This window comes from Rhizobium sp. L51/94 (assembly GCF_019355555.1).
Taxonomy (GTDB): Bacteria; Pseudomonadota; Alphaproteobacteria; order Rhizobiales; family Rhizobiaceae; genus Rhizobium; species Rhizobium rhododendri.
The window spans coordinates 173,015-230,685 of record NZ_CP072143.1; the positions used below are offsets into that span (position 1 = coordinate 173,015).

The window sequence follows — 57,671 nt, forward strand, 5'->3', positions numbered from 1 at the left end:
TTGTGGACCTCGATATAAGCCTATGGAGCCAGTCCGGATGTTACCGAGTTCGTTGAAGACATATCGAGCCACCGCCGTGGTGCGATTTCCCGGGATCGACGCGTACGTGGATCCGATCCTTGAGGCGATCGCCACCCACGACATGGTCGTGGAGGCGGCGGAGGGGATACATCATTTCCGGTCGTCTTTCGGCCATGCCACGCTCGAAGTCCTCGAGGACGGCTTCCGGCTGACGGCCGAGGCTCCGGACGCCGGCGGTCTCAACCGGGTGAAACATGCGCTGGTCGGGCCGATCGGCTTCATCGCCGCCCGAGAGACGATGGACATTCTATGGGAGGGCGATCATGCGGAGCCTGCATTGCCCGACGATCTACGGATTCTGCAGGTGACGTTGATCGAGGACATTGCTCCACGCCTCCGCCGCATAACGTTTCGCGGCGAAAATCTGGAGCGCTACGACCGCGCCGATCAGTTGCACTGTCGACTTATTTTTCAGCCCCGCGGCATCAGCGAGCCCCTGTGGCCCATGCTCGATCACCGCGGCCATGTTGTCTGGCCGGACGCTGTCGCGGTGCCGACGCGCGTCTACACCATCCGGCATATCCATGCCGCCCGGCGGGAAATCGCCGTCGACTTCGCCCTTCACTCAAACCCCGGCCCCGCAACGCAATGGGCCATGGACGCCAGACAGGGCGACGTCGTCGGCATTCTGGGTCCGGCCGCGCACGGGCCGAAAGATGCCGGGTTCTATGTGCTGATCGCGGATGAAACAGGATTGCCGGGGGTTGCCCGGATCGTTGAAACCCTGCCTGCCACGGCAACCGGCCTTGCATTCATAGAGGTGGATTCCGATGCCGACGAATTGCCGATGCGCTGTCCCGAGGGGATGTCGATCGTCTGGCTGCACAGGAACGGCGCCGACCCCGGCACGACGACCTTGCTGCAGGATGCCCTACGAAGGGTAGAGTGGCCCGACAATGCGGACAGGACCTTCGTATGGGGTGGATGCGAACACAAGGCGTTCAGCGCCATTCATCGGCATCTGAAAACGGAAGTCGGGCTGCCGAGAGACCGCTTCCTCCTGTACTCCCACTGGCATCGGTCACTCAGCGAGGAAGAAATCATCGCAATAGGCGGCGAGGCATATCTCCCGGAGTAAGGCCAAGCGTATGATCGATCGAAAAGGGCAGCATTGACCGGCCTGCTTGCGTGTGGCCGATCGCCTTTTTGTGTGTGTCGGCTGTTATAATGAGCGGATTTAAGCGACGAGCGTCTCTACGCGAGGCGCATGAGCTGGCCCTTTATACGGCGGAGCCTGCTCGGCATGCCGTCGAATGGTATACGCGCCTTGGCTATCGCTTCATTGAAAATGCGCAGTGGTCGTATACGAACTATCGAAGCGTAATCCTCAGCAAGCCGCCTGCAAGCGCTCTAGAACGTTAGCATGCTGCATTTCGTTTACCTTTCCGACCTTCATCTTTTCCCGCCGGGAAGCGCGGGCGTAATATCTCTGTGAATCGGCATACATAAATGCCCTTAGTAACGTGGGGGATAACAAGCGTTTATCATGCGCATCGGCATCGGGACCCTTCGCCGATATACAGTGAATGATTTCGGCCGGTAATATGCTAAACCCGACGGCCGCGAGGCCGCCAGAAACACTGTTCCGAAGCCCGGCGATGCCCAAGAAAGCCTTGCCTCCTGTTGAACGCCGCGCCGAAGAACTCGACACCATCGCCGCGGTGTTGCCGCTCGAGCGCCGTGACGAACTGGCCGAGCTTGGCGCGCTGCAACCGGCATCCAGCGAGATTGATAGATGTGGGGAGGAACCGAGTTAAGGCTTTCGGCAGTGAGCGCTCAGTATTTTCGGTTTGCTGTCGACCTGAGATGTTCGTAGCGATGATTACCATTTAAATTGACGGCGAAGTTCTGAACCTGGCGAATGCCCGAGAAGCCCCTAACCTTCGGAAACTCACCGGCGGCTTTGACGCCGGGAAAGCGCTCGGCGAGCACCGTGAGGGCTTCCTCCAGCTCCGCCCTCGCCAGCGCTTCCCCGAGACAACGATGCGCCCCTCCGCCGAAAACCGGATGCCATTTCAACTGCTCGCGGGAGATGTCGAAGCGCTCCGGCTCCGGATATAGCTTTTCATCCCTGAGGGCGGACATGGTCACCAGGGAACACGCTTTGTGGGCTGGAAGAACGTATCCGTCGAGTTCGATATCCATCGTGGTGACGCGGGGCACCGAGCCGATTGCCGGTTCATAGCGAAGGCATTCCAGGACCGCGTTCGGCACCAGATCGCGATTTTCAACGACAGCGTTCCACTGATCCGGATGCTGGAGGAGCAGGGAGAGCTGAATGACCATCGCGGAGCGGGTCGTGTCGCTGCCACCGACAATCAGGGTCATGATCTGGGTGATGGCTTCCTCGGCCGTCAGCGATCCCTCCTCTTCGACGTTGGACATAAACTCGCTGACGAAATCATCCGCCTTTTCATGGCTGCGCCTGGTCACGATCTCCCCGACATAGCGCCGAAGATCGGCCGCCGCCTGCTGCAATTCGGGCACGTCCTGCGCAAGCCAGGAGCCGCCCAGCAGCGGGCTGAAACGGTAGACGATCTCTGAAAATTTGCCCACATCGTCTCGCGGCAGGCCGAGGATCGACGCAATCACCCTTGCCGGAATAACGGTCGCGAAATCGTCGAGCATGTCCATGTAGCCGTTGGGCGTTACGGCATCCGCAATCTCGGAAATCGTCTGCCTGATATGCGGGCGCAGCGCAGCAATCATCCTGAATGCGAATGTCTTTGCCATCGGCGACCGCCGCCGCGTGTGAGCATCGCCATTCGAGGTCAGCATGCCGTTTGTAATGAAATCCCAGATCGGCCCGTCCTTGACGCCCCGCAGAGTGATCAGCTCTGTTTCCACCTGCCGCGTCTTGGCATCGCTGTAGAGGTTGAGAACATCATCGGCGCGCAGGACCAGATAGACGCCGGCTTCGGACCGGATGAACGGCAGTTCGCCTCGAAAGTGGCGATAAACCTCGTGTGGATTGCTGGCGAGGGTCTCCATCGAAAGCGTCGGGACGTCGCTGGCATCGGATCCGCTGGATGATTTGAAACTGGTCATCGAATTCCTGCCATGTTGATATGAAATGCTACGCTTAAAGAATAGCGCCTATTAATTCGGTGCAGTGAGGCTTAGGCTGATTGCTCTCGCCCTTCAGCCATAGGGGCTTGAAAACGACAAACTTGCCGACTTCAGGGTGGAGCACCTCAGACGCGCCAGTCATATCGTCACTATCGTGCTTAGGTGTCCGCCCATCGGTAAGACCCAAATCTTGCATTCACTCTGCGGGATACACTTAGGGTCTCGCTTTAAGCACTTACATTTCTTTACAACCGGGATCCTAAAGCTTCCTCGAAGCCAACTTAAAATCCGGGCGGTGAAGCGCGCGCTTTGCCGCATCTTCTTCTGCGTCTCGTTGTTTCAACCTCAGCCGAGAACGTGATCACAAACCCGTGATGTGACAAATGATAGTTTCATGACGGATCATGTCATTGATATTTAGGCATACTTTTTTTGAATCGTGGCAGCACGCAAAAATTCTCGCCGTATTCTTGCCGTAATTGCTGCGACTGATAGCGAGATCCGCATTTTTGGTGAAGGGCGACGATCAGACGAATCCGTCCCATGAAAGCCGCACCGTTTGTGCTTCGGCATGCCTGACGTGACGCGCTCTTTCGTCTCCCGATCACGTTGCTCGTCGATCAGGAGTTGCGAACAATAACTTTAACTTCTTGTCCTTGAAGGGTCTAGACGCTGCAGCAATTGGCGAACTGGTGTGATCGAGAGGTGAGGACGGGCATAATTCAATCTTTTCGCCCGTGCTCTTTGGGCTATATCAAGTGGTTAACGCCTGACATAAGAGTCCGGTATGGGATTCCCTTTGCTGGGTTGGCATGCGAGTCTGGCGCATGCGCACAGGAATATCGTTCACCGTTTCGCCAACCGATCACCAACGCCTGATGGCCTTGACCAGGGATCGCAATGCCCCCCAAAAGCACCTGGCGGGCCGAGATCATCCTGCTGAGTGCCGATGGCGTCGGAACTGTCGAGATTATGCGCCAGACCGGCAAATCGAAGACCTGCGTATGGCGCTGGCAAGAGCGCTTCGCCACAGAAGGCGTCGAGGGTCTCCTGCGCGACAAGACGCGGCCGTCGCGTATTGTGCGGCTCGGACCCGATGTCGCCGAGCGTGTGGTGGCCCTGACGCTGGCTGATCCGCCGGGCGAGACGACGCACTGGACGGCCGACATGATGGCGACGGCCGCCGGCATCAGCGCCAGCGCAGTCAGGCGTATCTGGAAAGCGCATGGCCTCGCACCTCATCGGTGGCGGCAGTTCAAATTGTCCAACGACCCGAAATTCGTCGACAAGCTGCGAGACGTTGTCGGCCTCTGTGTTGATCCGCCAGCCCACGCCATCGTGTTGTCGGTCGATGAGAAAAGCCAAATCCAGGCGCTCGACCGCACCCAGCCGGGCCTGCCGATGAAGAGGGGCCGGCTCGGTACCATGACCCACGACTACAAGCGGCACGGCACAACCACGCTGTTTGCCGCCCCCAACGTGCTCGACGGCACCGTCATAGGCCGCAACATGCAGCGTCATCGTCATCAGGAGTTCATTCGCTTCCTCAACGCCATTAACGTCCAGGTGCCGGACGACAAGGCTGTCCACGTCATTCTCGACAACTATGCTGCCCACAAGCATCCCAAGGTGAGAGCCTGGCTCGACCGTTACGAGCGTTTCACCTTCCACTTCACTCCGACCTCAAGCTCATGGCTCAACGCGGTGGAGGGTTTCTTCGCCAGGCTGTCGAAGCGGCGTCTAAAACACGGCGTTTTCCATTCCGTCGTCGATCTTCAGGCCGCCATCAACCGTTTCCTCGTTGAGCACAACAAAAAGCCGAAGCCCTTCACTTGGACCGCCGATCCCGACAAAATCATCGCCGCTGTCAAACGCGGGCACCAGGCGTTAGATTCGATCCACTAGCACAGGGCAATATGTGATAATAACTTTCAAAGCCCGTCTCCTACGCATGAGGCTTTGCGCGAGGTTAACTTTACGCAACCCTCGATACCCTACACATTGTGAGACAGGTCCCCAGCCCCGGGCGAAAATTTCGTCTGGCGCGGCAGATTGCGAAAGATATGTGCTTGGTAAGGAGCATTGCTACGCAGAGCGGTACGCGGTGGGTTATTGGTCAAGTTGCCCGGTTGATAAGACCTACAGCTAATTACAACGCTCGGTGCGTAGTATTCTACGGCGTAGAGGATACGTTATATAGGGGACCTTAGGACGCTGACTGGTTCGTGTTTGCGTAACCCTACCCCACGCTGCACATAATGAATAGGAACCAGATGTAGGCTGTCCTAAGGGCCCTTCTGTCTTTGGTAGGTGGTGATGTAAGTTTCCGTTGTGAGGCTCCGCACAGACGCTCAACCGCAGCAAGCTGCTGTACCTCGTCCTTATGGGTCTATCGAATTTTCGTTCGGGGCACTTGCGGCGGCTAGACACTTAAACATCGGCATTGGGGGATGCAATTGCACTTGAAAACAGTACTGCGGCTTTGGCGACGTTTTCCCTGTCTCACAAGGTCGACTATCAGGTCTCGCTTGCAGGGTGGCTTGGATTTCAAACCGAAGGCAAGGGAGGCAGTCCGATCAATGATCTTAAGTCGATCAACCCGGAGATGGTCCAATGCATCTATGGCCAGGATGACAGCCACGATAATGCCTGTCCGGCGTTGCGGGGCACCGGAATAACGGTAATCAGCATGCCCAGAGGACACCATCTTGGCGGAGATTACGAAAGGCTTCCTCAACATATTATCGCAAGCATGAAAGCACGCATGAACAAGTGAACTTCCTGCAATCCGTCCAGCCTAGCCGGCCACATTAGCTGTGCGGGCATATAAATTGCACGCAATTTCTCCGCTGCCGTTGTTCAGGAAATATAAACTTTGAGGTAACGAACATGATTGCCGCCGGACACTTCGAACTCTGGAAAAATACCAGACTTGGCAAAGCCGCTGCGAACAGCCAAAGCTCTGGGGTTCATAGATAACTTCACTTTCGACCTCAATTGCAATTTGGCACGTTAAGTCCGCGCCGCCCGGCATCAAATGAAAACGCACCGTGATGGAGGCCGCATGTCCTGGCGCACATGTATTTTGTCGTTCATAGCACTTTCTGGCATTTGGTTTTCGATAACCCCTGTATTATTACCATCGGCGTCTACCAGCACGACTTATGGCGATAAGGACGCCGCGCCTCCAATCTCTAACGAATTTTCTGACGCGTCTTCTTTGGCTGGTGGTACAGGCCATCACAACGAAGCAGAGACGATTAAAGTCCCGGAGAGAATTGGTTTAAAACTTGTTTATGGTCGCCAAGGTGACCACGGAAATCAAGACAGCAAAACCAGAAAAGAAGAGACTACCGGCGAAGTTGACGATAGGCCGGGTGATGGTTCCAGCGCTGATGGAGATGGTGAGAAAGCCGGTGCGGGGGAAGCCGCTGGCAATGGGGAGCCGCCCGGTCAGGGCTGTGATTTTTCACAAGTTGAAGAACGCTGTGAAAACTCTATAACTCCAAATGACGAGTGCTGCGCCGGGGAATGACAATCAGCGTATGTTTTGTGAGCTAGAGTGGCGCGTTGCAACACTTGGCGCAGGTGTCGTGTTGGGCGATAGTCCCTGAAATTTCCAAGGTAGATTTCGCTGTCAGCAAGCTGGTTGCAACTGCATCCTGATGTTCGAGAGCAACGTTCCAACCTGAGCATCTGTCAATTTCGCGCCTTCTATGCACGTAGACGAGCCGATGCTTTCGACTATCGCGACTTTGCGCAAGGGATGGAGACGATCCGGGCGATAAAGCCTTCAGGGCATTCCAACGGCCTTTGAACTCATCGATTTCTCCGATAAGCTCGACCAGGTCCTAACCGAGAAAGAATGATCGCTCTTTCATATCGGGATATCCAATTCCATGCCCGATTTAGCTATTTCTAATTTCCATTCAACGTACACCAATTTGGAAATTCAGTGAAAGTGGAGGAAGCGGTCTGGAACACGGCTTCCAAGATGAGGTTCGACTTATCATCTACCCCGCGAAACGAGCCACTGTGAGACCGACCAACGGTGTAAGATCGGTCGCCCTGACGGAAGCACCTTCAATCTTGATTTCCTAAGGCACGCAATCATCCGAGCTTATCGATGAGGTCGAATAGCCGAAATTTCTGGCGAGCCGATATCCATTCCTTTGTTCAATCCCGCCGGAGGCGAGAGAACATTTCTCTCCGTCCCGAATCCCTATTCCACAATCGCGAAAGCGCGCGGAGGTCTAGCCCCAAGCCGTCAGGCCGCAGGCGAAGCAAGCGAGGGCTTGACGAACGCAAGTGTGCGATAAACTTGAAAAGTAACCGATGAGAATTCAGCCGATCTGTGCCTGCCTCATGCTCCTTCAAGATGCCGATGATCTGTTCGTCTGTAAAACGGTTGCGCAGAAGGAACGTGAATTTTGACATTCAGCATCGGGACATCACCACAAAGAGGGTCAAAACGCGGCCCCGGTTCGTTCACCCTTTGGTTGAGCCACATTAGAATGTTGCACCGCAGATGGAACACTTGGCGAACGCGTTGCCTGCTCGTGAGTAAGGGAAATGACTGAATTTCGGCCTCTCAAATTGAGCTATACTATTACTCGACTTTTTCATCCTCAAAGTGTTCCAGACGGCGACCGCAAAGCCACGAGCAGCGGTCTGAGCTTGTGCTTGCGCCGATGCTTTTCAATCAGGAAATCGATCCTCGCGATCCAGTCGTCAAAGCGACCGGCAGCGTCGTAGGCGAGCGCTGCCTTTTCAAGCCATTGGGCCGCTAACACGTATTGCCCCGAGTGCCCAGCCTCCATGATACTGCCAGCCATGCGTTCGGCGATACCAATCACCCAGTTTGGATGGCTGGCATGCGCCACGTCCGCAAGCCGCATCAAAACCGTGTCGGACGGATTTCCCGGCAAGGTCTCAAGGTCGACGGACCGCATAGCCTCCTCGATCATGCCCTCGCTGAGGTAGATTCTCGTTCTGTCCCAGGCATGGCGCGCAGCCGCAAGGCTGGTCAGCAGGCCGGCACGTAGTTCGATCCAATCAGGTCCAGCCAACGTCGCGGCGACCTCGAAATCCTCAAGCGATAGACTCTCCTCAAAGGCTCGCCGCGCCGCCAACACTGCCAGATCCTTTCGTCCCACCAAACCGGCATTGTCTCTCAGCCAACGGGCCAGGCTGGCCGCTCCCGAGAAACGATTGCCCTCAGGGTCCAGGCTTACCCCCCACTCGGCAAGGTCTAGCGCCGCATCACCATAACCGGCTTCCTTGAGCAGGCGCCCAAGCTGGAGCGTCTCCTCGCCAGAGCGGAACCATTTGCGCGCATGGTCCCCCGCTTCATCGATGCGTCCGAGCTTGACCAACATGGCCGTATAGTCGCCATGGAGGCCCGCCGCATTCGCAAGATTGAGGAATGCGTCGATCCGTCCACTGATGTCGAGGACACGCAGCCGCGCTTGCGTCAACCGCTCAGCCGTCCAGTCACTTTTTCCCGAAGGCGGCCAGGAGCGGCTTCTTCCCGCCAAGGCGTCGTCAAGGCCGATCTCATCCCAGCCTTGATCGAGGGCATCAACCGCGACCTGCAAATAGGCATCCAGCCCATAGTCGTCGAGCATGCCTTGCCAGATATCGAGCCGGACCATCAGGTCATCGCGTTCTTCCAGAGGGAGGTCACACATGAGGACTGCCTCGGCGATGAGCTGTCCAAGCGGGGAGAAAAACTCGTGCAGAGTCTCATCGAAATCAGCCTGGTCTATCCAGGCGGGCACCAGCGCTTCCATCAGCGGCACCAAAATCTTCAGAGCATCGCCTCCTTTGCCGATGTCGAGGAACGGCCTTGCGTTGTCGATCAGCGCTGCGAAGGCCTCTTCATCAACGGCACCTACGTCATCGTCCCAGCGACGCCGGCGCGAATAGCCTCCCGACAACAGCCGCTCGGCCTGCCGCCTGACGAGCTCCGAATCGACAGCAGTTGCGACCTTGCCCGTCGCCCCCGGTTTTCCGGTTTCCAGTTCTGCCTCGAGCCAGGGTTCCAGTCCAGGATCCTGTCCAGCCCTCTTGACCAACAGGGCCATCAGAGCCTGACGATCAAGGTCGGCAACCATGTCAGCAAGAGAGGGACGTTGGGCAACCGCTCCGGGCGCCTCTCTGTATTTCAGAAGCGCGGCGACGATATGTTTGCAGGCACCCCCCCAGTCATACGAGCAGGAGCAACGCGTCGCGGCCACACCACCATCATGAAGTTCTATTGTGACGGCATAGGGTGTGAACTCGCTCCCTTCGACCTCGGCAATGATCCGCTCACCGCGGCGCTCCAAGCCGGAAACCGCACCGCGACGAAAGTACTCCCGGCCACGCGTGAAGGATTCCACCGTCGCCAGCGCGCGCACGTCGCTCTCGTCGAATATTGCATCCTTCATGGATCGTCCTCCTCGTCAAACCGAACCCGCGGCCGCAGGCTTCCTCGGCTGCATCTTCCTCATGCGCGTGCTCGCCATTCACCGGTTTCTTTCAACCATCGGCCGCCCGCAGCTTTTTTCCTGCTTAGTAACCCCGTATCCTCAAGGCCTCGACATTTGGCAGGTCGCGCAGCGTCTCCATGCCAAACGCGGAAAGGAAGTCAGGGGTCGTCACATACATATACGGCGCACCGGCGTTGGACTGCGTGTCCCCGAAAAAAGGAAGCTGCCCCGCGAAGCGTGGCGACGACATCGCGTCCGCTATCTCGTGCCGGTCGAGTGCTGAGAACGAAGCGGCTGGTGCCAAATACTTGCAGCAGTAGAACCGGCTTCGACATTGATTTGAAATACCTCCCTCGGATGTGGTGGTTGACCACGGACGGCCACAAGATAATGCGAAATGCGGCAGCGTGCGCCACACATCTCTCCAGATTCGGTCAAGCAAAGGACTCTAATCATAAATAGCATCCCTTTCTGAACAGTCGGCCGATCCTTTGATTGGCCCGATAGCCTGAAGGATCTGAAATGACCCCTGCCCGCTTCCGAGAATGCCTACGCTCAATCCGCTGGACTTCGGTCGACATCGTCAACGCTCTGCAGTGCGACCTGGCCTGGATCGAGGGACTGGAGAGCGGGGAGATACGGATCCCCGAGGACGTTGCCAGCTGGTTAGACAAGCTTGCGTGCTTTCATGCTGAAAACCAGCCGCCCACAACCTGCCGAGCTAGATCCGTCTATCCTAGAATGTTGATCGACGCCGGGCGACCAAATGCTCGCCAAGGCTAGACGGTCTGGCTCTGCGGCATCGACATCATCCCATGAGGTGGACCGGTCTTTGACTCTCAAAATATCAAGCGGGGATCGGTCACTCCCACGTTCCACTATTGTAGATCGTGCTCGCTGACCGAGCTCGCCCCCTCTTGCCGGCACCCAGCCCCGCATATTTGTCGTCGGGTTTTCGGGACAGCGGCAACAAGATGACTTATATGTTGCCGTGGGTCTCTCAGATGCCGGGTTGGAGGCCGTCCATTCAATAAAGCCGTCGTTAGGGACGCGACAGCGGGTTGCAAAATGCAGCACTCGCAGACAATCCAAAATGGTTAGTTCCTGCTAACTTTATCGCAGCTGACGAGATGATATCTTTAGGCTTCTGGTTTGAGGACTCCAGAGTGCCGCGTGCGTTTGCACAATTTCGACCTGATTGTCTCCCAAGGCAGAATAGCCGACCGCAGCCGCAACGCCATGCGAGGCGCTCGCCTGACGGCGTCTGCTCTTGCCGAGCGATATGGATTTCTCCAAACCGTAGTCGGAACGCCGCGATCGCATGAGATCGACGGCTGGGCGCTCAGCCTTCGCCAAGCCAGCACAACGCTTGCCGCACTTAACGCGGCCGTCAGGTATACGCTGAGCGCCAATCGTGTGCCGCTCCTAATTGCCAACACCTGCTCTGCCAGCCTTGCGACACTTCCAGCTGTCGCCTCCCGGCTACCGGATATCAAAATCTTCTGGGTTGATGCGCATGGTGATTTCAACACGCCGTTCACAACGGACACAGGCTATCTCGGCGGCATGGTCCTCGCGGCAGCATGCGGTCTCTGGGACAGCGGGCACGGCGCAGGCGTTGCGCCGGAGAACGTCCTCATCGCCGGTATCCGGGATAGTGACGAGGAAGAAGCGGCTAACTTACGGAGCGCTGGTGTCCGCCTACTAGCGCCTTCCGAGGTCGAGCCTGAAGCAGTCGCCGACTTCATTGGCAGCTCGAAGCTCTGGATCCATATCAATTGGGACGCTCTGGAGCCGCGCCACGTACCTGCCGCCTATGAGGTTAGCGACGGCTTGATGCCGCAACAGCTTCGGGATGTGCTGATGCGGATCCCGCACACCCAGATTGTGGGTATAGAACTTGCCGAATTTGAAGCGCCAGACAACGAGGCTGAATGTTCAGCAGCAATTATGACCCTTATGGAGATCGTTTGCCCGGTCCTAGACCGGTTTGTTTGAGCCGGTTCAGAGATGTTCCGCTGTTATGCTCCTTAACAGATCAGGAAGTGAACAGCTGGCTCAAGCCAAGATCCCGCAAAGCACGCGCGTCATTACGATCAGTCTTGTTTGGCATCGTCGACCCTATTGCGGAAGCGCTGGACTATATGGCCCGCTTTCCGCAGTCCGACGAACTGCTAGCCTCCTTGCAGAGTATGGATGGCTGATAAGTTTCAATGTGCATTTGTGCGGTGGGCGAAGGCGGGTTCGATAAGGGTCAGGGTTGCCATGATCTGTCGTTCAATCGCCACCGGGTCTTCGCTCTCGGTCAGGCGCCAATAACTCCATGTCGCATTTACGAGAGTGTATATGCTGATCCCCAAGTCGAAAAGATGGTCCTCCGGCCACGATGAGCCCAGCCTTTGCAATAGTCTCACATAGTTCGAGGCAAATAGCATCGAGTGGGAGCGCGCGATGCGCAGCAGGTCCTCGTAATAGTAGGAAGCGTCAACGATCGTTCGGTCCAGTCCGATTGAAAGCTGGTAGGCCCAAGTCGCACGGATCAGTTCCGCGAGTTGGTCTTGCCAATCGTCGGGGTTAATCGCCTCCGAGCCTCGTTCCAGAAAAGCCCGCACTTGCCCGAGTTTCTCTTCGTAGATTTCAGCGATGATGGCTTCCTTGTTGGGAAAATAGTCGTAGATCGATCCGACCTTTACACCAGCACGCTCGGCCACCGCATTGGTGGTGATCGCACGTATGCCATGCGTGCGCATGACTTCGTGGGCCGCATCCATGATGGTTGCCTTGATTTTCCTCGATCGTGCCTGAACCGGCTTTCTCTTGACCGCCTGCAACTCGTCGTCAGCCATATGTGTCTCCCTTCGTGACGACACCCACCATTCTGGCCAGAAAATTGCAAGACTGAAAATATGCCTCTTGCATCGCCCTCTAATCCGAGTAATCATCCGGATTAGAGGGCGTGACACCCTCTCGCACCTTATTGGGTGTCACGGAGAGAATTCCCTCTCAAAAAGGGGAACTTCCATGCTTAACCGCCGCCAATTTTCGTTGTTTACTGCCTTGTCTACCGGAGCCCTGATGCTTGGCGCGTCGCCCAAGGCCTGGGCAGCAGTGCCTCAGGTGGCACGTTTTCGCCTCCCGATTGATCCGGAAGGCCTATATAATGTGCAGAGCATATCGCTCGTCGTCAGCGGTGTTCTCGGCAACCACCTCTTGGAAACGCTGATCTACATTGATGATACGGGAATGCCCCAGCCTTGGCTTGCCGAAAGCTGGCAGGCGAGCGACGACGGCAAGGTCGTCACATTCAAGCTGAGAGGCGGCAAGACGTTTCACGACGGCACGCCCTTCGATGCGCAGGCTGTGAAGTTCCTCTTCGACACAATCCTGGAGCCTGCAAACGCGTCTCCCAGCAAGGGCATCATTGGTCCGCTCTCGAAAGTCGAAACGCCAGACAGCATGACGGTCGTCTTCACCTTCGCAAAACAATTTGCACCATTCATAAACTTGCTCGGCCAATCTTTTTTCGGCTTCAATTCACCAACCGCGGTCAAGGCAGCGGGCGCTGCCTATGCGCGCCATCCGGTCGGCACGGGCCCATTCATGTTCGATACCTGGCGCCCGGGCTCTAGCACTACTTTGGCAGAACTGGTTCTGCGGTTCGAATGTGCGCTTTGCAGTGGGGACATCGGATTGTGGTCATGGGCGTGGCGAGTGCGCTGATGACGGCTCGACGGATAGCAGGCAGGGTGGGTTCAGGCGGCCCCTTGCGTGCTTGTCGCTTCTTTTTTTTCCCGCTTTGCAGTCTGCAATCTCTGGTGCTGGAGGAAGGCGTAGGCGATCATCGTCATCAGAGCGTGCCGATGTAGCCCTTGCCATGATCGGCCTTCGAAGTGGTCGAGGCCGAGTTCCTCTTTCATCTGCTGATGCGCTTGCTCGCAAACCCATCTCGCCTTGATGGCGGCGGCCAGCGCTTTCAACGTGGCGTTAGCCGGCAAGTTGGACAGGTAGTATTTACGCTCGTCGTTTGATCGCCATTCGCCAACCAACCAGGCTTCCTCGCCCGGCATGTGTTGCTGTCCCTTATCAAGAATGCGTTGCGGCGTGCCGTCGGCGATCCGGACGCGCAATGCTGCAAAGCGTGCCGTCAGGCGGCCCTTTGTGCCACGCCGCCAACTGACCTTCTTCCAGCTTGCATGCGTCAGGATCGTCTCCGAGGCAACCGACAGAATGTCGGGGATCGGATGCTTGCGTGGGCGACCATGACCGGAGATGGGAAAGATCAATCCGACATCATCGGGATAAACCTTCTGATGCTTGGGGATACCGACCGCCCAGGTGAGGCCACGTTCACTCAGCCCCTTTCGGAACGTAGCCGACAGGCCGTAGCCTGCATCAGCCAGCACTGTGCCAAACCGGACACCAGCCACGATCAACCGATCGATCTCGTTAAGAGCGATCTCCGGCTTGGTGCGCGGTTTGCGTATCGGCTCGGGAACGCCAGCTTTTGCCATTCGATCCTCGTCACTGGTCCAGCCCTCGGGCAGGAACAGACGCAAGCCAACCGGAACAGGAACCTCGTCTCGGGCAAGCGTCACCGACACCAGCGTCTGGCAATTTGCCCTCTTGCCCAGCATCGAAGCGTATTGCGGCGCGACGCCGACTGAGTGGTCGCCTTTCTTGGGAAGGCCGGTATCATCGATCACCAGAAACGCATCTAACGCGCCAACGATCCTGTCTGCCTGTCGCGCAAGCTCAGTCTCAAGAGGAACAGCATCCCAAAGGCCATCGGAAATGAAATGGTGCAGGCGGTCGTACTGGCCTGGAGCAAACCGTTCCGCCATCGGCTCGATACTCTTGCGGTCACCCGGTCCAATGAGCCCAGAGACGTAAAGCGGGCACATCTGTCGTCGCTTCTTGTGTTCGAGCTTGTCCAGAAATGGCTGCAAAAATGCTGAAAGCTCCGTATCCCAATCTGCCATATCGCGCTCCCAACGAAGAGAGCACAATCATCTCAAACCAGCCTTGCCCCAATCTGCCAAAGTAGTGCTAGGCCACGGACTCATTAGTTGAGGCGATCCATATCCTCGTCGCGACGAGCTTGAGGGCGGCCATGTAATTATCAGCGCGCCGGTCGTATCGCGTCGCGAGGCCTCGCATCTGCTTGATACGGTTGAAGAACCGTTCCACGAGATTGCGTTGACGGTAGACCCAGCGGTTGAAGCTGAATGTCTGCTTTCGATTGGCCTTTGCAGGGATATTCGCCCAACACTTGCGTTGCTTGGCAAAGTTACGAATTGCATCGGTATCATATGCCTTGTCGGCGAGGATCGTCGCGCCGGGCCGCAGGTCGCTCAACAGCTTTTCAGCCATCGGTGCATCGCCGGCTTGGCCGGCGGTGAGTTCGAGCCGAACCGGTCTGCCATCTGCATCGACAAGAGCGTGGATCTTTGTCGTCAGGCCGCCGCGCGAACGTCCCATGCAAGGATCGGCAGATCCCCCTTTTTAGCGTTGGCACCATGCTGGTGAACGCGAACACAAGAACTGTCGATCATCACGATGTCTCCATCGTAACGCTTTGAAACGGCGTCCAGAAGACGATCCCAGACGCCCGCCTTGCGCCATCGGGAGAACCGATTGTAAAGCGTCGTGCGCGGGCCATAACGCTCCGGCACATCTCGCCAAGACGAACCAGTCCTGAAACGCCAGAGGATGCCGTTGATCACCCGGCGGTCATCGACACGTTCAATTCCACGGCTATTGTTCGGCAACAGAGGTGCAATGATAGCCCATTCTTCGTCGCTCAATTCGTGACGGCGCATAGCAATCTCCTTTCAAGGAGATTGAATCATACACCGTCAATAAGATGAACCCCGTTTATGGGGACACTGCCTAGCATTACAGTTGCGTATTTTTACAAGTTCTGAATCTATAGGCCTCCATGATTCGGAGGTCATGGATGATGGGTGCATCGATCGAGACAACGTTGGAACTTTGGGCATCGTCGCTGCGTGAAGTTAAGGCGCGTATGCGCGGATTGTTTACGCAGGAGCGCGTTGCAGCATCTGCAAACCTTTTCCTGGACGGCTTGTTAGGTGATGAGCGCCGTAAGACAGGTTGGATGCGCGCTGAGGCGGCTGGCGATCCTGGTCCGTGGCGACAGCAAGCCATCTTGGGTCGTGGACGCTGGGACGCAGACGGACTTCGCGACATTGTGCGCGAGTATGTTGTGGAGCACCTTGCCACAGATGATGCGGTCCTGGTCATTGATGAGACCGGCTTCCTCAAGCAGGGCAAGACATCTTGCGGTGTTTCACGTCAATATACAGGGTCAGCGGGCAAGGTAACGAACTGCCAAATCGGTGTGTTCACCGCCTATGTTTCCGATCGTGGTCATGCCTTTATCGATCGAGCCTTGTACTTGCCAAAGAGTTGGACCAGCGATCCGGCAAGGCTTGCCGCCGCTCATGTTCCTGAAGCTGTAGCCTTCGCTACCAAGCCTGCCCTCGCTGTCGATATGATTCGGCGGGCGCTGACAGCCAAAGTGCCGTTTTCATGGGTGGCAGCAGATGCGGTGTATGGCGTCGGAGACGTCGAAGGAGCGCTGCGCCGAGCCTGCAAAGGTTACGTTCTTGGGGTTAAATCCGACCATCATTTTGGCGCTTGGTCTGGTAAGCCTTTCGTCGCAGGAACCGCTCTTGAGATTGCCCGTGATCTCGATCCGGCTGCATGGCATCGCCTTTCCGCTGGCGATGGCACAAAAGGCGCGCGGCTTCATGACTGGGCCTACTGCGAACTGGCCGATATCGATGCCGACGAATACAGTGATACGCAAACCGGGCTTTGGACGCGTGGCTTGTTGATCCGGCGCAATATCAGCGATGGCGACCTCGCATTCTTCACGACTTGGTGCCCGGCCGGAACAGGCATTCAGACGCTCGTATCCGTAGAAGGTCACCGTTGGGCAATCGAGGATAGCTTCGAGACAGCCAAGAACGAACTCGGCCTCGATCATAACGAGACCCGCTCGTGGCATGGCTGGCATCGCCATGTCTCGCTCGTCATGCTCGCCTTCGCAATGATGGCTGTGATCCGATATCGCGCCAATAATGCGGCACCCCAAAAAAGACCGAGGATGCCGACCATCACGATCTGATCCGCTGGTCCATCCAAGAGGTCCGACGCATTGCGAATAAGCTTGCCCAGCGGCGTATAAAGCCCGCCCACATCATCGCATGGTCATGTTGGAGACGAGCGCATCAAGCTGCCGCCCAACGCGCTCACCTGAAATCAAAATTGCAACTGTAATGCTAGTATCGAACTTGTCAGAAACCCGAATTTCAAGCAGTTCCGTCCAGATGCAGCAAACCAGGGATTGCCCCATTTGGACCGCGTAATCCTGAACGTCATGCCGGAAGAAGGCGTTGTCAGCTCCGCATTGCAGACGGACGAACTGGACGCGGCTCTCCTGACAGCTGATGCGACAAAGCCTTTTGCCAGCGATCCGCTTTACAAAGTCATCAACGACCAGAACGCCAAGAACCTGATGTTCATGGAATTCAACTACAAAAAACAGCCATTTGGTGATCGGGCATTCCGCGACGCGCTGAGCTACGCCATCGACCGGGAATCGGTTCTGGCAGCAGCATTTGGCGGCAATGGTAAGATCGCCCTTGGCCCCCTTTCGCGCGGCATTCCGGGCTACGACGATGCCGTTGCGCAGGCCCATGGGACGCCTTACAATCCTGAAAAAGCAAAGCAATTGCTGGACGCAGCCGGCTGGGTTCTGTCGGGATCTACCCGCTCAAAGGCTGGCATGCCGGCCAAATTCACCGTCCGCAGTTATGCCTCGAGCAATACAGAGAGTGCCCTTGCCGTCATTCAAGCCAATCTGGCCGATGTCGGGATCGCCGTGGAAGTCAGCACGGCGGATTGGGGCACGTTCTATCCGGGTCTCCTGAAGCCTGACTGGGATATGGATCTCAACCGTTGGACGTGGTCGGACCCCAGCGTGTTGTCGCAGCTGTTCCGTTCGCCCGGGCATCGCCAGTTGCTACCGGCCAATGCCGCGATCGACCAGGCACTGGACGGGGCCGATACCGCGCTTGATCCCGTCAAGCGCCTGCAGTTTGTGAGCGATGCCCAGAAAGCCCTCCTCGAGGACAGGCTGATCCTGCCGATTCTGACCGACTGGCCGATTAACGTCGTGCGGACTGCCCTGGAGGGGTACCGCGTGGACTACCTCGGCAATCTTTATGCTGCCGATCTGAAAATGGTCGGTTGACCTCGGATGCTCCAGTATATTGTGCGACGGCTGCTACTGCTCGTCCCCGTGATCGCCGGTATCCTCATGATCACGTTCCTGATGAAGGCGCTGATCCCGACGGATGCAGTGACAGCCATGTATTCCGGGCAGCTTTCGGAGAAGGATGCCGCCGAGGCCATCGCCGTGATGCGTGCAAAATATCATCTGGACCTTCCCTGGTACCAGCAATTCTATGTCTACGTGCGCGATCTCCTGGGAGGTAATCTTGGGGAATCCATCCGGTTGCGCAAGCCGGTGATCGACGAGATCGGCTATCGCTATGTCAACACAATCATCCTCACGGGCGCGTCTCTAGCGATCGCGCTGGTGGTAGGTTTGGCGGCGGGCATTCTGGCCGCCGTCAAACGCAATAGCTGGCTGGATGTGAGTGCGACCACGGTCGGCCTGTTCGGGGTCTCGATGCCGGCCTTCTTTTTCGGCCTGCTGCTCATCCTGTTCTTCTCGGTCTGGCTTCGCTGGCTACCGGTCGTGCCGCGCGGCCCGATGTCGCTGCTCCTGCCGGCGTTGGCACTTGGCCTGATAGAGGCGGCTCCGCTGTCGCAGGTCGCGCGTACCAGCATGATCGATGTATTAGGCCGTGACTATATCCAGGCCGCACGAGCCCGCGGGGCTAGTGAGATGGGGCTGATCTTCCGTCACGCGCTTCCCAACGCGCTGATCGTGGTTCTGACACTGGTCGGGCTGCAGATCGGAAACCTGCTTGGCGGCGCCTTCATCATCGAAACCATCTTCGGGTGGCATGGCATCGGCGAACTTGCCGTCAACGCGATCCAATGGCGCGATTTCACCCTGACGCAGGCGGTCATCCTCGTCAGCGCCGCCAGCTATCTCGTCATAAACCTAGCGGCCGACATTCTTTATGCCTGGCTGGATCCCCGCGTGGAGTTGACGTCATGAGCCTTATTGCCGTCGATAAGCCGATGTTCGTTGCGACCCCGCGTTGGCGTCAATTTTGCGGGAAACTGGTGCGCAACCGCTCGGCGATGATCGGTGGCGGCATTGTTTTGCTGCTGTTGCTCACCGTTGTTCTCTCACCTCTGGTCGCGCCGTTTGATCCGCTAAAGGTCAATCCGATCCAGCGCCTGAAACCGCCGAGCGCGCATAACTGGATGGGCACAGACGAGGTCGGCCGTGACCTATTCAGCCGGATCCTGTTCGGCACCCGCTACTTCGTGCTGATCTGCGTCGTCACAGCGTCGATCTCCGCCTCCATCGGAACGCTGCTGGGGCTTGTTGCAGGTGCAGGCTCCAGCCTGACGGACAGTATCATCATGCGCTTCATCGATGTCCTACTCGCTTTCCCGTACATCCTCATGGTGCTGGTCGTCGTAGCCGTTCTGGGGCCGAGCCTCTGGACCGGAATGGTGTCGATCGGCATTGCAGGCATTCCGGGCTATGCGCGGCTGGTACGCAGCGCGGTGCTCACCGTCCTAGGTGAAGACTATGTGGTGAGCGCCCGCGCGCTCGGCGCCGGCGAAGCCGACATCCTGTTCGGCACCGTGCTTCCTAATGTGCTGTCCCCGCTCATCGTCTACTTGTCTTTTTCCATGCCGCTCGCAGCGCTCCTCACATCCTCACTGTCATTCGTCGGCCTCGGCACCCAGCCGCCTGCACCCGAGTGGGGCGCCATGCTGGTCAATTCGCGCACCTACCTTTTTTCCGCCTGGTGGGCGGTCGCGGCGCCGGGAATGGCCCTGTTCGTGTCGATCTTTGGCCTCAATATTCTGGGCAACGGTCTGCGTGACGTGCTGGATCCGAGGAACTGACAGGATGAGCGCGATCTCTGTTCCACCACCCCTGCTCGCGATCCGAGACCTGCGGACGGAATTTCGCACCGGTCGCGGTACTGTTGCCGCCGTCCAAGGGGTCGATCTGACCATCGCGTCGGGAGAGATCGTCGGCCTCGTTGGCGAATCCGGTTGCGGCAAGTCCGTGCTGGCGCAGTCGATCATGCGGCTTGTCCAGGCGCCCGGCATCATCACCGGCGGCGATATACGCTTCGACGGACGAGACGTCATGCAGATGTCGCGCAAGGACCTGTCCCGGTGGCGCGGGCGCGATGTCGGCATGATCTTCCAGCAGCCGCACAGCTGCCTGAACCCAGTGCGCCGCGTCGGCTGGCAGGTGGCGGAACCGTTTCTACTGCAGGAAAAGATCAGCAGAAAGGCGGCTTGGTCGGCAGCGATCGATCTGCTGCGCTCTGTCGGCATCCCGGCGCCCGCTGCAAAGGCAATGGCCTATCCGCATCAGCTCTCGGGCGGGCAGGCGCAGCGGGTTATGATCGCCATCGCGCTGGCGCTGAAGCCCCGTCTGCTTATTGCCGACGAACCAACCACGGCCCTCGACGTCACCATTCAAGCCCAGATCCTCGACCTTCTGCGCGACAGCTGCCGCATGCTCGGTACGTCGCTGCTGCTCGTCACCCACGATCTCGGGGTCGTCGCCCGGCTTGCCGACCGTGTCGCGGTCATGTACGCCGGCTGCATTGTCGAGGAAGGACCGGTCCTGCCAATGTTGACCGCTGCTGCCCATCCCTATGCGAGCGGTCTGATCGATGCTGCGCCACGGCTCGGACAGATCGGCCGGCTGAAGGATATTCCAGGCGGCATACCCGATCTCAGTCGCCCGATTTCGGGCTGTGCATTCGCGCCACGCTGTGAACGGCGGCTGGAACTCGCGCTCACGCGCTGTCTTAGCGAGGCGCCACCTTCGGCTCTGCTGGACGCTGCGCATCATGCCCGATGCTGGGCGCCACGGACGACGTTAAACCAAGTCGACCCTCTCCATGGCCCGGAGACCAGACCATGAATGTCCCACCGCTTCTCAAGGTCGATGGTCTGGAGGTGCGCTACCCCGTGCGCAAGGGGCCATTCGGCCGGGTGGTCAGCCACATTCATGCGGTCGATAAGGTCAGCCTCACGCTCGACCGCGGCGAGACGCTGGGTTTGGTGGGCGAGTCCGGGTGTGGCAAGAGCACGCTTGGCCGGACACTCATAGCGCTTCAGACACCCACGGCCGGCACGGTGCTGTTTCGTAATCAGGATCTGTTCGCGCTGACACCGGGTGAACTGAAACAACAGCGCCGTTTTGCCCAGATCGTCTTCCAGAACCCGCGCTCCTGCTTCGATCCGCGCCGCACTGTCGGCGCGTCGGTGCGCATGGCGCTCGACGTCCAGCAATTGCTTGACCCGGCGGACCGTGACGTAGCTGTGGCGGACATGTTCGCGAAGGTCGGCCTTCGCCCGGAACACCGGTCGCGCTACCCGCACGAGCTCTCGGGCGGTCAGCTCCAGCGCATCGGGATTGCACGGGCGCTGATCCTGCAGCCCCACCTGATCGTCTGCGACGAGCCAGTCTCGGCGCTCGATGTTTCCGTACAGGCGCAGATACTCAACCTTCTGCGTGACCTCAAGACCGAACTCGATCTCGCCCTGCTGTTCGTCTCCCACAATCTTGCGGTTGTCGAATACATCGCCGACCGCGTCGCCGTCATGTACTACGGCCGGATCGTCGAGACAGCGCGAACCCGGGACCTGTTCAGCAATCCGCAGCACCCCTATACCCGCGCACTGCTTTCCGCCGTGCCTTCACCCGATATTTCCCGCCGCGACGAGCCCATGCCAAAGCTCGGTGATCCGCCCGATCCGGCGCAATTGCCGAGTGGCTGCCGTTTCCGCACCCGGTGTCCGCTCGCCTTCGAGACATGCGCCGCGATCGATCCGGAAGACATCGAGGTGAGCTCTGGCCATTCGGTTGCATGTCATGCCGTGGTGCACCGATGAACGATCCCGATAAGACTGGAGGACGAGCCATGACCCCATGGTTGAATGCCGCACTCGCCTATGTCGAGCGCTGGATGGAGTATCAGATGGCGGCAACCGAGCTTCCGGGATGCCAGCTTGCAGTGGCCAAGGATGGCGTGCTGGTGCTCGAGCGGGCCTTCGGCGTCGCAAACCTTGCAACCGGTACGCCGCTTACAGCGGCGCACCGGTTCCGCGTCGCGTCCCATTCGAAGACTTTTACCGCCGCTGGCATCATGAAACTGCATGAGGAACGCCGGCTGCATCTCGACGATCTGGTCGGCACCTATGTGCCGGGCCTGCACCAAAGCGTCGCGGACGTCACCATTGGCCAGCTTCTCAGCCATGCTTCGGGTCTGATGCGGGACGGAACAGAGGCTCCGCACTGGCAGGTTCGCCAGCCGTTCTTCGATGCGGAAGAACTCGGCATGCAGCTGGCGCATCCCCTCGCAATCGACGCCAATACGCGGTTCAAATATTCCAACCTGGGCTTCGGGCTCCTCGGATCGGTGATCGAGGCGATCACCGGGGAGACTTATATAGACTGGATCGCCCGTGAGATCGTCGTGCGGAGCGGTCTTGAGCAGACCGTGCCGGACATGCCGCTGGCAGAGGGCGTTCCCGTTTCGAGCGGTCACAGCGGCCGCGTGCCGTTCGGACGCGGCAGCATCCGGGGCGACAATCCGACGTTCGCTCTGGCGGCGGCCACCGGCTTTGTCAGCACTGCTGGCGATCTCTCCCGGTTCTTTGCCAGCCTCGATCCGGAGGCCGAGACAAGCGTGCTTTCGGTGGCCAGCCGGCGCGAAATGACACGGCATCACTGGCGTGTTCCGCAACAGGCGGATGCCAGCCATTACGGTCTCGGCACGATCTCGATGGACATCAAGGGCCATGCGCTGTTCGGCCATGCTGGCGCCTTTCCCGGCTTCATCAGCCGGACCTCGGTGGTGCCGGAATGGGGTCTGAGCCTGTCCATCGTTACCAATGCGGTCGACGGGCCGGCAAATGAGTGGGTGGAAGGGATCGTCTCTATCTTCGATACCTTTGCAAGTTATGGGGCGCCTAACCCGACGAATGCCGACTGGGCAGGACGCTGGTGGACCCTCTGGGGGGCAGTCGATCTTGTGCCGATGGGCGACAACGTCCTCCTTGCAGATCCCGCTGCTTTGCAGCCGTTCAACGATGCGACCATGCTTGCCATCGATACGCCGGACAGCGGACGGATTGTAGAAGCAAGCGGTTTCGCAAGCCATGGCGAAGGCATCAGGCGCACCCTGGCAGCCGACGGAAGCGTTCAACGCCTGTATCTTGGCAGCAGCGAACTGGTCAAGGAACCCGCCGATTTGGCAATCGAACGGCAGCCGCCACGCCAGGCCCCTGCCCCCCAATAGACGTGCCGTCACATCACTCTGCCATTGCCGTCATCCCTCTTAGAAAGTGTCATCCGATATGCCTGCCATGGAAAGCATTGCGGCGCGAGCCGACGAACTCACCGCCATCCGACGCGATCTTCACCAGCACCCCGAAATTGGCTTCGAAGAGGTCCGAACGTCGGGGATCGTTGCGGAACAGCTCGAAAGCTACGGTATTGAGGTCCATCGGGGCATCGGCAAAACCGGGGTGGTGGGGATCGTCAGGGGGCTCAAGGGCGAAGGCAGGACGATCGGTCTGCGTGCCGACATGGATGCGCTGCCCATGGAGGAGCGTACCAACCTTGCCTATGCCTCCAGGAACGCCGGTCGTTTCCATGGCTGCGGCCATGACGGCCATACCACCATGCTCCTGGGAGCTGCCCGCTACCTCGCAGAGACCCGCGCTTTCGCCGGCACGGCGGTGCTGATCTTTCAGCCAGGCGAAGAGGGCTGCGGCGGCGCGCGCGCCATGCTTGCCGACGGACTATTCAGACGCTTCCCATGCGCCGAGATCTACGCTCTTCACAATTCTCCGCAGGACGATCCCTACCGCATCGGAATCAAGCCCGGCCCGGCAATGGCCGGTGCCGATTTCTTCGACATCCGCGTGCGCGGGCGGGGAAGCCACGGCGCCCACCCTGAAACCTCGCGCGACCCCATCATTGTCGCAACTGCACTCGTCCAAGCGCTGCAATCGATTGTCAGCCGTAATGTGAGCCCCCTAAAGCAGGCGGTTCTTTCCGTCACTCAGGTTCACTCGGGCAGTGCCTATAACGTGGTGCCGGAGGATGCCGTGATCTCGGGGACAGTGCGCTTTCTGGACCGTGACGTGAACGATCTCATGCGCAAGCGCATACGAGAGATTTCGACCGGCATTGCTCTGTCCTTCGGCGTCGAAATCGATGTGGACATCCGCAATGTCTTCGATGTTCTGATGAACACCGAAGATCTGGTCGAAGGATTTATGGCAGCGGCACGCGACATCGTCGGCGACGACCAGGTCTATCTGAAAACGGCCCCTGTGATGGGGAGCGAGGACTTCGCAGATATGCTGCATGTGTGCCCTGGGGTGTACTGCACCATCGGGCATGCCGGCACGGTGCCGGTTCACAATCCGGCGTTCATCCTGGACGACGGCATCCTGCCGGTCGGTGCAAGCCTGCTGGCACGCATCGTCGAGCGGCGGCTGCGATCAGCAGCCACCTGAACGGACTTTTAGAAGGCACAAAGGCCGCGGTCCGCCCTGAAGCACGGCTGGGTGTGCGGCTAGTGCTTTTGCCAATTTGATTGAACGTACAGCATCTCGAGGTCTTGCCTTCACTTGGCCGTGGGGCTCTGGGCCCAAATTTGGTAAGCATTTTGCCAATGATATCTAGAAGGCATCGGGTGGCATGCCTTCACTCTAGCAACCCAAGACATAATCCAGAATTTGCCCCAGGCAGTGTCCCCATTAACGGGGTTCATCTTATTGACGGTGTGTGATTCAATCTCGTTGAAAGGAGATTACCATGCGCCGTCACGAATTGAGCGACAAAGAATGGGCTATCATTGCACCTCTTTTGCCGAACAATAGCCGTGGAGTGGAACGTGTCGATGACCGACGGGTAATCAACGGCATCCTCTGGCGTTTCAGGACTGGTTCGTCTTAGCGAGATGTGCCGGAGCGTTATGGCCCGCGCACGACGCATTACAATCGGTTCTCCCGATGGCACAGGGATAAGATTAGCGAGTTCGCCTTCGATTCGCCATGGATTTCGACCAACGATCCGGGGATGCTGAACACCTCTCTTTCGAAGGCGTTCCACCATGATCACCGGCATCCTATCCGGCCTCGCCACGGCTCTGTCGCAAATTTTTGCAAAGTCTGCACAAAGAGCTATAGCTGGACACAGCTATTCAGCGAGCGCAGCGAATTGTTGACATGCGGATTGGCCACAGGTTGGAAATTGCCGCTCGCGGATCATGTGAGCCACCTCAATGCCATCCAATGTCGCTGAAGCCGACTCGAAGGATTTGAAGCCTTTCCTGGACAGGGTCAGCATTTTGATAAACCGGTGATCTTGCTCGATCATGTTATTGAGATATTTGACTTGGCAAATCTCGATCAGCCAAAACCATCCATGCTGTAGCAGCAGCCAGTTGATGTTTTGCAATCCGGCAAGGTTCGCGCCGCTCTTGTCGAAGACGACCTTTTCGGGCCAACCGTTGTTGTCGATCGTGCGAGCGAAGAAGGCGCTGGCTGCAGCCTCATCACGATGCTCGGACAGCATGAAATCAAGGGTTTTACCGAATTTATCGACAGCGTGCTAGAAATAGGTCCACTTGCCTTTGACCTGAATATCGGTCTCGTCCATCCGCCATGGGCGGCAGTGGTCCGATCCAGGAAATCGAAGGCACCGGCGGCACGAAGTACGGCTAAGTGGAGGTCGGGAGCGGCCGCCAGGCCGCTCCCGTATTTACTTATGGTTTACTCGGTAAAAAAAGAACCTGCGTTTGGCATCCTGTAACGATGATATCGTGATCTTGGATTTGCTGACGGATCAGTTTCATATCTTGAATGATCTACCGGCAGAGCGGCTGAATGTGGCACTTAGGGGAGAAGACGTCACCCTCGCTGAGGCGCTTGAGGACAGGGACCTTATTGAGCAATCTGAGGTCTATACGCCAAACGAAGCGCACAGAACGAACGGTTTCTTTGAACACGCGAGCCAAAAATCTTGCGGAGAAGATTGCTGCGATCAAAGGCAAACGTGATCGCCACAAGGCCCTGCTTGATGAGCTGGATCGCACCGGCGAAGACCAGATATCGCTCACCGATCCGGATAGCCGCGCTATGGCGCGCATGACCAAGGTCGGTGTCGGTTACAACATCCAGCTTGCCTTCGACGTGAAGCACAAGCTGATCGCCGAACAGGAGGTCAGCAGCCAGGTCGTCGACATAGGACTGCTGACACAGACGACGCAGGCGGCGATGGACACGCTCGGCGTCGGGCAGATCGAGGTGGTTGCCGATCGCGGCTACTTCAAGGTCGAGGACATCGAGGCCTGCGAGAAGGCAGGCATCACCGCCTATGTCCCCAAGCCATTGCGAGGAGCCGCTGTCCGCGAGGGTTTCTTCTCCAAGGATGAGTTCCGCTGCCGGGAAGGATGTCTATGTCTGCCCGGCGGGACAGCATCTTTCTCCACGCTATGAGAAAAAGACGCGCGACCTGAAGCTTGTCGAATACTGCAACCGTGATGCCTGCCGGTCCTGCGGGTTGAAACCTCACTGTACATATGGGTACCGAAGGGTTGGGCGTGTCGAGAACGAGGCGGTGCTAGACCGGATGGCAGCGCGCTTTGCCGCCAGACCAGAAGTCCTGGACCAGCGACGCGAAAGCGTTGAGCACCCGTTCGGGACCATAAAACAACGGATGTATCAGGGTGCTTTCCTGATGCGGCGGCTGGAAAATGTGCGCGGCGAGTTCAGCTTGACGGCACTCGCCTACAACATTCGAAGAGCCATCACCCTCGTCGGCGTCACCTGCCTGATAGCCGCTATCAGGGCTTGAGGGGAAGCTCAGCAACCCGAAAGCAGTATCTTTTCCCTTAAAGAGCCGGTCTGATCCCGTCAGAAACGGAATATCAAACGAGCAGGAGCCGACGCACCAAAGTTTCCATAGCAACGACCGCGCAAGCGCTAAAACTCATCGCATCACGAGTTTTGACACGGTCTGAGGGAGTTTTGCGGCAGTCGCAAAGTCCGTTGTCGGCGCGCATTCCGGTCAATCCTGTCAGTACCGGAGCAATACTCCCCAATAGGAGGTGCGGCATTGACAAATCCGAAAGATTCCACTGATCCTGGTAGATAATTTATCACTAAAAGAAATTGATTCCGCATTAATCGAGCTGACTTACACGCTCTGGGCGGCGCGGCGGCTGATCTCATGTGCTTGCTCGACTTCCTGCTGCTGGATCCCGTGCGCTCGATCCTACTCCACAATAGCGGAGTTCCCGCGCATCGTTCCCGATGCGCTACGCCGTCCACAAGTTGATTGTCGCCACGCCGCGTCAAAACGACGACAACGGGATACAGAAGAGCGAGAAGGACATCCGGCAAGCCTAATTCGCTCAGTAATATTCGCCGTGACGATAGTTCCAGCTTTCGAACTGCGATGCGAGGTTAGACATGATCCGATCAACATCCAAGCCCTTGCGGATCAGTGTGGGAGCAGGCTGCACAGAGCGTTGTCCCCGCTGTTCAGGGACAAGCTTTCCGTCCGGATCGACCATGGATATCATAACGCCTTGTTCATAGCGTGTGCCGGGTGCTTTTTCAGGTTGGATCGAGGCGACATAATCATTGGCCGAAATTATAAGATCGGCCTCATTATAAATCCGCTCGCCTATCCCTTCAACAAGCCCTCTGTTGCCCTGGCCGGACGGATTTGCCGAGCTTGCAAAGGTCAGCTTGCCATGTCTTTCCCATAGAGCCTTTGCAATGAGTTCAGACGGAGTGCCAAACTTTATGACGAAGCAGCTTGTCTGTCGGGTGTCCATGGCCAAATTCGCTGTCTCCTCGTCCGGGAGATATCTCGTCGCGTCCTTTTTCCACGGGAGGATGCAGCCAAGAAGGATATTGTCATCCCAATGACGGCAATAGAACGCATCGATTTCATCCGTCATCGCGGCCAGATTTCGAAGTTGTTCAATTGAACTGCACAGGACGACACCAGGCTTGTTCAAGCTGCGCTGTTTTGCGGAAAACTTTCGTTTCAGACCCTGACCGTCGCTCGTCATCAGGATGTAGCCTACCTTTGTCGGACTCACGATCATGCCGCCTCCGACAGCTAGGAGTTTGACAGCTTCGTCTTGAATTGCGCCATTCCAGGCAATGGTCTTGTCGGCCATAGAGTATCTCTTTCGTCTAAGGAACCTGATTTGCAGGCGTAGGTGAGACGCGTTTGCGACGGTGCAGGCACAGACATGTCAGATCTGCGTGTTGGGTTGGGTCTCGTTTTGTTAAGAAATGTTGCAGGACCTCGGCAGAAAAATTGGACTGCCTTAATTCGGGCGCCTGCGGCGTCCTGGGTTTAGCCGGCAATGAGCGCTCTTCCCGTTAGAGAATTATTTAATTGGGCCAGGCGCTCGGCAGCTTTGCGCCAAAAACCGTCATTTAAGTGATCATCTTGCGAAGCTGGATACTCTCATGACCGTCACTATCGAAGGTGACAGGCGCGTACCCTAACTTCAGATAAATCCTGATGCGGCGGGAAGTGCGTGGACCAGAAGCTCCTCGATTCTTGCGAGCTCTTCCATCCGCTCCATAAGCGCGGCGCCATGTCCCGTTCCTTGCCAACACCGACGAGGCAGCAATCGTCGGTGTTCAAGCCTTTCAACGTACCGTTGTTCGACCGCAATCCCAAGTTTTTGGCTGCCGATATGACTTGCCCCAGCGCGGCAGCGAAATGACACCGATTATGGGCTCAACTTTTTCGATAAAAGCCAGTGAGACGCCTCATAAAGGACGGCCATTCAGGAAATTGGTCGTGCCATCAATAGGGCCGATGATCCTGTGATTTCCTGTCGCATCCCCACAAAACTCTTCGCCGATTAACGGCTCTCCGGGGTAGTACTCTGCCAATAATTTGATTGCCAAAGTTTCGACCTGATGATCCGCCTCTGACACAAAGTCCCTTAGCCCTTTAAAGTCCACCGCCAAGTCCTTCCGTGCGCGGAAATAGCCAAGGGCCACCTCCGCGCAGGTTGCGACGATTCTCTCTGCATCCAGTAGCCGTCGTTCAAGGTCACTCATTCTGTTACCATCCGCGAATTCGAGCGGCGGGCATCGAGAACCATGTCATGCAACTGCACCGCGGCTTTCATCGCCTTTTCGTAGAAGGGGTACTCCTTGAGGCTGTAGCGATCGAATGGCGTCTCGAAGTTCAGCGGCAGCTCGTAAGGGGAATCCGCAATCAAACTCATCGTCTTCTGCCAATCGATCACTCCGTCGAACGGTAGCAGATGGTCATCTTTCGCACCTCGGTTGTCGTGCAAATGCGTGGCGATTAAGCGAGACCGAAAACGTTCGAGCAACGTGAAACCGTCGGGATCGATAACGCGGGAATGTCCAGAGTCATAACAAAGGCCCACGAAATCAGGTTCATATCGCGAAAACAGGTTCTCAAAGAAGTCAACGAACTGGTTAATGCCACCGCCGAAGATATTTTCTACAGCAATCGCAACGTTCTTTTCCAGGCAGTATGGCCGAACAGCGTCGAGGGATTCGAAAAAATAGCCGTAAAACTCCTCGTTCGCCCCGCGTCCGCTAGGATCAAACGCATCGATGTCAACATGAAGGACCATGTTCGGCGCGTTCATGGCGGCAGCAAGATCGACGCGGTTGATTAGCAGATCGATACCGGCTTCACGCTGCCATTTGTGCGCAGACGCGATGTCCTTGCGTGTTTCCAGCGCCGCGGCGTAACTCCATTCGGTTCCTTTGTTGCGCCCGTTCGAAGCGTGAATGGTGTGCGTCTTCAGGCCTGCATTCGCAACGATTTCGGTGATAAAGCGGATTTCGGACGGTGCATAGACATAAGATGATCCGGAGTCCGGGTTCCAGTTGATATGAGTGAAACCGGCATCCTTGATCAGACGGAGGCTGTTGCGAACGCCCTCGTCATACCAGCGGTCGCCGTGATCGGGATGCCACACGGTCATGCAATACATATCTATTCTCCTTGAAATCAGGCTTAAGGTTCAGGCTCGGCTCACGCGTTCCGAGCCAAGGCGGTCGGCTGCGAGGATGATAGTGAGGGAAAAGGTAAGGAGCAGGACCACGTAGACCATCGAGATGGCGATCTGGTCCGGTCCATCCGCGCGTGCCGCATTCTGGAGCGCCACGCCGAGCGGCGTGTTGTTGATATTATATAAAAACACGGAAAGCGTGTATTCCGACAACGATTCATTGAAGGACATGGCAGCGACAAGGGCGATGACCGGCGCGAGGAGCGGTGCCGTCAGGCGGGTGAAGCGATATAGGCCCGAAGCCCCAAGCGAACGGCCCGCGTCGTCTATGTTCGGATCGATCCCGGCCAGTGCCGCGCCGAGCATGCGAACCATCATCGGAATGATGACGATCACATAGCCAATCGGCAGGAGCCAGTAGCTACCGACAAGAGATCCGCCAAAAATCAGCATGGACGGCTTGCTGTATGCCGCGATCAGCCCCATAGCCAGGATCATTCCCGGCAGAACCCAGGGAATAAAAAGTGAGAACTCCAGACCGTCGCTCACAATGCCTTTTGAGGATCGGATCCGAACGGCCGCGAAGACGCTGATCGCCAGAGCCGCACCAACAGCCATGAAGGACAAAACGAGGCTGTTGCCCAGAGGACCGAAAGCGCGCGGATCAGAAAATACAGTTACATAATGCTGGAGCGTGAAGCTCGATGGAAATGGGTCTTTTAGGATGCTCTCCGTTGGGGCGAAGGAAAACGCGACGGTGATCAGAATGGGGGCCATGTAAATCACGAACAAAAGATAGGCGATGGCATGGACCGTGACGTTCACGTAACCATTGCGAATTTCAGTCTTTCGCAATGGCGACTGGGTTTTTGACGTTGAGATCTTGCCGCCGCGCCGTTCCACACGCTTCATCCAGAGGAAGATCACTAGCGAAATCGCGCCCAGGAGCAGGGACAAGAGGGCAGCCATGTCCGTACGGCCGAGACTGACCAAAGACTGGATCATCGAACTAATCATGTAGAAGTCGCGTCCGCCCAGCATGGCGGGAGCGGCAAAGGAATTGAGCGAGCCCAGTAGGACGAGCAGGCTGGTTGCGAGCAGAACCGGCGCAAGCATCGGCAGGACGATTTTGACGAAGGCGCGAGCGGGCGAAACTCCGAGACTTTGAGCCGCCTCCACAGTGGAGAAGTCGATGCGTCGCAAGGCGGCACGCACGAACAGAATATGATAGCCTGTCATAGTGAAGGTGTGGACGAAGATGACCGCGAAGGCACCGGTGAACCAGTTCGGGTTGATATTCGGGAAAATCGTCAGCAGGACCTTCGTGATGAAGCCATGCGACGAGTAGACGAAGTTGTATCCGGACACAGCCGCGACGCTTGAGAAGACCAGCGGCGTCGAGAATGCCACGAGCAGAAATGGGGCTAGTCTCACCTTGAAGAACTCGAGCACCGCCACCTGGAAGATGCCGACGATGTTGACGGTGATGACTGTCACGACCGTGACCAGGACGGTGCTCCAGATGCTGCGTGTCACGCGGGCAGACCCGGCGAGACGCTCGACCGCATCCGACGAGAACTGTCCGCCGGGAAAGAAAGCCTCAACTAGGACGTAGATCACTGGGTAGAAGAGAAACGTAACGACCATCCATGCGATGGCTAACAGACCAATCGCGTCGGCAATTTTCCCGACGGAGGCTTTTGACGCAATTATCACGACGCCCTCCGGGCAGGACGCAGCAGTGCGTTTTGCTGGAAGGAGACCGCGTGCTGGCTACCGACCGGGAGCCTTTCCTCCGCGCCAGACATGACAAGGTCGAAATGACCATCGGCAGCCTGCATTCGGTAGCGTACAAGAGCACCAAGGAACACCGAGTTTGCGACGGTTGCAATGATGCGATAATTGTTGGGGTTTTCACTGCCGATCGACATGTCCTCAGGCCGGACGAAAGCGGGGGCATCGCCGCCGTCTGCACGGATTTCGGCCAGCATCGCTGGTGTCATACGATTGGCTTCGCCGATGAAATGGCAGACAAACTCAGTCTCCGGCTTATTGTAGATAGCTTCCGGCGTGCCTATCTGTTCGACGCTACCACTGTTGAGGACTGCGATACGGTCCGAAAGCGAAAGGGCCTCTTCCTGGTCGTGTGTCACATAGATCGTGGTAAAGCCTATATGCTGCTGCAGGCGCTTGATCTCGTCGCGCATTGAGACTCGCAGCTTGACATCAAGATTGGACAAAGGCTCGTCCATCAGCAAAATCTTCGGCCCCATGACCAATGATCGGGAAATGGCGACACGCTGCTGCTGGCCACCAGACAATTCCGCAGGCCGCTCTTTCGCGAGCTCGGAAATCCCGGTGCGTTCCAGCATGTGGGCGACCTTGCCAGCCACCTCAGCCTTGGAAGCGCCGCTTGCCCGCAGACCGAATGCAACGTTCTCGGCTATGGTGAGATGGGGAAACAGGGCATAGTTTTGAAAAACTATTCCGACCCCGCGCCTCTCGGCTTCAATCCGGGAGATATCACTGTCGCCGAGCATGATGCGACCTTTCGTAATCGGTACGAAGCCGGCGAGGCATCGCAGGATGGTGGATTTACCGCAGCCGGAAGGCCCAAGAAGGGTGAAGAACTCCCCCTCTTTGATCGAGAGATTTAAGTTCGGGACGACCAGCTTGCCGTCATACGCGATATCGACTTGTTCAAAGCGGATCATCATAGGTCTCCAACGGAAGGCCGCAGAGCGGAACGTCCACCCAACCGCCACCCGAGCCTCAGGGCATGATGTTTAGTTGAATGTTTTCCAACCAGCCGTTGAGCTTGCCAGCCGCAACCGCCCAGTTGATGGGCTGCGGATGGAACTGTGAAACTCCGGCACGGATCGCTTCGGGCGAGTTTGCCAGAGCTTCCGGATGGGCCGGGGCCTGATTGAACCTGGCGCCATACTCCGCCATGAACTTCGGCGATCCAAACCATTCGACGAATTTTTTGGCCTGCTTCAGATCGTCGGTCCCCTTGATTATGCCAATGGACTCAGCAACCATCGGCGTCCCGCCTTCCGTATCAACGAAGGTCACAGAAACATTGTTTTTCGCGGCATTGTTGACGACGCCACCGAACCACGACAGTACGATTGGGATTTGACCGCTGGCGACCGCCTGCCAGTAGTCCGCTCCTTCGGGAAGAACGCGCGAGTTCGAATAGATCCGCCTGAGAAGGTCCCAGCCTCCACTTGAGACTTCGCCCGTTTTCGGGTCGGCGAAGCGCCACAGAAGTCCGGCAAGGATCATCCGCGTGGTCTGGCCGGTTATCGCCCCGACTGTGAATTTGTCCTTGTATTCCGGCTTGGCAAGATCCAACCAGGATTTCGGAGCCTCCATTCCTGCAAGACCATCGGTCTTGTAAGCAAGAACAATTGGCGTCTGCCACAACATATGGAAACTGCCGTCGGCGTCCTTGAAGTCAGGGCCGAGCGCAGCAGCCCATGTCGGGACGAACTTTTCGAAAATGCCCTGCGTTTTAAGAATGTACATCGAAGGCTGCACAAGGCCAAGCACGATATCTGCCTGCGGGTTACTTTTCTCGGCTATGAGTCGGTCAAAAAGCTCGCCGCCGCCGCCGCCTAGGAACTGGATGTCCAGACCGGCTTCCTTGGCCTTCTGGGAGATGAACGTGCCGCGCTCATAGCCCCCCTGGGGGGAGTAGATCGTAAGAGATTTGGCATTCAAAGCAAATGGAATGGCTGTGAGTATGAGAGCGGCAATCACAGACTTGATCGACATTAATATGCTCCGTGTTGAATTGATGACCATCTCAATAGCGTTAGTTCGCGACGGTTATATTACATTGCGTAATTTAATAGAAAGATTAGTTCTTTGCAAAACGGAGACGGATATGAATCTCTCACTCAATGAGCGCCAAGTGCTAGAATTGGTTTTCCTTGGAACCGTGACATCTCGCGTCGAGATGGCCCATACACTCGGTCTTACAGGCGCCTCGATAACCCGAATCGTTTCGCGCCTTATGGACGACGGGATCGTAGAGGAAAAAGCTGAAAAGACGGGGCAACAGGGACAGCCGCGCCGCATTCTGTCCATCGTTGCTGGCCAACGCCTCAGCGCTGGAGTGAATTTCTCGCGAAAACAGGTTCAGGTCGCGCTCATTGATCTTGCGGGCCACGTCATCGGAGTTGAGAATTCCCCAATCGCAGAACCCGAGGCAAAGCAAATAGTCTCCGCGACAAAACGCGGGCTGGCAAAACTCTTGGACCAGAATGCACTGACCCGAGCCGATCTTGTCGGCTTCGGCGTTTCTGTTCCCGGAAATTTTGGACGAAACTCACGAGATTTCCGCGCACACGAACTTTTCCCTCAAATTGAAGGGTTAAGCTTTGGCGACGATCTCGCGGCTCTTTTCGAAGCACCAGTGTTCTTCGAAAACGACGGTGCCTGCGCGGTGCTTGGCGAATATATGTTCGGTGCCGGGCGCGGTATAAGTCACGTATTCCTGCTTCATGTCGGCCACGGTTTGGGCGGCGGCGGCATCGCCGAAGGCAGGCTCTTCAGAGGAGCGAACGGTAATGCCTGCCTGCCGGGCGCGATATACCCGGTAGGAAGTCCCCGCCCATCTGGCCAAGATCTACTCGATCACCTAGCCAGGAATGGTTTTTCGGATCTCGAACTAACCGACGACACTCTTGAAGACGCTGTGACAACCCCGCTGATTGATGATTGGATCACTCGCGCAGGTGAACAACTTGGCCGATCCGCCCAGATCATATCAGGCTTATTCGATCCAGCCGCGATCCTAGTTGGCGGTCGCCTGCCCACATGGATCAATGAGGCACTCGCTGGTCGCGCGGGAGAGTTCATCACCCAAAATCCCGGGCCGTCTCGTGGCCTTAAAACGATCGGTCTTATTGCAAGCAAACTCGGCCAATCCTCTGGCTCCGTGGGGGCCGCAAGCCTTCCCCTTTTCGCCAGATATTTTGCGGGAGCAGTCAACGACACGTTCAGTAACTATAAAAACGGCTGGCGAGTGAATCGGTAAGGACCGACGTTATCAGCCCGAATTGGCTGCCGCCTGCGTGTCTTAAAGAGCAGCATTATGCGGCCCCTTAACATCTGTGGACACCCCCATAAGTGCAAGAGAATTTTTCAGGCAGGTACTTTGCGCGTAGTCGGGTGCTGACATCTGTCCGGCCTCTGATGCAACCTTCAAGATGTCGCGCGGGCCCGCATGGCAGTTCGCAGATCGGTGCCAAATCATTGAAGCGTGCTTTGAGGCACTCCGTTCACGCCTCGTTTTCCAATCCCGCCTCTATCGACCGTGCGCCATACCGTCCTTTCGACCCTCCTACACCTTCGACGCCCCTTCGCGACCAGATTACTTGGCCGCGGCTGGAATCCCGTAGACTCCGCCTTTCGCTAACAGCGCCCAAACGATGCGGGCGAGCTTGTTGGCAAGGGCAACGATCACCAACATACGTGGCTTCCGCGCCAGCATACGTCTGAGCCACGAGCCTTCTGGCACACCCCGATGAGCGGCTTGCCGGACCACGGAGCTAGCTTCGAGAATGAGCAGCCGTCGCAGTGTTCGCTCGCCCATTTTGGATGTCGCACCAAGCTTCTGCTTTCCGCCCGTTGATCGTTAAAGTGGCGTCGGGCCAAGCCAGGCGGCAAAATCCTGTCCTCTCTTGGATGACGATGCCGCGGGAGCCAAAGCTATCAATGCCGTCGCTGTTATCGGCCCCACACCACCCCATCATTAAAGGTGTAAATCGGCGAGGGGGTCATGATGCCGATACGCATGATAAACCCTCGTCATTTCTCGAATTGATAGAGTCATTTCTGGGCTATGACTCATATTTGCTGCTGTTACGGACGACGCTTCTGCTGGTTCAATCGGAGGATCAGCTATGCAACAACGATTTAAGCGCGCGAAAATCTCGATAACGCGGAAATCCGCAGGCGGATCGCTGTTGGCGCAACGAAAGCCGCAGCCGCCCGTGATCTGTATGTTTCCAGAATGACTGTCTACCGAGCCGTGGAGGGGCAAGGCTCGCAGTCAAATGCTGTGTGATCACGGGTTCACCGTCTGTTCTTTGATTAGGCAAAAATCGGAGCTTCCCGCCGACTGACCCATTTAAATTAAGTTGCATTTACTTTAGACTCTTGCTTACCTGCGCCCTAGCAGAAGGAAATCTTGTGAAGGAGGAAGTCTGATGCGCATTATCGGTATATTGATCTCGATCACCGCTCTGACGGCGCCCATGGTCGCGCAGAGCCAAACCGTCCTGCCAGTGAAAATATCGCCCTATCTGGTTAGTTCGATTACAGGAGCGATGTTCGGCCCCCCTGATCCAGCATCGGATCTAGTTCTTCTCTCGGCGCATCGTGGACTCTGGGAAACCTATCCCGAAAATTCCGCGTACGCCCTTCAGGAGGCGTGGAACGCCGGAATAGAAAGCGTCGAGATCGATGTCAGATTTACCTCGGATAAAGAGGTTGTGCTTTCTCATGACTTCACGATCGAGCGTGAATCAACGGGAAGCGGCGCAATATACGATCAGACGTATACGCAGTTGAAGAATACGAACCTTCGCGATCGACACGGTAGAGTGTTCAAGGATCCGAGCGGAAAAAATGCCAAATTTCTGACCTTTTCCGACGCACTGGATCTCTTGGCCCAGTATATCAGCACTGACGGGTATGGTTATGTGATGATCGTGGACGTCAAAAGCCGTGCGACGGGTACAGGTTCGACCGACGCGATCGAATTGATCCAGCGGTGTCTCGATATTCTCTCCGCAAAGAACAACCCAAAACTATCGAAAGCGGTGGTGATCAAAACGAAGGCCAGAGACGCCGTCGATCTTGCTACCTTTTTGAATCGCACGACCTACGATCCCACGTCACTTGGAGGTCTCGTGCTGACGACAAATCCCGACGATGTAAACGTGAAGGACTCGAGTTACGACCCGCACCAAGACGTGGCGTACACTCAGTGGAACACAGCGCCATTTCCGGTTCAGTTTGAGATGAACCAATATTACCGGGGCGATGGGCTTCAGAAATATTTTGACTATGTTGATCAGAAGCAATCATTCTCCACGTACCATGAAAGCAACACCTTTCCAGAAGGCGTGCCTATTGGCTCAAGCAAATGCTGCCATCAGCACATAACGGACCCGAGGTCTTCGTCCGCTGATGGCATCATCCCGGATTACCGCGGTGATCCAGAGATGGCCATCATCAACCGTACGAACCTTATCACCACCGACTATCCCGATGTCGTGGGCGATATGTTGAAGCAGATCGGGCGTCGTAACACAAGCAAGCTCGGAAACTAGAAATCAACATAACTCGGATCAATAGGAAATTGTGATGAAGATGTGGAAATCATTAGTCGCACGGTGCTCGACGCTGGCCATTTTGATCGCTGTCTCGGCCCCTGCCCACGCCCAATCATGCACGGATCAAGCGGATTGCGCAAAAAAGGCGACCGATAAGGTATCGCAAGCCCTTACCCCCAAGCTTGCGCCTGTATTCGGCGACTATCCAAAATTTTTTATCCATGACTCCCTTGCAAACGTCGATTATCCTGCGCCGAAGGATACGGCGACGTTCTATGATGCATCGACAGGCCGAACCGGTTTCAATTTTCCTGCGAACTCGTCACTCGAAACGACTACCCTTGCACAGGTTGATCCGAATACGGGCTTTACCGTGATGCTCGTCCAGAAAACCCGCGACAACACTGCGCCGACGGGTGGATCAACGCTGTCACTCCTGAGTTCATCCGGCAACGATGGCTATTTGTCGTTCATGCTAGGCGCCCAGCCCGCAGCTTCAGGTCAAAAGTGGGCCTTCGGGAAGAGCATGCTTCAGACCGGAAAGCCTACCACCGCATTTTGGCAGCAGTCCTGGGATATGGATTTGCTGGGACCCACCGGCACATTCTGGGGTGTTGAATGGGTTTATTACACGTTCACGCCAGACGGCAAAGTCCGTGTCGACCGGTTTGCCCCATACACATACTTCCTCGCCTTCACTGCCTATCAATGGGATCAGGCGCTTTTAGATTCGGGCTTCCCGCATGTCCCGTTCCCCACCGGAACGCCAACCGGAAGGCCCAACCCTTTGACGTTCGGTGGCGTGGGGCCGTGGGTCCTCGGAGCCGCAAGCGCACCTGGGCAGGGATCGCCGACGATTAACCCCATTAAGGCCCTGCCCGGTTACGAGACCGCGACGATCTTCTCCTCGCCGCTGTCGCCGCGTGAAGTCGTGGCATATCAAAACACGCTGAAGGGGAGCTATTTCCTCGATGTCGACATGCAGCCATGCAATTCCGGGAAATTTCTCGACAGCACGATAAAGACACCATGTGGCACGGCAAGTCCAGGAAATCCGCCTTCTGACGTCGCAACCGCGGCACGGACGGGGTTTACTGCGAACGTCGATCCGAACGGCGTCATTTTGCAGGGCGAAGATGGTAATGGAGGTAGTTTCTCGACCATCCAAGCTGCAATCAACGCACTTCCTGCCACAGGCGGAACGATCCGGATTCCACCGGGCGTCTACTCAGAAACGATCAATATTACGCAGCCGAACGTCAAGCTCATCGGAACTGGGACCGACGCGACCAAGGTCGTTATTACCGGTAATCATTCGGCGGGCGCGACCAATCAAGCGACTGGCCAACCTTACGGGACTTCCGGCAGTTATACCGTCGCGATTAATGGTGATGACGCCTATGTCAGCAATTTGACTATCCAGAACACCGCTGATTATGAAAGACCTGGATATCAAAATAATGCGCAGGCGGTAGCGCTTCTTTCGAATGGCGATCGGGCAGTTTATCGTGCCGTTCGGGTCCTTGGAGGCCAGGATACCCTGTACCTATCTGGCCTGAAAAGGGCCTATTTCAGCAACTGCTACGTCGAAGGATATGTCGACTACATTTTTGGGAATGGAAAGGCGGTTTTCGATGGTTGCACGTTGAAGACCAAGCTTCACGGCAGTCTTATCGGTGAAAATACCATTACCGCTCAAAAGCGTGAGACCGAAAGCGAAGATAGCGGGTTTGTTTTCAACAATACACGGTTTCTGTTTGACAGCCCATATATGACCAACGCTTGGCTGGGTCGCCCATGGGGTAGTCGTTCGACGGTCTACTTCCTCAACTCGACAATGGGGCCACAGATCACCGATGATGGGTGGATTGAGTTTGTACCGCCTATGAATGGGCAGCCGGGGACGAACAATCTGCCCACTTCTACCTATCGCGAATACAACACGAAATACGGTGATATCAATGGGCAGGGATCTTCGCCGTTCGATATTTCCCAACGTGAATCCGCGTCTCCCAAGAGCAACGTGCCCTTGACGGCGAGTGAGGTGGCGGCACTGGCACCGGGAATTTATCTCGCGGGAAGCGATGGATGGCAACCTACGCTGGTCAGCGACGGTTCGAAGCTCAACGAGCAGAACGTGCCGGTAGAAGTGCCCGGGATCGGTGCACCTAAGGCGCCGGTTATCACCGCCGACGTCGGCGGAAATGGAAACGTCCAGGTGACATGGGCTGGGCAGCCAGCACAGCCGGCAGAACAGGGCTATTCGGTGACAGCGCGTCAGCACGGCCGGGACTACGGTCCTTTCAACTTTCCGGCCTATGCCTACACGGCCTATGTCGAGGTGGCTCGCAATGACGAGCCGGTAACTGTTCAAGTCAGCGCGTTCAACGCTCAGGGGTCGAGCGCACCTTCGGACGCGGTTCATGTGACACCCACCAGCCATGACCCCAGCGTGCCAACAGATATCGTCATCACTCCGGCATCCAAGACGGCCGCTCTGAGCTTCACGGTGGACAACGAAGGTGTCCAGCCTGTCTTTGGCGGTGCAGTGCCGCATGCGGGAGCGTACACGGCGCTCTATGCCAGCGAACTCGACGCCTATCAGGGCAAGGCTATCGCCGGCACCAGCCACGGGTTCACGGCCAAGTCCTGGAATTTCACCAACCTCAGACCCAACACTACCTACTGGATGTCTCTCCGAGTCTATAACGGCTTCAACAGCCCGACTGTCATCAAGTCCTTCAAGACAAATCCGTAATAGAGTACCAACTGAGCGGCATGCCGCATGTAGTTTATATATTGACTTCGATAACGTCATTGCATGCATGATTGGCGGATCATGCATGCAATAGATCGAATATAGGGACTGACGCTGCGCCGATCGCGCCGGCTTCTGCGCCCAGCGACGAAGCGCGAACGACTGGGGGGGACCCCGCGATCTGATTCTCCAGCGCTTCCAATGGCAGACCGGTAGCTTCTACGATCGCCGAAAGGATCGACGCTGGCAGCCGCCCTCCAACGATGATGAATTCCGGGTCGAGAACGTTGGCGACATGATGTAAATAAGGAGCGAGTTGGGTTCCAGCGCGCGTGGTCCATTCTGCGATTACCGCGGCTTCGTCCGATCCTGCTTCCTCGAGCGTGTCGAAATCCTTCGCCGAAAAGCCCGCCCTGCGTAAGGTTTCTAGCAAGTCCTGACCCGAGGGGCGAGGCTGATCGATCGGGAAAAAGGTGTACAGCGGACCGGCGTTTAGATGGGCCCCTCGATAGAGACGGTTGTCAAGGAACAGGCCGCCACCCACGCCGTGGCCAATATGAACCAGCATGAAATCGCTATGCCCACGGCCAACCCCCGCGAGCCGCTCGCCCATGATGCATGTCCGCCCATCATTCTCCACGAAAATACGTTCTTCGAACCGTGCCTGGAAGAATGACTGTGCGTCGAGCTTATCGAAGCCGGGAAAGTAAACGTGGGCCGCCAAGAGCGCTTTCCCAATCCAGAAATCACCAGGCATCGCGAAGCCGATCCCCAATAGGCTCATGTTCTTGACTGACGCTTCGGCTTTGATAGCAAGTAAGGCTGTTTGAGCGACTTTTGCGACAGTCTCGGGATCGGGCGATGTAAGGGGCAAGCGCTTCTGACCGATTGGACGCCCGGTCATGTCTATGATTGCGGCATCGAGGTACGTTTGTGAAAAACTGATGCCTCCCGAATACCCCGCAGCACCACGGATACTGATTGGGCGCGCTGGTTGACCACGTAGTCCTCTGCGGCTCGGACCTTCCTCCACTAGGCCAAAGCGATCGAGGCTGGCCACCATTTGGGTGACGGCAGGACGAGTCACGCCGGTTCGATCAGCTAATTCAGCCCGAGACATTGGTCCCGAGTCAAGGAGCAGCGATACGATCCGTCGATCTGATGGAGATAGTGTCGAAAAGGTGGGTAAAAATTGAGGCATGGCCAACCGTACCATCGCTGCATGCGAGGGCAAGTGCACGATTAAGTTCAATAGACTTATTGTTGTAAAGGTTTAGGTCTAGGCATGAGAAGCGGGAAAACCCAGATTTAATCGAGGGGGGTATCTGTGATTAGGCTTGGGATGGCCCAGATCAATCACTCCTCGCACGGCAATCTCTGCGACGGCCCAAATCCTAGGATTACACGCGCCGGGTTGCTGGTCGGTTACAAGTTCTGATCTGAAGTGATCCACATCAAGTTGGCCCAGCCGTTGGCTTGTCTCGTGGGCAATCAAGCGTTCCTCTCGAGCCAAGTGTGGTTGGAGCATGGCTGGCCACGCCGGGTATCTTCGCCTCTGAGTAGACCTCATGGGTTTCCATCGGTGAGCCGTCACATCCAGAACGTGACGGGGAGCTAAACGCCACACTTGCCGAGCGAATGCGAATTTTTCCATAGTCTTTTTCTCTGGCGCCCCCTATCGCCCCTCCCCTCCTCCGAATTCCGTGGCTTTCAGGATTTCCGCCACGAATGGCCACCAGAGCGCGTTAGGCTTGTGGACGACCCATTGCTTGTGCGAGGTGACGCTACGAGTCTGGCGGGGCCGCATTTCAACCATAAAACACGCTTGCAACAGGTCATTTTCTCACGCATTCATTATTTGTACAAAGCATCGGAATACTGTGCGAGAAAACCATGGCAAAACGGCACGCCGCCAATCCGCCGCCGGCCCCAAAACGTCTGATAGGCTACCTGGCGAAATGCATAACTACCGAAAGTAAATCTGCGGGGGCGTTCTCACACCCTGGTGATAGCTGGCCTGTCCGCCCTCGACCGAATCGGGGCTCTCCGTCACCCTAATGTCACCTCACCCTGTCCGCTGGCGTCTGCCGCCATTGGCCCTTGCGAGCGACATCAGCATCGGACCGATGGCGAACTCGCCGCGCTCCGTCCTGCGGGTGAGGTCGCGCAGATATCCGCCCGCCGACGTGATGCTGCCGGCTCGTTCCAACACGCAAGCCATGACCGTCGCCGCATTCTCGGGCCCCATGATGGCGCAGGCCTCCTCGTAGGCGCTGGGGCTGACCCCCAGCATCGAGCGGACGACGACGGCCGCCGCCATCAGGTCTCGCCAGCTGCCGATACTGCCATCCGGGCCGTAGGACAGGATTTCCGGGCAGGCCTGCAGCACAAGCCCGAGCGGAAACGCCTTCAGCCCCGGTTGATCTCCGCCGGCCGCAGCCAGCCTTCGCGGTTTCACCAAACGGGCATCCGCCACGCTTTTGTGCTCGGCGCCCTCATCCGTTGCAACGGTGCTTCCCATCGGCATATCCGGCGCCTGTGGTTGGATTGCCGATGTTTCGTTCTGCTTCTTATCCGAAGCCGGTTCAAGATCAGAGTTAGAGTCGGGATTTGAATTCTGTATGTGGCGCTCAGCTTGGGACTCATTGCCGTGCATATTTCCAACATTTATGCGAACTTCCAACAGGTTGAGCACTTCTTCGCGCAGCATCTCCATCTCTTCGACAATAGGGGTGATGTCATGGATGTCGGGAGAGCGCGGGATCCGAGCCACGAGATCGCGGAAATGGCCATGCACCATCGTCCAGTCACCCGGCACACCCTCTTCCAGAGCCGTCTCGATCAGCTTGGCAATGTCACGCCGGCAGAGCGACAGGCGCTCGCGCATCGCCCTGAACAGGGCGCGGTCGACCGTGACCTGCGCTGCCAATGCCTGGATCTCATCGGCACGAGCAATCAGCGGAGCGATATTGAAGCCATACGCCTGGTCGACCTCCCCCTCCCCGTCACGGCGCGCAAAGCGCTTGCCGTTCGGGCTATCCTTGCGCACCAGCAATCCGGCCTCGACCAGGGCAGCCAGATGGCGGCGCAGCGTTGCCGGCGCAATGCCGTGGGCGCGGATCGACAGCTGGGCGTTGGAGGGAAAGACCACGAGGCCGTGCTTTGCGCTGAGCTCATTGCCCGGATAGAAGCTCAGCAGCGCGTTCAGCACCGCCAGCGCCCTGTCGGACAGGCCGAGCAGCGGCTTTGCTTCGCAGAGCGCACGAAAGATCTTCCACTTGTCGACGGACTGTTCCGGCGCGATGTCGTTGGCCTTGTACTGGCTTGCCAGCATGCTAAGCGTCATCGGCCGCCGCCCAAAGGGCGTCGTCACACTTACACATTGCATTTTTCTTCACCTTTCTTGAGGCAAAAGAAATCCGCTCACCAAAACGATGCCAAAGACACTTGACTGGGATTCATGGAAATGCGATTCTCGATCTTGCTTAAGGAATTGAGAGAGGCTTCCACGACGGAAACGTTTAGGGGGCCTTTTTCTTTTGTAACGGTCTCTCCTTCTCGACCGGTTGATCTTATGACAGCCACACCGTTCAGTGAATGGAGCTGTCCTGGTGATTGTACTCGCGCAGCAAATCCGGCATTCGCTGTGCTAGCCAGCGCGCGAAAGCGTGTTCCTCCTTAGGGATGGTCACGGTGGTTCCAGACGATGTGCGTTTCATGCGGCCAAACAGCCTATCGCCGACGGCAAAATCGCGCATCTCTTCCTGGCTTGCCTCGCTTAACTTTTCGGGCGCACCGCTGGCAGCGCGAATTGCAAGTGCGACACGTTCTGAACTGTGCGCCTGTTGAAAGGCGGTCGTTTCTATAAACCTGCGAACAGGCTCCACTTTGCTTGTATCTCTCAATAGGTCCGCAAAGGTCGTCCATTTCGGCCGTCCGACGCCCTTGGCTCTCCCGATCGCGAAAACGATGTCTTCCGGGATCACATCCGTGACACGAAAGAGGTGAGACACTGCTGCCTCTGAGAGACCAAGGATTGGGCATATCGCGCGATGGGACAGCCCGGCACTTTTCAGCTGGACGGCCCACATAGCTTGCTCAATCCAGGTAAGGTTTTCCCTGACACCATTTTCGAGGGACTGTTCCTCAACTAACTGGCGGTCCGTCAACTCGCGGACGTAGGCTTTGATCCTGATGCTCTCTGGCCGCTCAGTTTCCGCCATTATCGCCTTGATCGCTGCCCAACGACGGTAACCATATGCAAGCTGATAGTGATCGCTTTTGGTGGGATGCGGCCGGACTAGCACAGGGATCTTCTGCCCTTCAGTGACTATCGACATCTTGAGAGCGTCCAGCTCCTTTTCCACCTCTTCATCGCTGTCGAAACGATCCTTGTATGGAGAACGCTCCAATTTATTGGGATCGAGAGAGATGATGCTGTCTTCGCTCAGTTGGGTCAGTGCTCGGCCAACATTCGAAATCACGGGCGACGAATGGCGCCGCGACGGCAGGGACTTTTCTGACGTTTCGGCACTGGAGATGGAACCGCCGCGGCTCTCGGCGTCAGCCATTTTTTGAAGGATGCTCTTTTTCATGGGATACGTCCCCAAACCTTGTGGATCAGATCAAGAATCTCGAAGTTGACGCGATCGGCACTTTCGATGGCCCGCTTCAGTGCCTCTCGTCCAACTTCCCCGGCTTCCAGTTCGTAAAGGGTCTTCTTAGCAACCGCTGCCCCGGCGATGGCAGTAGACTCAAGCGCTTCCGAAACCAGCACGTCGTCGCCAAAAAGCCGGCGCATGACACCGGACATGTATTTTTGCGGACCATCGTTTGGATTTACACGTGTCAGCAAGAACCGAAAGAAATCATGTTCGAACTTCGCGCCGAACTGCGCGAGTACCTCAGAGAGGTCAGAGATCATGATGAGGAACTGGTTGCACGAGGCAACATCAAGCATTGCGGGATGAACCGTGATGATCAAAGATGTTGCCGCGTAGAGCGCTGCCAGCGTCGAGTATCCAAGCGACGGGGGTGTATCGATGATTACGATATCGTAGCGATCATCGACACGAGCCAGAGCATTGCTCAGGCGCTCGAAAAAGAGGCCGAGATCATCCCTGTTTTTCGAGGTCAGATAAGACGGAGTGTCAAACTCGAAATCCATCAGCTCGAGATTTCCGGGCACGAGATCAACGCCCGGGAAATAGGTCGGTCTGATAATATCCACTAGGGACCGGCGCTCATTGTCATATCTTATGGACGCATATGTAGTTTCGTTCTCGCCGAGATCGAATTCTGGCTGAATACCAAAGAGTGCTGTCATTGACGCCTGTGGATCAAGGTCAAGGCAAAGAACACGGTAACCTTGGAGGCCAAGAAAGTGGGCCAGGTGAATGGACGTCGTCGTCTTTGAACTGCCGCCTTTGAAATTGGCTGTGGCAATAACCTGCAGCTTTTCGCCCATGCGGCGATGAGGCAACAGTTCACCGGCATCGTCAGGGCGGAGTTTAGCGAGAAACGAACGCAGCTCCTTAACCTGGTTCACGGTATAGGTGCGGCGGTTGTTGTCCGCTCTTTCCGGCACGGGCCCCTTCCCTTCGATTGTCATTTGTCGAAGAGTGCTTTCAGGAACATTTAACAGCCGAACAAGATCAAGTGTGGAAAATGTCCGAGCGAATGTCTTCTGCGCCGAAGGCGGATAGACGGCTTCACGCATGTCGTTGAGTTCTGCAGAGAGCTTCGAAGTGTAAACTCCGATTTTCGATGCCGTATCTCTGACGTTCTGAGAAGCCGGTTGAAGCATTCTGTCCTCTTGACGGTTACGATCACTAAACGAGATCATTACCGTCACGGATGACAGAGAGAGTCCGATTCTTCAAGGGATTTTTCGTTAAGCAGAAATTAACGAGCGTAACTCGCACAAGGACTTTACAATTGTAAAGTTCGGGGACCCGCCAATACGTCATAGAAGGGATGTTAGGGGCCGGATGAACCCCATCGCCTAAGCCTAAGCCAATGGATGCGGCTTGGAGAGAGGCGCGCCGGGTATGGCCCCGCGCTCTATGAGAGATGCCCTGGATGCTTCCGCATTACTGCATCTCCGCCAGGGCCAGTTCAAGCGACAACTTCTTGAGTGAACCTCGCCGGGCCCTCCGCCAAGAACCGAAGCAATGCAGAAAGAACGAACTAGGTCTTGGAAATGAGCGCCGCATTGATTGATCTCTCGCATCTGGTCAAAGTCAGTTATATACATTTGGTTGCTGAGTCAGGGTGCTTTCGCTTATCCCCAATCCGGTTGAAGCATAACAAGCGTCCCATTGTTCTCTTCGTAGTGCGGTCTATGCATCTCCGCCACCACTACCCGGGGCCTTTCGCCTCATATCCAGGGGCCGATGCAGTGTACTTACGCGGTCTTCGATCCGCATCCAACTGTCTCATATTCGTCAGACCCGGTCCGGTCACGTCCCTCATGGCCATTGAAAACTATATCCGCGAGTGAACTTCAAAAAAAACGGTTGCAAAAGGCTTTGCCGCCCGGCACGGCTTGGAGATGATCCTCACTCTTCCAAAGCCCAAACAGCAGGACGGCCAATTTGCGTACCACCGCCGATCGCGCCCGCTTTGGACCCAATCATTTCGCCAAATTTAACTCCCAGCTTCGCAAGGCGCACGGCGCGGTCACCGCTGCCAGGAGGCAGCCTGCTGCCTCATAGAGATAATACCGTAAGATATCGTCCCCGGCTGGAGATCGAACCTGTCACATCTCGATCGCCCGACTGGTACCTTTTGGGTGTCACGCCAACGTAAGAACCGTGGATCGGCTTTTCCCAAAGCGCCGCGGATTTTCCGCCGGCGCCACCAAGCGTAGGGAGGTCAGCGGTCCGACGCCAGGCGCCGACATCAGATGCCAGCACGCTTTGATGCGGCCGATATTTGCCGCACCTTCTTATCCAGGCGGGCCAATTCCACCGAAGCCCTGCGAGCGTATCAAAAAGTGCCGCAATCCCGATATAAAGACCATCATGTCGGTGCAGGAAGATCGCACCTCCCATCGAATTGCTTACCTCCGGCTCAAGCCGAATTTTTGATGCCGAACGGTCGCAGCAGCCCACGAACTTGCCTATAAAGCTGGCGCTTGACGTTGACGAGTCGCTCGCGCGCCCAACAAGGCCTTTAGCCGATGACTTTCCATGGTCTTCCATATAGAATACCAGCCGCTCGCCAACATCTCGGCCAGTGCTTGCGCGTCCGCCTTGTCGGACTTCTCAGGCCGCGCCTTCGGGGCATCGGTCGCCCGCCGCACATCCATACAAATGATAGGAAAGGTGCAATAAACTCCGCTGACAGTTGAGTAAGTCGAAACGTGAGTCGCCAGTGACAAATGATAAGCAATCTTATCTAGAAGCCCGTTCGGCCTGACGGCGTAAGTCGTTGCTCAAGTCGGCCGGCATGCTCACGGAAGGTCGATTAGGTTCACAGTCGCCAACGAAATCCGATCGAACTGGTGGCTGATGGCCTGGCGAATAAACTTCAATCCGTACCAAGTTATGAGTGAGGTTCTACGGGTTTCCGGCCGGCGCTGTTTCCAACTTACACCGGCCGAGGCCTGAGCCTGCGCCGCGACCCCGAAGCCGTGATAGACGCGTGGAGATGATGCCTTAGGCGCTGAGCTCTCGGTATTCGTAAAATGTCGTAGAAATCCGCTGGTGCACTAAAAATCTGATCCCTAGTCGCCAACTATGCAGCATGGTTTTCGTTTCATATCTACGTGTAGCAATAGACTGGCACAGCAGAAGTTCATTCATCGGAAATTAAAACATCGGCAGGAAGCAGTCAGATGGCGGGAATGAACGAAGACGCTCGTTATGTCCAGATCTCGGAGCGGGTTGATAACCACCCGAGGGCGATTGCCGGTATCGATGTGCAGATGCGGCGAAAGTTTCATCGACATCGCGTCATAGCTGCGCGGCCCAACCGATGACTTCAGGGGCGGCTCTCGAACGCAATGGCCGCTGCTCATCGGATTCAGCGCCGTGGCAATCACCATTCCTGACGTCCTAGCCTATCTCGCGCTGCAGCCGATCAAGGACAACCCAACCCCTGTTCGCGGAGTCGCTTGCATTGAAGCATCCAATACCAAGCAAAGCCTATCGACGGTCGTCACGTCCATGGTCCCCCAGCAGGCGCTTAAGTGGCGTACCTAGCGTAGCTATGAGAACCGCAGGCACCCGACGGCTTGGTCTTATCTACCCAACTGCCGAGGTGACGCGTGCGGAGCTCAATCGCGTTTTCTCTGGCTACGATCAGCGCTTCCTGGCTCTTGAGCGTCAAAATGACCAGAGAAATAGGGACGCGGCAAATATTCTGCTAGAGACCTATTTCTTGAGCTTCGCGAGCGGCGCGACCGCGTAGAGCGGGAACGCGCGAGGCCTACCGGGCATAGAGCGCGCTTGACACCTCCAGCGCAGTGGCGACGGGTCTCGAGGCTTTCAGGCGGGGCAACGGCTGCGCCAGCTGCGCATGTGACGGCACCTATGCATCTGGCCTGGATCGTCGCGCCATAGGTCCGAAGCGGCATTGAAAAGTAGGTAGTCGGGCAAAATACCAAGAACTTCGTAAATCTGTATTATGGGCGTTGCGGTCAGTTCCGTTTTGCCATTTTCACACTGACCATACGCGGCTGGGGCGGAGCCCAAAAAATGGGCCAACTCGGCGCGGGTCAGATTTCTAGCAGCACGCGCCCCTTAAGTGTGGCGACAACCTTTCCGTCGATTTCTCCGGGCTTCAGAAATTCGTCAATTCGGGCCCGCCTGTAACAGGCCTGTGTATTGGTATCATCACCGGCACTGGGACGACGAACAGGCCATGTATCGAGATGTGCCAATGTAAGAAGATCTTAATAGCCGATCTGTCAGCGCTCGCGTGAGAGGCGTATGATATCGAAACGCCGTCTGATTTCCTGCAGGTGATCTCGGCCAGCTTGGGCATCTGACCGTCACAGCGCCGCCTCTTCGGTGGCGGCCGACTACGCGCGGTCGGACTGCAATCGGGCTGAGATCTCATCTAGACGTGACTCTCGTTCCGATCGAGAATCGACAATTTGCCCGAAGCCGGGTCAGTCGTCGCAATGCCCGATACTAAGGCGCCCCCGGCCGCCTTCACCGCTTGGCTATAAGACGCCGGGCTGCGTTTCCTTGGTCACGGCGTCGCCTGGACAGCAGGGCGTATCGCGGCCTTCTGCGACGGAGGAGAGAAGACGCGCCATTTCGTCAGTGTCAACAAACTGGCAAGCCGCCGGCGCACCGTGTCGGACCCGACGATCGAAGGAACCGTTGGTAGCGCGGGTTTTGCTGGTCATCGGCTGGCATACCGCGAGGTGAGGATCGATGTCGCGCTGTTCGGGTAGCCAGAGATGGTGGACGACGAATTTCAGCAGCAGCGCCTCGGTCGGTTGCGGACTAGGGGAGGGAGGCGCCGGTCGCGGCCAGCGACTAGGCCCGTAGGCAAGGTCGGAGGTAAGCGCGCGCAGCTGATATGCCCGACGCTCCGTTGACCAAGTGGCGCAGCTTTTCGATGTCCTGGTGGGTCAACAGTTCGTCCAGTTTCGTAGGCGCGGCGATCGACGACAGCATTTGAGGGTGACCGCATGGTCATAAAACCTGCAGATCAATGGTCTTGACCGCCGATCGATAGTGCACGTATCTAATTCGTTGTTTTGCGATTCAAGTCAGCCACCTCCATCGATAAGGGATACTTATCGGAGGTGATAGGGCAGTTATGGTTAACAGCTCCTGACGGAAGTAAGGTCCGATATTGCTACTGATTAGCGGTGATAAACAAGGTTTGCAGGGGTATGCGGGCGTTTTTTAATGTGATTTCTTACGCCCTTTTCAGGCAGATTTCGTAGTCTTTTTTCAAATAAGCGGTGTTGCTCGCCCTTCCGCCCTTTACCTCCATGCTCTTTGGCGTCGTGCTCTGATGACCGTGAGTTTCTAAAGGGGCGCAGCTATTCGGTAGACCGATCATATAGAGAACGGCAGGGGCCGGAAGCCGGTATCGTCGAGCGCAGGCTTGTCCTCCCATATGGCCATATCGGCTCGGAGCTCCGATTTTGGCCAAGTTGAAGACTACTGCCTTGCTCCGGCGATGAGCGCACGCACCCCATGAAGGTCGGACGCGAAGGCGACACTGAGATCACGCATCTCCGCAGTCGGCTCCATCAAATCTGGGACCATGACAGTCATCATGCCAGCCGCAGCCACCGAGCGAACCCCGTTGTCAGAGTCCTCTAGGGCGTGACACAGGTGAGGATCTGTCTTCAATAGCTGCGCAGCTTTGAGGTACGGATCGGGCGCGGGCTTGCTGGCTGCGTAGTCACCGTGCGCAACAATATGATGGAATCGACTTTTCATTCCAAGTCGATCCAGATGATGGTCAGTGCTCTCCCGAAACGAAGATGTCGCGATCGCGCGAGGAATATTCAGCCGGTCCAGTTCATCTAGCAATTCAACAACGCCGGCTTTGATTGCAAGTCCTTCTTCCGCCATCAAACCAAAGTGCCGGAGCCATGAGGCCCGGAAAGCGTCTATGGGAAATTGAGCGCCGTAGTTCTCCAGCATCTGTGTTCGTATGGCTGCCCAGGGACATCCGAGCATTTGGCGGTGGATATCGTCTGTCATAACGTGGCAGCCTTCGGCTGCGGCTGCAAACAATGCGTCACGATAAAGAATCTCGGTATCGAATATGAGGCCATCCATATTGAAGACGACGGCTGCTGGGAATCTTGGAAGCTTCATTTGGTCGGCAATTTACTGGGTTTTGGAAAGAGACACCATCTTTCTGCCTCGATTGCGTCCGCGAAACAAGCCTGCATAAGGCGAGCTGGACCTTTCGACCTTGGTCGAGGTCGATCCGACGTTGTCCGTCATAGGACCGTTTAACGGACAGATGTGCAAAAAACGGGTCATTGGGTTTTTGAGCAGTTCAGCCGCCACCAGCTACAGTGCCCGCGCCCCGGCGTTCCGGGGCATCACCCAATGATTTGCCCCGCTCCGGCCGGCTTTTTTGTCTCGACAGGGAGGGGCAGCCTTGCTTGCATATATAAGAACTGATATCATTCGCAGCAGTTAAAGGAGGTGCAATACCATGGCATCTATCACGATCCGAAACGTGCCCGACGAAGTGCATCGGGCGCTTCGGGTGCGCGCTGCTCAGCACGGTCGCAGCGCCGAGGCGGAAATTCGCATCATCCTGGAACAGGCCGCCAAGCCGGAAGGCCGAGTCAAACTCGGCAGCCTGCTCACACAAATAGGCCAGGAAGTCGGCGGCTTCGATCTGACGATCGAGCGAGACCGCACCCCGTCGCCGCCGGTGAGCTTTGAATGATCCTGCTCGATACCAACGTCATTTCCGAGCCGCTCAAGTCGCAACCCGATCCACGGGTGGCCGCATGGATCGATACGCAGGCCGTCGAAACCCTCTACGTCGCTGCGATCTCACTCGCGGAATTGCGCTACGGCATCGCCGTGCATCCTGACGGCAAGAAGAAACAAGCCGTGCAGGAAAAGCTTGATCGGTTGATGCTGCCTTTGTTCCGGGGCCGCATCATGCCGTTCGATGAAGCCGCCGCCCAGGCTTATGCCGAGCTGCGGGCCGCAGCGGCGAAGAAGGGCAAGGCGATCGGCGATTCAGACGGCTATATCGCTGCCACGGCCAAGGCGAATGGTCTGATGATCGCCACCCGCGACACCAGCCCTTTCGAGGCCGCCGGCCTGACTGTCATCAATCCGTGGGAGGCATCTAATGGCTGAAAAACTAACGCCTTCCGATCCAGCGGCGGCATGACGCGCAACAGTGCGGCGCAAAGATTTGGGGATAGACCATGATCGATTCGAGCATCATCGGGGTGAAGAATCTCAGGGATGGAGACAACATCAAAGACTTCTTCAACAGATTCTATAAAAGTGATCTCGCGCGGGACTTTGGGGTCTATCGTCTGTCACTGGACGTTCTTCGAGAAGAAATCCAAAAGCACATCGTAGAACACGGCCTTTCGGCGGTGTTCTACAACACCATAACTTGCGACGAGATAATGCATCCGGGGCTTCACACCGATCAAATCGAGGCGATCGTTCTAGGGATTATGCAGAGGTTGGATGGAGTGAAGCACCTGCTTATCATCGATCCATACTTCTATGACGACAATCCAACGTCCTTGACGCTGCTTGGGAAGATTGTGGCCTCGATGGCGAGCCGGCTAGTGGATGGAATCTAACGCTTGGTGCCCGCGTTTAACGGCGGCGATGATTTTGTCGGGATCGGCGGTCCAAGTGAAGGGCTTTGGCTTTTTGTTGTGCTCAACGAGGAAACGGTTGATGGCGGCCTGGAGATCGACGACGGAATGGAAAACGCCGCGTTTCAGACGCCGCTTCGACAGCCTGGCGAAGAAACCCTCCACCGCGTTGAGCCATGAGCTTGAAGTCGGAGTGAAGTGGAAGGTGAAACGCTCGTGACGGTCGAGCCAGGCTCTCACCTTGGGATGCTTGTGGGCAGCATAGTTGTCGAGGATGACGTGGACGGCCTTGTCGTCCGGCACCTGGGCGTTAATGGCGTTGAGGAAGCGGATGAACTCCTGATGACGATGACGCTGCATGTTGCGGCCGATGACGGTGCCGTCGAGCACGTTGAGGGCGGCAAACAGCGTGGTTGTGCCGTGCCGCTTGTAGTCGTGGGTCATGGTGCCGAGCCGACCCTTCTTCATCGGCAGGCCCGGCTGGGTGCGGTCGAGCGCCTGGATTTGGCTTTTCTCATCGACCGACAACACGACGGCGTGGGCTGGCGGATCAACATAGAGGCCGACAACGTCTCGCAGCTTGTCGACGAATTTCGGGTCGTTGGACAATTTGAACTGCCGCCACCGATGAGGTGCGAGGCCATGCGCTTTCCAGATACGCCTGACTGCGCTGGCGCTGATGCCGGCGGCCGTCGCCATCATGTCGGCCGTCCAGTGCGTCGTCTCGCCCGGCGGATCAGCCAGCGTCAGGGCCACCACACGCTCGGCGACATCGGGTCCGAGCCGCACAATACGCGACGGCCGCGTCTTGTCGCGCAGGAGACCCTCGACGCCTTCTGTGGCGAAGCGCTCTTGCCAGCGCCATACGCAGGTCTTCGATTTGCCGGTCTGGCGCATAATCTCGACAGTTCCGACGCCATCGGCACTCAGCAGGATGATCTCGGCCCGCCAGACGTGCTTTTGGGGCGCATTGCGATCCCTGGTCAAGGCCATCAGGCGTTGGTGATCTGTTGGCGAAACGGTGAACGATATTCCTGTGCGCATGCGCCAGACTCGCATGCCAACCCAGCAAATGGAATCCCATACAGGACTCTTATGTCAGGCGGTAACCACTAGAGAGGGTCACGATCATCACCAACGGCTCACGAGCAAACAAGCGCGAAGCAGTGCACAGCGTTTTCCAGAATGTGGTGCCGATGATCCAGATCAAGGACAGTATTTCGGATGAATTTCATGACCGCTACTGGCTCGATATTGACAGTGCAAAAGGAATCGTTGTCGGCACTTCCCTCAATGGGATAGGAAAGAAAATCTCCATGATCGACTACGCCACATCCGCAGACTCGATGGAGATTCTGCGCCTCGCGGCGCATCTGCTCTAGGTAGCAAAGCGAGACAAAACTGCAGCTTGGACGCGGGCGTTACAGGACGCAGGAGGACAAATGCGATGAACCAGCGATCCCCGATCGACACCATGACGGCCGATCAAGAGCGTGCCTTTCTGCACGAGCTGGAACGCAGCAACGACGCCGAGGCCAAAGCGCACCTGGCCGGTGGTGCGTCGATCGTCTACCGCGAGCAGACCACGCCGCCCGGCCACATCATCCGCAAATATCCCGATGGCCGCCGCAAGCTGCTGCACTACGTCGGCGGCCTCCCCATCGTGGTGCGCGAGCTGCCGCCGGCGAAATGAAAAGGGCCGGGATGCCCGGCCCTTGTTGCGTTCCTCACTGGCGTTCGACCTAGATGCTTCGGCCGAGGTTGTCGGTTTTGGGGTCTGAGTAGCAACGGAACAGAAAACATAAACCAGCTCGCTGTCATGCATTTCTAATGGTGCGCTATGTCAGGTTCAGCCCGCCATCCGACAGCAAAATTTCGCCGGTCAGGTAGTCTGAGGCTACCAGCATAGCGACGATTTGGGCGATATCCTCCGGTCTGGCGGCTCTGCGCATGGGCGAACGCTCACGCCAAAGCTGTTGAGCAGCGGTCCAATCCGCCGTCAGAGGCGTATCCACCAAACCAGGGGCAATGGCATTCACTCTGATATCCGGTGCAAGCGATACTGCAAGCAGGCGAGTCACGTGGTTCAACGCGGCTTTGGATGCGGCATAAGGGATTGATGCACCCTTGGGCCGGACGCCAGCGTGTGAGCTGACATTGACGACACAGGCAGGTCGACCGTGCCGGGCTGCATCTCTTAGAGCGGTTTCGGCTTCCGCCACGAGGCGAAATGGGGCTACCACATTGACCTCATGCAGCTCGTTCCAGATGGCAGGCGAGGCGTCCATAAGATTGGCATGGGGAATAACGCGGCTGATGCCGGCATTGTTGACAAGGACATCAAGCCGATCTCCTCAGGATACAGCCTCCCGCACAAGCCTGATCCTGTCAGCATCATCGGCCAAATCGGCTCGGATGTACGTAGCTTTTCCAATTCAGCGGCTAACGTGAGTCCAGTTCCAGCAGAACTGCGCTAATGCAGAACTACGGCATACCCTTCGCTGGATAGCCGGCGGGCTATCGCGGCGCCGATGCCGGACGTGGAACCAGTCACGAGGGCAACGGGCGAGGCACTCTTTAAGGTTTGGATCAAAGAATATTTCTCCGTTTTGCGGCAAGAGGGCTGAGAAGCACCGGAACAGAAAAGCCTTCACAAGCTCGCTGACAGGTACCATCAACACCGGCTGCGGCCATTGCGGGGCGGCCGGAGTTCATCACATATGACAATCTAAGGTGGACAGGGTTTCAGCGGCTATAGGTTTCTGCACTGGATTTGAAGAAGAATAAGCAGACCTCAGCGATACCACGCGCCGGTGACCGCTTTTGCAACAAACCCCGGTTTGATGCAACGATGGGGAGCAGATCGCAATGGCTCCCAGAATACCTCCGAATTTCATAAATACCCGTGCAGAAACCTATAGCCGATAAACTCCCTGCCGTCTAAGTTAATGTGGAACGGGGAGCGCCGATGCTGATTGGTTATATGCGGGTTTCGACCAGCGAGCAGAATCTCGATCTCCAATGCGACGGTCTTGAACGCGCCGGATGTAAGAAGATTTTCGACGACGTATGCTCGGGACGTGCAACAGAACGGCCTGGTTTGGCTAAAGCGCTTGAGATTGCGCGGGCTGGTGACGCTCTGGTGGTGTGGAAGCTCGATCGCATCGGCCGCTCGCTCGCCCATGTGGTCGAGCCTGGTCAGCGACCTTCAGAAGAAAGGGATCGGCCTGAGGTCCTGACCGGTGACGTGGACACCACGACGACAACCGGCCGCCTTGTCTTCGGCATCTTTGCCACCCTCGCGGAGTTCGAGCGCGATCTCATCCACGAACGCACCATGGCGGGGCTGGCAGCGGCGCGTGCCCGAGGTCGGGCTGGCGGGCGACCGCGCGTCATGACACTGAAGAAGCTGAAGGCGGCCATGGCTATGATGGCAGATCGCGACAACGCTGCGCGTGATGTCGCGGCTGAACTTGGCGTGTCGTTATCAACGCTCTATGCCTACGTTGATGCCAAGGGAAAGCCCCGCGAGCGGGCAAGTGATCTACTGGCAAGCAAGCGTCGAGCGAAGCGCGACAACAGCATACAGGTGTAAAAGACCGTGCCGGTAGGATACCTGAGCGAGAGCCAGGCGCGGGAATATGGTCGTTTTCCCGACGAGCTTACCCCGGACCAATTGGCTCGCTATTTCCACCTCGATGACGCCGATCGTGCGTTCGTCGCCGTGCATCGCGAGGATCACAATCGTCTAGACGTCGCCGTCCAGCTCGGATCGCTACGCATGCTCGGCACCTTTCCGGAAGACCCCACAGCGGCACCAGTTTCAGCTCTGCGCTTCACCGCCCGGCAGCTTTCGCTCACCGAGCCCGAAGAGTTGATTGCCGAATATGCCCGCAGCGAAGGGCGCTAGCGTCATGCGCCTCGCATTCGTCAGCACTACGGCTACCGGACCTATACCGATTATGGTGTCGCGTTCCGTCTCAACAGCTTTCTTTACGCCCTGTGCTGAACGGGATCGGACCGACCGTCGGCTCTCTTCGACCGGGCCGTCGCATGGCTGCTAGAAGCCAAGGTCCTGCTCCCGGGTCTGTCTGTGCTGGAAAGGGCCGTGGCAAGGGTTCGCACACAGGCGAACAGGCGGCTACATAGATTGCTGATCGAGGCGATGACGCCAGAACAGCGGGAACGGCTTGATAGCCTGCTCGCTGTTCCGGAGGGCGCCCGGCAAAGCCCGCTCGATCGGCTGCGCGACGGGCCGTACATTCAAAGCGGACGGGAGATCAGCCTTGCACTCGGCCGTCTGGAAGAGATCCGCAGCCTCGCAAGCGGCCTGCCGTCGCTCGATCGGCTGCCCTTGGGTAAAGTCACGGCGCTGGCGCGGTTCGCCAGCGCTGCAAAGGCTCAAGCCGTTTCGCGTCTGCCGGCCGACCGGCGCGCGGCAACCCTGCTGGCCTTTATTCGAACACTCGAAGCATCCGCCGGGGATGATGTCATCGATCTGTTCGATGCGGTCACGACATCGATGGTGTCGGAGGCGTCGTCGGCTGCCAAGCTGGCAAGATTGCGGTCGCTGCGAGACCTGGATGCAGCGGCACTGAAGTTGCGCGACGCGGCGATCGTCATTCGCGATCCCGAAACGCCCGACGATGCAGTCCGCACCGCAATCTTCGACCTGATCGACAGGCAGGCGCTTGACGCGGCCGTCGAGCGTGTCGGCACCCTCGCGGAACCTCACGACGACACCTACTTTACCGAACTCAGGAAGCACAATCGCAAGATTGCCTATACGCCGGGACTGCTCGCGGGCCTCGTTCTCGGCGCGGCTCCCACCGGCCGGCCCTTGCTGGAGGCCATTGATTATCTCCGTGTGGTTCATTCCGGTCGCAAGCGCGCCGGCCCACCACCAACAGCCTTTGCGCCAAAGGCATGGCACACCCAACTGAAGACTGCCGATGGCGCCGTCGATCTGACGGGGTATCGGCTCTGCATCCTGGACGAACTGCGCCGCGCCATTCGCCGGCGCGACATCTTTCCGGTTCGCTCACTGCGGTATGCCGATCCGCGCAAGGGGCTACTATTAGGTCCGGCATGGGAAGCTGCACGTCCGACGGTCTGCCGCACCGTCGGAGTGTCCACCGTTGCTGATGAAGAACTCGGGCGTTTGTCGAGCCAGCTAGACCGAGCCTATCGGGAAACCGCCGATCGTGTCCCGCTGAACCCGGCCGTCACCATCATCAATACCTCGGAAGGCTCAGACCTGTCCCTTGATCGCCTGGAAAAGATCGAGGACCCGCCTAGCCTCACCGCGCTGCGCGCCGCGATCGATGCGCGTCTGCCTCGGCTCGATCTACCCGAACTGATTATGGAAATGCATGCGAG

At 57.1% G+C, this 57,671-nt stretch carries 46 protein-coding genes and 10 pseudogenes (2 of these 56 running past the window's edge); 31 read left to right on the top strand and 25 right to left on the bottom strand.

What is annotated here, in order from left to right; translation table 11 throughout:
* The 3 genes from J5274_RS24955 to J5274_RS24965 form a co-directional block, all read left to right on the top strand.
* Nucleotides 1-18, top strand: the end of a protein-coding gene (locus tag J5274_RS24955) for an ABC transporter substrate-binding protein (RefSeq protein ID WP_219276005.1). 1,107 nt of this gene lie to the left of the window's left edge; 18 of the gene's 1,125 nt are visible here — the last part of the coding sequence; the start codon falls outside the window, past its left edge; it ends in the stop codon at nt 16-18.
* A gap of 88 nt (nt 19-106) precedes the next feature.
* Complete coding sequence (locus J5274_RS24960; protein WP_257625759.1) at nt 107-1,159, top strand: siderophore-interacting protein; 1,053 nt, start codon at nt 107-109, stop codon at nt 1,157-1,159.
* Between the two features lie 520 nt (nt 1,160-1,679).
* Complete coding sequence (locus tag J5274_RS24965) at nt 1,680-1,838, top strand: hypothetical protein (RefSeq protein WP_219276054.1); 159 nt, start codon at nt 1,680-1,682, stop codon at nt 1,836-1,838.
* Between the two features lie 19 nt (nt 1,839-1,857).
* On the opposite strand, the gene J5274_RS24970 is transcribed toward J5274_RS24965, so the two are convergent.
* Complete coding sequence (locus J5274_RS24970) at nt 1,858-3,129, bottom strand: cytochrome P450 (RefSeq protein WP_219276009.1); 1,272 nt, start codon at nt 3,127-3,129, stop codon at nt 1,858-1,860.
* An 848-nt stretch (nt 3,130-3,977) separates the two neighbouring features.
* On the opposite strand from J5274_RS24970, the pseudogene J5274_RS24975 reads away from it, so the two are divergent.
* The 3 genes and pseudogenes from J5274_RS24975 (at nt 3,978) to J5274_RS24985 (ending at nt 6,685) form a co-directional block, all read left to right on the top strand.
* Nucleotides 3,978-5,055: pseudogene (locus J5274_RS24975) on the top strand (IS630 family transposase).
* Between the two features lie 538 nt (nt 5,056-5,593).
* Nucleotides 5,594-5,926: a virulence factor gene (locus tag J5274_RS24980; protein ID WP_219276011.1), complete on the top strand. Its 333-nt coding sequence runs from the start codon at nt 5,594-5,596 to the stop codon at nt 5,924-5,926.
* A 288-nt stretch (nt 5,927-6,214) separates the two neighbouring features.
* Complete coding sequence (locus J5274_RS24985) at nt 6,215-6,685, top strand: hypothetical protein (protein WP_219276012.1); 471 nt, start codon at nt 6,215-6,217, stop codon at nt 6,683-6,685.
* Between the two features lie 1,093 nt (nt 6,686-7,778).
* On the opposite strand, the gene J5274_RS24990 is transcribed toward J5274_RS24985, so the two are convergent.
* Both J5274_RS24990 and J5274_RS29470 read right to left on the bottom strand, forming a co-directional pair.
* Nucleotides 7,779-9,581, bottom strand: coding sequence for an SWIM zinc finger domain-containing protein (locus J5274_RS24990; protein WP_219276014.1), 1,803 nt, complete (start codon nt 9,579-9,581; stop codon nt 7,779-7,781).
* Between the two features lie 59 nt (nt 9,582-9,640).
* Nucleotides 9,641-9,877, bottom strand: a pseudogene (locus J5274_RS29470) (hypothetical protein); the annotation flags it as partial.
* A gap of 919 nt (nt 9,878-10,796) precedes the next feature.
* On the opposite strand from J5274_RS29470, the gene J5274_RS24995 reads away from it, so the two are divergent.
* The gene (locus tag J5274_RS24995; RefSeq protein WP_257625751.1) at nt 10,797-11,621 is read left to right on the top strand and encodes an arginase family protein; all 825 of its coding nucleotides are present in this window, start codon (nt 10,797-10,799) and stop codon (nt 11,619-11,621) included.
* Between the two features lie 212 nt (nt 11,622-11,833).
* On the opposite strand, the gene J5274_RS25000 is transcribed toward J5274_RS24995, so the two are convergent.
* Nucleotides 11,834-12,469 carry a TetR/AcrR family transcriptional regulator gene (locus tag J5274_RS25000; RefSeq protein ID WP_219275702.1) on the bottom strand — a complete coding sequence of 212 codons (636 nt, stop codon included), beginning with the start codon at nt 12,467-12,469 and terminating at the stop codon, nt 11,834-11,836.
* Between the two features lie 175 nt (nt 12,470-12,644).
* Between J5274_RS25000 and J5274_RS25005 the strand changes: the two genes are divergently transcribed.
* Nucleotides 12,645-13,343: an ABC transporter substrate-binding protein gene (locus tag J5274_RS25005; RefSeq protein WP_219275703.1), complete on the top strand. Its 699-nt coding sequence runs from the start codon at nt 12,645-12,647 to the stop codon at nt 13,341-13,343.
* 38 nt (nt 13,344-13,381) lie between these two features.
* Here J5274_RS25005 and J5274_RS25010 read toward each other — a convergent pair.
* Together J5274_RS25010 and J5274_RS25015 are read right to left on the bottom strand one after the other, a co-directional pair.
* Nucleotides 13,382-14,602 (bottom strand): annotated as a pseudogene (locus J5274_RS25010) (IS701 family transposase); the annotation flags it as partial.
* Between the two features lie 67 nt (nt 14,603-14,669).
* A protein-coding gene (locus J5274_RS25015) for an IS5 family transposase (RefSeq protein WP_374108320.1) occupies nt 14,670-15,448 on the bottom strand; the annotation gives its coding sequence in 2 pieces (ribosomal slippage) (nt 14,670-15,106 and nt 15,106-15,448; 780 coding nt in all).
* A 113-nt stretch (nt 15,449-15,561) separates the two neighbouring features.
* Here J5274_RS25015 and J5274_RS25020 point away from each other — a divergent pair.
* The 9 genes and pseudogenes from J5274_RS25020 to J5274_RS25060 form a co-directional block, all read left to right on the top strand.
* Nucleotides 15,562-16,776, top strand: coding sequence for an IS701 family transposase (locus J5274_RS25020; RefSeq protein ID WP_142832624.1), 1,215 nt, complete (start codon nt 15,562-15,564; stop codon nt 16,774-16,776).
* Between the two features lie 159 nt (nt 16,777-16,935).
* The gene (locus tag J5274_RS25025) at nt 16,936-17,904 is read left to right on the top strand and encodes an ABC transporter substrate-binding protein (RefSeq protein WP_219276036.1); all 969 of its coding nucleotides are present in this window, start codon (nt 16,936-16,938) and stop codon (nt 17,902-17,904) included.
* 6 nt (nt 17,905-17,910) lie between these two features.
* The gene (locus J5274_RS25030) at nt 17,911-18,843 is read left to right on the top strand and encodes an ABC transporter permease (RefSeq protein WP_219275704.1); all 933 of its coding nucleotides are present in this window, start codon (nt 17,911-17,913) and stop codon (nt 18,841-18,843) included.
* Nucleotides 18,840-19,712, top strand: a complete 873-nt coding sequence (locus J5274_RS25035) for an ABC transporter permease (RefSeq protein ID WP_224130011.1) — start codon at nt 18,840-18,842, stop codon at nt 19,710-19,712. The genes J5274_RS25030 and J5274_RS25035 overlap by 4 nt, the downstream gene beginning before the upstream one ends.
* Nucleotides 19,713-19,716: 4 nt before the next feature.
* Nucleotides 19,717-20,754 (top strand): ABC transporter ATP-binding protein, encoded by a 1,038-nt coding sequence (locus J5274_RS25040; RefSeq protein ID WP_219275705.1) that lies wholly within the window; start codon nt 19,717-19,719, stop codon nt 20,752-20,754.
* Nucleotides 20,751-21,728 (top strand): ABC transporter ATP-binding protein, encoded by a 978-nt coding sequence (locus J5274_RS25045; protein WP_219275706.1) that lies wholly within the window; start codon nt 20,751-20,753, stop codon nt 21,726-21,728. The genes J5274_RS25040 and J5274_RS25045 overlap by 4 nt, the downstream gene beginning before the upstream one ends.
* Nucleotides 21,729-21,757: 29 nt before the next feature.
* On the top strand, nt 21,758-23,137 hold the full coding sequence (locus tag J5274_RS25050) for a serine hydrolase (protein ID WP_219275707.1): 1,380 nt from the start codon (nt 21,758-21,760) through the stop codon (nt 23,135-23,137).
* A 58-nt stretch (nt 23,138-23,195) separates the two neighbouring features.
* The gene (locus tag J5274_RS25055; protein WP_219275708.1) at nt 23,196-24,365 is read left to right on the top strand and encodes a M20 aminoacylase family protein; all 1,170 of its coding nucleotides are present in this window, start codon (nt 23,196-23,198) and stop codon (nt 24,363-24,365) included.
* A gap of 295 nt (nt 24,366-24,660) precedes the next feature.
* Nucleotides 24,661-24,873, top strand: a pseudogene (locus tag J5274_RS25060) (transposase); the annotation flags it as partial.
* 177 nt (nt 24,874-25,050) lie between these two features.
* On the opposite strand, the pseudogene J5274_RS25065 reads toward J5274_RS25060, so the two are convergent.
* Nucleotides 25,051-25,518: pseudogene (locus J5274_RS25065) on the bottom strand (IS6 family transposase); the annotation flags it as partial.
* 335 nt (nt 25,519-25,853) lie between these two features.
* Here J5274_RS25065 and J5274_RS29130 point away from each other — a divergent pair.
* On the top strand, nt 25,854-26,351 hold the full coding sequence (locus J5274_RS29130) for a hypothetical protein (protein WP_224130013.1): 498 nt from the start codon (nt 25,854-25,856) through the stop codon (nt 26,349-26,351).
* A complete protein-coding gene (locus J5274_RS29135; protein WP_224130015.1) occupies nt 26,284-26,709 on the top strand; it encodes a transposase in 426 nt (141 codons plus the stop codon). Before J5274_RS29130 ends, J5274_RS29135 begins: the two co-directional genes overlap by 68 nt.
* 559 nt (nt 26,710-27,268) lie before the next feature.
* Here J5274_RS29135 and J5274_RS25075 read toward each other — a convergent pair.
* The 6 genes from J5274_RS25075 to J5274_RS25100 all read right to left on the bottom strand — a co-directional run bounded on the left by J5274_RS25075 (nt 27,269) and on the right by J5274_RS25100 (nt 33,667).
* Nucleotides 27,269-28,048, bottom strand: coding sequence for an L-threonylcarbamoyladenylate synthase (locus J5274_RS25075; RefSeq protein WP_219275709.1), 780 nt, complete (start codon nt 28,046-28,048; stop codon nt 27,269-27,271).
* A 607-nt stretch (nt 28,049-28,655) separates the two neighbouring features.
* Nucleotides 28,656-28,952: an inositol monophosphatase family protein gene (locus J5274_RS25080; protein WP_219275710.1), complete on the bottom strand. Its 297-nt coding sequence runs from the start codon at nt 28,950-28,952 to the stop codon at nt 28,656-28,658.
* Nucleotides 28,949-29,869 (bottom strand): sugar phosphate isomerase/epimerase, encoded by a 921-nt coding sequence (locus tag J5274_RS25085; protein WP_224130017.1) that lies wholly within the window; start codon nt 29,867-29,869, stop codon nt 28,949-28,951. Before J5274_RS25085 ends, J5274_RS25080 begins: the two co-directional genes overlap by 4 nt.
* Before the next feature lie 30 nt (nt 29,870-29,899).
* Entirely contained in the window at nt 29,900-31,345 is a 1,446-nt protein-coding gene (locus tag J5274_RS25090; protein WP_219275711.1) for an iron ABC transporter permease, read from the bottom strand.
* Nucleotides 31,346-31,599: 254 nt separating this feature from the next.
* Nucleotides 31,600-32,601, bottom strand: a complete 1,002-nt coding sequence (locus tag J5274_RS25095; protein ID WP_219275712.1) for an ABC transporter ATP-binding protein — start codon at nt 32,599-32,601, stop codon at nt 31,600-31,602.
* Nucleotides 32,602-32,659: 58 nt separating this feature from the next.
* Nucleotides 32,660-33,667 carry an extracellular solute-binding protein gene (locus J5274_RS25100; protein WP_219275713.1) on the bottom strand — a complete coding sequence of 336 codons (1,008 nt, stop codon included), beginning with the start codon at nt 33,665-33,667 and terminating at the stop codon, nt 32,660-32,662.
* 112 nt (nt 33,668-33,779) lie between these two features.
* Between J5274_RS25100 and J5274_RS25105 the strand changes: the two genes are divergently transcribed.
* Nucleotides 33,780-34,934 (top strand): ROK family protein, encoded by a 1,155-nt coding sequence (locus J5274_RS25105; protein WP_219275714.1) that lies wholly within the window; start codon nt 33,780-33,782, stop codon nt 34,932-34,934.
* 336 nt (nt 34,935-35,270) lie between these two features.
* Here the strand turns inward: J5274_RS25105 and J5274_RS25110 are convergent.
* Nucleotides 35,271-35,642, bottom strand: a pseudogene (locus J5274_RS25110) (transposase); the annotation flags it as partial.
* A 466-nt stretch (nt 35,643-36,108) separates the two neighbouring features.
* Here J5274_RS25110 and J5274_RS25115 point away from each other — a divergent pair.
* Both J5274_RS25115 and J5274_RS25120 read left to right on the top strand, forming a co-directional pair.
* Complete coding sequence (locus tag J5274_RS25115; RefSeq protein WP_142832020.1) at nt 36,109-37,236, top strand: glycerophosphodiester phosphodiesterase family protein; 1,128 nt, start codon at nt 36,109-36,111, stop codon at nt 37,234-37,236.
* 34 nt (nt 37,237-37,270) lie between these two features.
* A complete protein-coding gene (locus J5274_RS25120; protein WP_219275715.1) occupies nt 37,271-39,997 on the top strand; it encodes a pectinesterase family protein in 2,727 nt (908 codons plus the stop codon).
* 79 nt (nt 39,998-40,076) lie between these two features.
* Here the strand turns inward: J5274_RS25120 and J5274_RS25125 are convergent, their stop codons facing one another.
* Nucleotides 40,077-41,213, bottom strand: a complete 1,137-nt coding sequence (locus J5274_RS25125) for an ROK family transcriptional regulator (protein ID WP_307877652.1) — start codon at nt 41,211-41,213, stop codon at nt 40,077-40,079.
* 126 nt (nt 41,214-41,339) lie between these two features.
* On the opposite strand from J5274_RS25125, the pseudogene J5274_RS29140 reads away from it, so the two are divergent.
* A pseudogene (locus J5274_RS29140) lies at nt 41,340-41,435 on the top strand (acyloxyacyl hydrolase); the annotation flags it as partial.
* Between the two features lie 627 nt (nt 41,436-42,062).
* Here the strand turns inward: J5274_RS29140 and repC are convergent.
* The 8 genes and pseudogenes from repC to J5274_RS25160 all read right to left on the bottom strand — a co-directional run bounded on the left by repC (nt 42,063) and on the right by J5274_RS25160 (nt 50,796).
* Entirely contained in the window at nt 42,063-43,385 is a 1,323-nt protein-coding gene (repC, locus tag J5274_RS25130) for a plasmid replication protein RepC (protein ID WP_219275716.1), read from the bottom strand.
* Between the two features lie 202 nt (nt 43,386-43,587).
* A complete protein-coding gene (gene repB / locus J5274_RS25135) occupies nt 43,588-44,592 on the bottom strand; it encodes a plasmid partitioning protein RepB (RefSeq protein ID WP_142832025.1) in 1,005 nt (334 codons plus the stop codon).
* Complete coding sequence (gene repA / locus J5274_RS25140) at nt 44,589-45,803, bottom strand: plasmid partitioning protein RepA (protein WP_142832027.1); 1,215 nt, start codon at nt 45,801-45,803, stop codon at nt 44,589-44,591. Before repA ends, repB begins: the two co-directional genes overlap by 4 nt.
* Before the next feature lie 990 nt (nt 45,804-46,793).
* A complete protein-coding gene (locus J5274_RS29475; RefSeq protein ID WP_143123339.1) occupies nt 46,794-46,901 on the bottom strand; it encodes an IS110 family transposase in 108 nt (35 codons plus the stop codon).
* Nucleotides 46,902-47,801: 900 nt separating this feature from the next.
* Nucleotides 47,802-48,047, bottom strand: a complete 246-nt coding sequence (locus tag J5274_RS25150; RefSeq protein WP_142832030.1) for a hypothetical protein — start codon at nt 48,045-48,047, stop codon at nt 47,802-47,804.
* 442 nt (nt 48,048-48,489) lie between these two features.
* Nucleotides 48,490-48,708, bottom strand: a complete 219-nt coding sequence (locus J5274_RS29480) for a helix-turn-helix transcriptional regulator (protein WP_161991015.1) — start codon at nt 48,706-48,708, stop codon at nt 48,490-48,492.
* A gap of 499 nt (nt 48,709-49,207) precedes the next feature.
* A pseudogene (locus J5274_RS29145) lies at nt 49,208-49,632 on the bottom strand (integrase); the annotation flags it as partial.
* Between the two features lie 495 nt (nt 49,633-50,127).
* Nucleotides 50,128-50,796: an HAD family phosphatase gene (locus tag J5274_RS25160; RefSeq protein WP_219275717.1), complete on the bottom strand. Its 669-nt coding sequence runs from the start codon at nt 50,794-50,796 to the stop codon at nt 50,128-50,130.
* A gap of 349 nt (nt 50,797-51,145) precedes the next feature.
* Here J5274_RS25160 and J5274_RS25165 point away from each other — a divergent pair, with 349 nt between their 5' ends.
* The 3 genes from J5274_RS25165 (at nt 51,146) to J5274_RS25175 (ending at nt 52,274) form a co-directional block, all read left to right on the top strand.
* Complete coding sequence (locus J5274_RS25165; RefSeq protein ID WP_209186126.1) at nt 51,146-51,385, top strand: Arc family DNA-binding protein; 240 nt, start codon at nt 51,146-51,148, stop codon at nt 51,383-51,385.
* Nucleotides 51,382-51,810 (top strand): type II toxin-antitoxin system VapC family toxin, encoded by a 429-nt coding sequence (locus J5274_RS25170; protein ID WP_209186127.1) that lies wholly within the window; start codon nt 51,382-51,384, stop codon nt 51,808-51,810. The genes J5274_RS25165 and J5274_RS25170 overlap by 4 nt, the downstream gene beginning before the upstream one ends.
* A gap of 71 nt (nt 51,811-51,881) precedes the next feature.
* Nucleotides 51,882-52,274: a hypothetical protein gene (locus tag J5274_RS25175; protein WP_219275718.1), complete on the top strand. Its 393-nt coding sequence runs from the start codon at nt 51,882-51,884 to the stop codon at nt 52,272-52,274.
* On the opposite strand, the gene J5274_RS25180 is transcribed toward J5274_RS25175, so the two are convergent.
* Nucleotides 52,257-53,336, bottom strand: coding sequence for an IS630 family transposase (locus tag J5274_RS25180; RefSeq protein ID WP_111223089.1), 1,080 nt, complete (start codon nt 53,334-53,336; stop codon nt 52,257-52,259). The genes J5274_RS25175 and J5274_RS25180 overlap by 18 nt on opposite strands.
* Nucleotides 53,337-53,488: 152 nt before the next feature.
* Between J5274_RS25180 and J5274_RS25185 the strand changes: the two genes are divergently transcribed.
* Nucleotides 53,489-53,674 carry a hypothetical protein gene (locus J5274_RS25185; RefSeq protein ID WP_219275719.1) on the top strand — a complete coding sequence of 62 codons (186 nt, stop codon included), beginning with the start codon at nt 53,489-53,491 and terminating at the stop codon, nt 53,672-53,674.
* Nucleotides 53,675-53,739: 65 nt separating this feature from the next.
* On the top strand, nt 53,740-53,985 hold the full coding sequence (locus J5274_RS25190) for a hypothetical protein (RefSeq protein WP_219275720.1): 246 nt from the start codon (nt 53,740-53,742) through the stop codon (nt 53,983-53,985).
* A gap of 145 nt (nt 53,986-54,130) precedes the next feature.
* On the opposite strand, the pseudogene J5274_RS25195 reads toward J5274_RS25190, so the two are convergent.
* Nucleotides 54,131-54,885 (bottom strand): annotated as a pseudogene (locus J5274_RS25195) (SDR family NAD(P)-dependent oxidoreductase).
* Nucleotides 54,886-55,260: 375 nt separating this feature from the next.
* Here J5274_RS25195 and J5274_RS25200 point away from each other — a divergent pair.
* From J5274_RS25200 to J5274_RS25210, 3 genes and pseudogenes are all read left to right on the top strand, one after another.
* Nucleotides 55,261-55,887, top strand: coding sequence for a recombinase family protein (locus J5274_RS25200; RefSeq protein ID WP_219275721.1), 627 nt, complete (start codon nt 55,261-55,263; stop codon nt 55,885-55,887).
* 6 nt (nt 55,888-55,893) lie between these two features.
* A pseudogene (locus J5274_RS25205) lies at nt 55,894-56,352 on the top strand (DUF4158 domain-containing protein); the annotation flags it as partial.
* A gap of 48 nt (nt 56,353-56,400) precedes the next feature.
* Nucleotides 56,401-57,671: the 5' portion of a hypothetical protein gene (locus J5274_RS25210; protein WP_257625763.1), read on the top strand. The gene runs 166 nt beyond the window's last position; 1,271 of the gene's 1,437 nt are visible here — the first part of the coding sequence; the start codon lies at nt 56,401-56,403; the stop codon falls past the right edge of the window.

Excerpts from the sequence above, each read along its gene's own strand:
- J5274_RS24990 (WP_219276014.1), bottom strand. The coding sequence starts at position 9,581 with ATGAAGGATGCAATATTCGACGAGAGCGACGTGCGCGCGCTGGCGACG.
- J5274_RS25165 (WP_209186126.1), top strand. The coding sequence starts at position 51,146 with ATGGCATCTATCACGATCCGAAACGTGCCCGACGAAGTGCATCGGGCG.
- J5274_RS25045 (WP_219275706.1), top strand. The coding sequence starts at position 20,751 with ATGAATGTCCCACCGCTTCTCAAGGTCGATGGTCTGGAGGTGCGCTAC.
- J5274_RS25120 (WP_219275715.1), top strand. The coding sequence starts at position 37,271 with ATGAAGATGTGGAAATCATTAGTCGCACGGTGCTCGACGCTGGCCATT.
- J5274_RS25190 (WP_219275720.1), top strand. The coding sequence starts at position 53,740 with ATGAACCAGCGATCCCCGATCGACACCATGACGGCCGATCAAGAGCGT.
- J5274_RS25080 (WP_219275710.1), bottom strand. The coding sequence starts at position 28,952 with ATGAGTGACCTTGAACGACGGCTACTGGATGCAGAGAGAATCGTCGCA.
- J5274_RS25105 (WP_219275714.1), top strand. The coding sequence starts at position 33,780 with ATGAATCTCTCACTCAATGAGCGCCAAGTGCTAGAATTGGTTTTCCTT.
- J5274_RS25095 (WP_219275712.1), bottom strand. The coding sequence starts at position 32,601 with ATGATCCGCTTTGAACAAGTCGATATCGCGTATGACGGCAAGCTGGTC.
- J5274_RS25040 (WP_219275705.1), top strand. The coding sequence starts at position 19,717 with ATGAGCGCGATCTCTGTTCCACCACCCCTGCTCGCGATCCGAGACCTG.
- J5274_RS29135 (WP_224130015.1), top strand. The coding sequence starts at position 26,284 with ATGAGTTCCGCTGCCGGGAAGGATGTCTATGTCTGCCCGGCGGGACAG.
- J5274_RS25020 (WP_142832624.1), top strand. The coding sequence starts at position 15,562 with ATGATTCGGAGGTCATGGATGATGGGTGCATCGATCGAGACAACGTTG.
- repA (WP_142832027.1), bottom strand. The coding sequence starts at position 45,803 with ATGCTTCAACCGGCTTCTCAGAACGTCAGAGATACGGCATCGAAAATC.
- J5274_RS25170 (WP_209186127.1), top strand. The coding sequence starts at position 51,382 with ATGATCCTGCTCGATACCAACGTCATTTCCGAGCCGCTCAAGTCGCAA.
- J5274_RS25030 (WP_219275704.1), top strand. The coding sequence starts at position 17,911 with ATGCTCCAGTATATTGTGCGACGGCTGCTACTGCTCGTCCCCGTGATC.
- repB (WP_142832025.1), bottom strand. The coding sequence starts at position 44,592 with ATGAAAAAGAGCATCCTTCAAAAAATGGCTGACGCCGAGAGCCGCGGC.
- J5274_RS24965 (WP_219276054.1), top strand. The coding sequence starts at position 1,680 with ATGCCCAAGAAAGCCTTGCCTCCTGTTGAACGCCGCGCCGAAGAACTC.
- J5274_RS25055 (WP_219275708.1), top strand. The coding sequence starts at position 23,196 with ATGCCTGCCATGGAAAGCATTGCGGCGCGAGCCGACGAACTCACCGCC.
- J5274_RS24970 (WP_219276009.1), bottom strand. The coding sequence starts at position 3,129 with ATGACCAGTTTCAAATCATCCAGCGGATCCGATGCCAGCGACGTCCCG.
- J5274_RS25035 (WP_224130011.1), top strand. The coding sequence starts at position 18,840 with ATGAGCCTTATTGCCGTCGATAAGCCGATGTTCGTTGCGACCCCGCGT.
- J5274_RS25160 (WP_219275717.1), bottom strand. The coding sequence starts at position 50,796 with ATGAAGCTTCCAAGATTCCCAGCAGCCGTCGTCTTCAATATGGATGGC.
- J5274_RS25085 (WP_224130017.1), bottom strand. The coding sequence starts at position 29,869 with ATGTATTGCATGACCGTGTGGCATCCCGATCACGGCGACCGCTGGTAT.
- J5274_RS25200 (WP_219275721.1), top strand. The coding sequence starts at position 55,261 with ATGCTGATTGGTTATATGCGGGTTTCGACCAGCGAGCAGAATCTCGAT.
- J5274_RS25175 (WP_219275718.1), top strand. The coding sequence starts at position 51,882 with ATGATCGATTCGAGCATCATCGGGGTGAAGAATCTCAGGGATGGAGAC.
- J5274_RS25100 (WP_219275713.1), bottom strand. The coding sequence starts at position 33,667 with ATGTCGATCAAGTCTGTGATTGCCGCTCTCATACTCACAGCCATTCCA.
- J5274_RS25185 (WP_219275719.1), top strand. The coding sequence starts at position 53,489 with ATGATCCAGATCAAGGACAGTATTTCGGATGAATTTCATGACCGCTAC.
- J5274_RS25115 (WP_142832020.1), top strand. The coding sequence starts at position 36,109 with ATGCGCATTATCGGTATATTGATCTCGATCACCGCTCTGACGGCGCCC.
- J5274_RS24985 (WP_219276012.1), top strand. The coding sequence starts at position 6,215 with ATGTCCTGGCGCACATGTATTTTGTCGTTCATAGCACTTTCTGGCATT.
- J5274_RS29475 (WP_143123339.1), bottom strand. The coding sequence starts at position 46,901 with ATGTCGGCGCCTGGCGTCGGACCGCTGACCTCCCTACGCTTGGTGGCG.
- J5274_RS25050 (WP_219275707.1), top strand. The coding sequence starts at position 21,758 with ATGACCCCATGGTTGAATGCCGCACTCGCCTATGTCGAGCGCTGGATG.
- J5274_RS25180 (WP_111223089.1), bottom strand. The coding sequence starts at position 53,336 with ATGCGCACAGGAATATCGTTCACCGTTTCGCCAACAGATCACCAACGC.
- J5274_RS25125 (WP_307877652.1), bottom strand. The coding sequence starts at position 41,213 with ATGGTACGGTTGGCCATGCCTCAATTTTTACCCACCTTTTCGACACTA.
- J5274_RS25075 (WP_219275709.1), bottom strand. The coding sequence starts at position 28,048 with ATGGCCGACAAGACCATTGCCTGGAATGGCGCAATTCAAGACGAAGCT.
- repC (WP_219275716.1), bottom strand. The coding sequence starts at position 43,385 with ATGCAATGTGTAAGTGTGACGACGCCCTTTGGGCGGCGGCCGATGACG.
- J5274_RS25005 (WP_219275703.1), top strand. The coding sequence starts at position 12,645 with ATGCTTAACCGCCGCCAATTTTCGTTGTTTACTGCCTTGTCTACCGGA.
- J5274_RS25150 (WP_142832030.1), bottom strand. The coding sequence starts at position 48,047 with ATGGTGATTGCCACGGCGCTGAATCCGATGAGCAGCGGCCATTGCGTT.
- J5274_RS25000 (WP_219275702.1), bottom strand. The coding sequence starts at position 12,469 with ATGGCTGACGACGAGTTGCAGGCGGTCAAGAGAAAGCCGGTTCAGGCA.